Consider the following 56556-nt stretch of genomic DNA (forward strand, 5'->3'; position numbering starts at 1 on the left):
GGTGATCGCCACGGGCGTGTCGATCGATGGGTCGCGGGAGGTGTTGGGGACCGCGGTGGGTGATAGTGAGTCGTTCGAGTTCTGGCGGGAGTTTCTGGTGTCGTTGAAGGCGCGTGGCCTGTCGGGGGTGCATTTGGTGATTTCTGATGCGCATGCCGGGTTGAAATCTGCTGTGGCGCAGCAGTTTCAGTTCGCGTCGTGGCAGCGGTGCCGGGTGCATTTCATGCGGAATCTGCACACGGCGGTGACGCGGAAGCAGTCGCCGGTGGTGACGGCGGCGATCCGCACGATCTTTGTCCACGATGATCCCGAAGAGCTTGAGGCGCAGTGGGATCAGGTGGTTGCGTCGTTGGAGTCGTCGTGTCCGAAGGCGGCGGTGATGATGGTGGAGGCGAAGTCGGATGTGTTGGCGTTCACCTCGTTCCCGCAGGCGCATTGGCAGAAGATCTGGTCGAACAATCCGTTGGAGCGGTTGAACAAGGAAGTCAAGCGGCGTGCTGATGTGGTGGAGATCTTCCCGAATCCGCCCGCATTTTTGCGGTTGGCGACCGCGGTGGTGATTGAGGCTCATGACGAGTGGCAGGTGACGCGGCGCTATATGTCGGAGGTGTCGATGGTTGAGCTGCAGAAAGTGATTGTGAAGAAGGAGGCTGCGGCTGCGGTTGCCAAACAACACCAAATCGGTTAATTTGTAACAGGATTCGTTGATCGCAACGCGTGAAGTACTCCGCCGATCCGAAGTCCATCACTCAAAGGGACGCTGTCTTTCTAATGTCGTCGTCTGCTTGCCGATGCGGTGCCGAATTGTGCGGGCCGTCGACTTCGACAATCATGGCTCGGCCATTGCTTAGAATGACGAAATCAGACACACAAGCATTCCCGGGGCAGATTCGGGCGCCAGCTGGTGGAGAAATTGAAATTGTGCGATCGTCTGATGTGGGCATGTTCGTGTTGTGGGCGCCGTCGTCAGCACCGTCGAAGAACTGCTGGACGATCCCTGAACTGTTCGAGCATCGGTCGTCAGATGAGTTGCCGTACCTAGCTCTTGTGGCGTTCCTCACCGCTGGGCATCGCGCCTGCGAAACCACTGATCGATCGTTGATCCGATTGGGTATCAACGGGTTCCGTCGATGTTCGTCGCGCTATTGCCTTGCTCGTGCGACGGAGCTTCCGAGTCGTTGGCGCATTTCGCATTCACGACCTGCTAGGTTATCCGGCAAGGGGAATCGACGAAGGACAGTGAATGGCAAAGCGCACCGTTGTGAAGTACGTCGACGATCTTGATGGCAAGGCCATCGCAGATCCGGTGACGGTCAAATTCGGCATTGACGGCAAGAGTTACGAGTTCGACACTTCGCCCGCGCACGCCAAACAGTTCCAGAAGGTTGTGGATCGATACATCAAGGTGGCCCGACGCGGCGGACCCGCAGGGGTTCGGCATTTGACATCGGGCGGCGCCCGCTCGAAAGAGCAGACGCAGGCGATCCGAGATTGGGCGCGCAAGAACGGTCATGCCGTCTCCGATCGGGGGCGCATCCCCGCATCGGTGGTCGAGGCCTTCGACTCTGCGCACTGAAACTACCCGGTAGTCGGCGTGGCCCAATAGTATTGCAGGACAACTGAATTCCCCGCAGTGTCGACTGGGGGCCGGTTTGCGGACAACGTGCTTGGTCACGAATAGATCATGAACTGGCCGCGATTCGACTCAGGAGTTGGCGATTCGTCCCATGACAGTGAATCCTTCACTGGTACTTGTGTGACGAAAGGTGTTTTTGATGCGTGTGGGACGAATGAAGACTCTGGTGGTCGCACTGGCTGCGCTCGCCACGATGGCAGGGCTGTCGACGCCTATCGCGGCCGCGCAGCCGACCAGGACGACGCCACTCGCAGCGATCGAAGCACTCCCCAAGCCGAATGCGACGCCGGTCGGCGCCCTGGAGACACTGCAGGCGGCGAACGACACGCTCACCAAGCTCGGCATCTCACCGTTCCTGTGGCCGACCGCGGCGCCGTTCTGCTCCGACACCGGTGCGCCACTTGGGATCGTCCCAGCGGTCGCCGGGGCGGTCCCCGGTCCGTATACGCCCATCCTGAAGTCTGTCCCACCGGTGTTGGGACATGACTTCAACACCGTCAAGAGCGGCGAAGTCTTGTATGGATTCGTTCCGGTTGGCATCGTCAACGACTCCGGCGACAAATCCGGCATGAATGTCGCGTGGTTCAACGTCAACAAGTTCACCGGTGGAATCGTGCCGATGGGCAGCCTGACCGACACCGTTCTCAAACCGATCACCGATGAGGCCACGGCACTCGGACTGATGAACAACCCGATCACCAAGGGCCTCTTCGTCAGCGCCATCACGCCCCTGACGGCGGCACTCAATTCTCTGCCGCAGGCGGGTGTCCGCGCAGCGACCGTCAAGACCGACAAGGGCCTGGTGCTCTCAGCGATCCTCGGCACGGCCAAGTCGGGCACCGGTACCTGCTTCTTCCTGCCCACGGTCGGAATCCAACAGGTCAACTAAGTCGCATCTCGTCGTCGGCCCCATACCCGGTGGCCGACGACGGCGCATTCGCCGACCATGAGGCAGGCAACTGCTGTCCAGGTGAATCGTCTCGACCGCCGATCCTGCTCGAGGTACTCGGTGACGTTACGCGTCGGTGCACTGAAAATGATTGCTGCACTGGGGTTTTCGCACGCCACACGGTAGTCGGCAGTCGCCGGCACAGACACCGTTGCGACCTCCGCGTAGTGCGAACCCAGCGAGCGCCGCGACGGTCTGGCGTAGTCATGATCGCTGCCGTCGCGTGCCACCCGGCAGTCGACGTCGCCGGTTGCCACGATCGACAACGCCGGCCCCAAGACATCGATGCGAATCACCTCTCCGGAGCGGATCTCGGTTCGGCCCGCCAGATGGTCCGGTGGCCCGGGCGCCGCTCGGAAGGCGAGCACAGCCAGGATCAACGCAGCAACGAGGCATGCGACGCCCAGCACAGCGCGAGTGATCCGCATCGTCTCACGGTACTCAAGGGTCGGCTACGCTGGTCGGCGATGACCGACTCACCGAGCCCCCACACGCCGGGCCAAGCCAACGCGGCGCCCGGCCAGTTCGACGTCGACGGCTACGACGCCGAGATCGAGCGTCGACGACGCCGGGGCCTGCGGATCGCACTGATCGTCGGTGTCGTGGTCGCGATCCTCTCTTTTCTGATCGCGCTGGCGTCGGCGATCATCTGACGCCAGGGCAGCCACGCGTGTGACGATCGACAGATCGTCGGCGTCACCGAGTTCGCGACTCAGTTCGACTGCCCGCCACCGCCTGTGACGATCGACGCTCGGCCGACGATGTCAGACCCTCGTGCCACCATGACTGCGGGCCGACTGGCGGCCCGGCGAAGTCGACTGAAGGTGAATGTGATGCGGGCGCGTGTGGTGGTTCAGATGCTGTGTGTGGCACTGGTGTCGGTGGCGACAGGATGTGGGGTCATCGACTCGTCACCGCCCGCGACGACACCGACCACCCGCACGACCAACCTGTTGACTTCGACTGCAGGACAACAAAATTCATGGTCAACCAGCGCACCCGCGAATGCGGTTGCCGCTCGCGCCCAGCTGGCGACACTAGCCATCAAGGGGCGCGCACCCATGACGGGCTACGGGCGTAGCCAGTTCGGTCGTGCCTGGTCCGACGCCGTCACCGTCGACGGTGGCCACAACGGCTGCGACACGCGCGACGACATCCTCAAGCGCGATCTGACCAACATCACCTTTGTCGGGGGTGTGTGCAAAGTCGCGTCCGGTACGCTCAACGATCCGTATACCGGCAAGACCATCAAATTCGTTCGCGGAGACCGTACCTCGATGAAGGTGCAGATCGACCACGTCGTTCCGCTCGCCGACGCCTGGCAGAAGGGCGCCCAGCAGTGGACCGCGGACAAGCGCCTGAACCTCGCCAACGACCCGCGTAACCTCCTCGCCGTTGACGGCTCGACGAACCAGGCAAAGGGCGCGGGCGACGCCGCGACCTGGCTGCCGCCCAACAAGTCGTTCCGCTGCACCTACGTGTCGAAGCAGATCGCGATCAAGGCCGCCTACCGATTGTGGGTCACTCAAGCTGAGCACGACGCGATGGAGCGGATGCTCGCCACCTGCAAGTGAGCATCGTCACTCGACAACATTTACTAGGGTATGCAAGTATTTGTCGGGTGGGCTGCGGATGCCCAAGTGCTCAAGGAGGCAGCAGTCAATGGTGGATTCATCAACGGTCGAGACCGCGTCGGTGCTCGCGTCCGTCACGGGGCCGGCGGCGACGCTGATCCTCAATCGCCCGGCGTCGATCAATGCGCTCGACCATGAGATGGCCACCGTCATGGAACAACATCTGCGGGCCTGGGAGACCGACGATTCCGTTTCGACGGTGATCATCGCCGGTGCGGGGGAGCGCGGTCTGTGCGCCGGCGGCGACATCGTCGCCATCCACGCCGACGCCAAAGCGCTGTCGGAGCGTGGCGACGCGGCACCCGCGACCGATCGCGAGGCCGCGGCCTGCGGCTCGGCGATCTTCTGGGCCGACGAGTACCGCCTCAACGACTACATCGCGAGCTATCCCAAGCCGTACGTCGCGCTCATGGACGGCATCGTGATGGGCGGCGGCGTCGGCATCTCTGCACACGGAAACACGCGCATCGTCACCGACCGCACCCGATTGGCGATGCCCGAGGTGGGGATCGGCTTCGTCCCCGACGTCGGCGGTACGTTCCTGCTCGCGCGCGTGCCCGACGAGCTGGGCACCTACCTCGCGCTCACCACGTCGGCACTGTCCGGCGCCGACGCCGTCGCACTCGGCCTCGCCGACCACTACATCCCCTCCGACGCCCTCGACGACTTCCGTGCGGCACTCGCGGTGAGCAGCGTCGACGACGCCGTGGCCGCGCATGCGCAGACGCCCCCGGCGTCGACACTGCTCGCGCAGGCCGAGTGGATTCGCGAAGCATTCGCGCATGACACCGTTGGCGAGATCGTCGCAGCCTGCCGCGCCGTCGGCTCCGCTGAGGCGGCCAAGACCGCCGACAAGATCGAGTCGAAGAGCCCCACCGCTCTCGCGGTCGCTCTGCGTTCGCTGCGCGCCGCGAAAGACGATGCGACACTTGCTGATTCGTTGCGAACCGAATATCGGGTGGCGCTGCGTGCGCTCCTGCACCCCGACCTCGCCGAGGGAATCCGCGCCCAGGTCATCGACAAGGACCGCACGCCGTCGTGGACGCCGGCCACGATCGACGCCGTCGAGGCGGCGACGGTGGACGCGTTCTTCGCGCCGCTGCCGGCCGACCTCGAGCTGAGGATCTGACTATGCCAACGTGTTCATCAACCGACTCGAATGGAGCACTATGACCGACTACGCCACCATCCTCGTGACCCGCGACGACCGCGTCGGGCTCATCACCCTGCACCGGCCCAAGGCGCTCAACGCGCTCAACACCGAGCTGATGAATGAAGTCGTGAGTGCCGCAACCGAACTCGACGCCGACGCCGGCATCGGCGCCATCGTCCTCACTGGCTCGGAGCGCGCTTTCGCCGCCGGTGCCGACATCAAGGAGATGTCGTCGCAGGGCTACGCCGACGTCGTCAACCAGCAGTTCTTCGCGGCGTGGGACAACTTGACCCGGCTGCGCACCCCGATCATCGCCGCCGTGACCGGCTATGCCCTCGGCGGCGGCTGCGAGCTGGCGATGCTCTGCGACTTCATCATCGCCGGCGAGAACGCCGTCTTCGGGCAGCCGGAGATCAACCTCGGCGTGATCCCCGGCATCGGCGGCTCGCAGCGCCTGACCCGCGCGGTCGGCAAGTCGAAGGCGATGGACATGGTCCTCACCGGCCGGCAGATGAAGGTCGACGAAGCCGAGCGCTCCGGACTGGTCTCGCGCGTCGTGCCCACCGATCAGGCGCTGTCGACCGCGCTCGACGCCGCGAAGACGATCGCGGGTAAGTCGGCGCTGGCCTCGGCCGCGGCCAAGGATGCGGTCAATCGGGCCTTCGAATCGAGCCTCGCAGAAGGGGTGCGAGCCGAACGCGCGCTGTTCTACGCCACCTTCGCCACCGACGATCAGACCGAGGGCATGGCTGCCTTCGTCGAGAAGCGGGAGCCGAACTTCACGCACCGCTGACGCCGCGGCTCGTTCCAGTCGTAGATTCCGCACAGCTCCGAGGGCCGCATGCCCTTGGAGCTGTCGTGTGTGCGGGGTGTCCGCGACGCGCTGCGAGTCGTGATACATAGAACGAATTGTGTCAGCTGTTGACCTAATGGCGATAGGTAAACTATTGTCCTTTGTGACACGGTTCACAGGCCTTCGCCGACCCTCGTCGGGTGCCGCTACGACGCAACCGTGTGCTGTCAACGACTTCCGAGGAGCTCCCATGACCACCGTGGCCCCCCAATCGGCTGCCCCCCAGTCAGCCGCTGTCACCTTCGCCGACCGTCCCCAGGTCTTCATCGGCGGCAAGTGGGTCGACTCGACTGGCGGCGACTGGATCGACGTCATCGACTCCTGGTCGGAGGGCGTCGTGGCGCGGGTCCGTGCCGCCACCGCCGCCGACGTCGCGAAAGCGGTCGACGCCGCGCGCGCATCATTCGACGCAGGAGTTTGGGCGTCGACACCGATCGCCGAACGCGCCGACGTCATCGACGAGATCGCCACCCGCCTCGAAGCTCGCCTGCCGGAACTGATTCCGGTCGGCATCGCCGAGGTCGGCATCACCCTGCCGGTCAGCGCGATGACGCAGGAGATGACGCTCGGCCTCTTCCACGCGGTGGCGAACGAAGCGCGGAATGTCACGCTGGTCGACGAGCGCACGCGCGCCGACGGCGGCGTCTCCCGGGTCCTCAAGGAGCCCAATGGTGTTGTCGCCGTGATCATTCCGTGGAACGGCCCGATCGGCACGATCGCGTTCAAGGTGATCCCGGCCCTCGCGGCGGGCTGCTCGGTGATTCTCAAGACCTCGCCCGAGGCTCCGTTGTCGCCGTCGATCTTCGCCGACGTCGTCGGCGAGCTGGTTGCGCAAGGGCGCATCCCGGAGGGCGTGTTGAGTGTCGTCGTGGCTGATCGTGAGGTGTCGGAGTCGCTGGTCACCAATCCGCAGGTCGACCACGTGACTTTCACCGGCTCGACCGCCGTCGGGCGCCGCATCATGGCGCTGGCCGGCGAGCGCATCGCCAAGGTCTCACTCGAGCTGGGCGGCAAGTCGGCGGCCATCATCCTCGACGACGCCGACCTGAACACCGTGATGCAGGCACTGCCGATGGGCGGCTGCATGCAGTCCGGGCAGGCGTGTATCGCACTGACTCGCGTGCTCGTCTCGGCGAAACGCCACGACGAAGTGGTCGCCGCGTACAAGGCGGCGCTGGGGATGCTTCCGCTCGGAAACCCGTGGGAGGAGACCAACTTCCTCGGCCCGCTGACGTCGGCTCGGCAGCGTGATCGCGTCGCCGGTTACATAGAGACGGCGAAGGCGCAGGGAGCCACCGTCGTGCACGGCGGCGGCAACGGTGGCTTCGACCACGGATTCTTCATCGAGCCGACTATCGTCGACGACGTCACCAACGACATGCGCATCGCACAGGAGGAAGTCTTCGGCCCGGTGATCTCGATCATCACCTACCAGGATGAAGACGACGCCGTACGGATCGCCAACGACTCACAGTACGGTCTGTCCGGCGCGGTATTCTCCGCCGACGCCGATCGGGCCTACGCGATCGCCAAGCGCATCCGCACCGGAACGGTGAACGTCAACGGCGGCGTGATCGACTTCACCATTCCGTTCGGCGGTTACAAGCAGTCCGGCGTCGGACGTGAGGGCGGGCCCGAGGGCCTCGACGAGTTCTTCGAGACCAAGACGGTGCACCTGTCCTAGCGACCGCATCCACGGCAACGAGCAGTCCCGGCCGCGTATCGCGGCCGGGATCTGTTGTCGCGCAACGCTTCCCTACATGTAGTCGCGGATGATTCCGTGCAGGAAGCTGCGCACCGTCTCTTCGAACAGCTGCTTCTGGGTCAACTCGTTGCTGGCCAGGGCTTGCGCCAGCAACGGCTGCGACTGCGGGTCGACGTTGGGGAAGATCGTCGACTTGGTGCTCGGCTTGCGCATGGCCTCGGTGAGTACCGCGCCGATGGCGAGGACCTCCATGCCGTCGAGGATGCGGACGTGAAGTTCGGTGGGGACCCCGGAATCGAGGAGGAACTTCGCGCGGTCCTCGTAGGTCGAGACGAACAGATCGCGCGGAAGATATTGCAGCAGAATGGGAGCCGCGTTGCGGTGCCGCAAGATCGATTGCCGGAAGTTCAGCGCCAGCGCGACGAAGTACTCGGGCCAGTCGGGGCCCGGCTTGCGGCGCGGAGTCGCCACCGACCGCCCGGCGATATGCCGCGCGACCTCGGTCAGAATCTCGTTCTTGTCCGCGAAGTGGTGATACAGCGACGGCGCGCGCACGCCGAGATGCTTGGCCAATTTGGGCAGGCTGAACGCATCCAGTCCTTCCGAGTCGATGATCTCGATCGACGCAGCCACCGCAGCCTCACGGCTGATCAACGGCTTGGATGGGCGTGGCATGGCGCACCCCTTTCATTGTCGGACCCGTGCGGACCAGCAGCCAGCAACTAGCAAGGATAGGTTTCGGTGTCCACCGAGGTCTAGCGACGCGCGGTGAGCGTGTCGCAGCGGGCCCACGGATTGCGTCCGAAGCAGGAGCGACGGGTCTCGTCGTCCGCCGAAAATCGTTGGATATCAAGGCAATTCGACTCAACCAAGCTGCTGACAAATATCGCTTGACGTCTCATGTAAAACAAACTACCGTAGGTTTACCAAGTGGTCCACATCACAGAGCCGCTGATCGTCGGCGCGGGCCGGCACCTACCTCTCACCCCACCGAAGTCACAGGGAGAAACGCATGAAACTCGAAGGCAAAGTCGCGCTCATCACCGGAGCCGGATCGGGGCTGGGCCGCCAGTCCGCGCAGCTGTTCTCCGCGGAGGGCGCGCGCATCGCGGTCGTCGACATCGACGCCGAGCGTGCCGAACACACGGCCAAGCTGGTCGAACAGCAGGGCGGGGAGGCCGTCGCCATCACCGCGGATGTGTCGCAACGCGATCAGATCACCGCCGCCGTCGAGCAGACTGTGGAGACCTTCGGCAAACTCGACATCGCATGGGCCAACGCCGGAATCGTCTCCCGCGGCGGCGTGCCCACCGTCGCCGGCGGCGAGCAGGTGCTGTTCGAGGACCTCACCGTGGACGACTGGAACGCGGTCCTCGGCGTCAATCTGTCCGGTGTCATCTACACCGCCCAGGCTGCGGTTCCGGCTCTGAAGGCCAACGGCGGCGGTGCCATCCTGGCCACGTCGTCGGCGGCCGGTCAGGTCGCCTACCACGACATCGCCCTCTATAGCGCCACGAAGGCGGGCGTGAACGGCCTCGTCCGCGGGCTGAGCCTGGACCTGGGCCCCTATGGCATCCGCGTCAATGCCCTCGCTCCCACCCACGGTATGTCGCCCAACTTCCTGATGCCGGCCGGATCGCCCGTCGTCGGGCAGTCGTATGAAGAGGTCATGGGCCCGTGGGAGCCCTTCGTCTCGCCGATTCCGCTCAAGCTGAATCGCCCGCCGTCACTGCTCGACAACGCCAAGGTCGCTCTGTTCCTGGCCTCCGACGACTCCGCCTACATCTCCGGCGCGGTTCTGGGTTCGACCGACGGCGGAACCCTCAGCCGCGTCGGCATGTGGTTCCCCGAGGACCTCAACCAGCCCAACCCGAATGCCTGACGCCATGTCGCAGGCTCAACTGCTCGTCGTCGACCGGGCGGCGTGTGCCGGGCACGGCCTGTGCTACGGCACCGCGCCGGACCTCATCGACTGCAACGACCAGGGCGATCCGATCGTCCCGGATCGACCGTTGGGCGCCGACGAGGTCGAGCTTGCACGCGAAGCGATACTCGTCTGCCCCGAACGCGCGCTGACGCTCGCCACCGCACCCGCCGCCGCGGCGTCGTAGGCGCTCTCGCCGTCCCTCAACTTCAGCCCCAGCCCGTACGCAAAGGATCTCCCATGACCACAGCCGAAAAGGCGCGTGAAGACGTCACCGTCGACTTCGATGTCTACGACGTGGCGCTCGCCGCCCCCACCGATCGCTTTCAGGAACGCGTCGCCGAACTCGCCGCGAAGGGACCGGTCGTCTGGTCGCCGCACTACGGCGGGCACTGGATCGTCACCAGCTATCACGAGATCCACGAAGTGCTACGCGACGCGCAGACCTACTCCAGCTATCCCAACAACCTCGTGACCAATGAGGCTTTCGGCAAGTTCATCCCGATCGAACTGGACCCGCCGGAGCACACCGGCTACCGAAAAGCGTTGCAGCCCTTGTTCGGACCGGTCCGCATGAAGAAGCTGACCGAAGACATCCGGGCGATCGTCACCGAATTGCTCGACGGATTCACCGCTCGGGGCAGCGCGGAGTACATCTCGGAGTTCGCCCACGAGCTCCCCGCCCGGATCTTCCTGGCGCTGATGGACTGGCCGCGCAGCGACGCGCCGATCTTCTCCGAAGCCACCGACATCGTGCTCTTCGGCAAACCCGGTGGGACAGAGGAAGAATCGATGCAGGCACGCGCCATGGCGGGCTTCTCGATGTTCGGCTACTTCCAGAAGGTCATCGAAGACCGGCGCGCGAATCCCCGCGAGGACATCACGTCGAGCCTCATCCACACCGAGGTGGAACTGACCGACGGCGTGCGGTTGCTCAACGACGAAGAGCTCAACCGGATGTTCTTCCTCTTGCTCATCGCGGGGCTGCACACCGTGCAGGGTTCACTCGCCTGGATGATCAAGCATCTGGTCGCCAATCCCGAGCAGCGCCAACAGATCATCGACGATCCGTCGGTCATTCCGAGTGCGGTGGAAGAGATCTTGCGCATCGAGGCGGCGATCATCCCCGGGCGACGTGCGACGTGCGACGTCGTGCTGGGCGGGCAGCAGATCCGCGCGGGAGATCAGCTGATCCTGACGCTGTGCTCGGCGAACCGCGACGGCGTCGAGTTCGACGACCCCGACGTGCTCGACCTCATGCGCCATCCCAACCGGCACTTGTCCTTCGGCGGTGGAGCGCACCGATGCCTCGGGTCGCATCTCGCGCGCGTCGAGCTGACGATCGCCATGGAGGAGATCCACCAGCGCATTCCCGACTACCGCCTGGTGGAATCCGACCCACCGGTTTATCACTCGTCGCAGGTGCGCGGCTGTGCGCGCATGCCGATCGAGTTCACCCCGCAGAGCTGAGTCACGCCGATCCGGGCCGGGCACGAAGGTGTCCGGCCCGTCGTCGTCGAAACCGGCGTTCGCCTGCGCATACCCTTGCTCGCTAAACCTTATTACTGTAGGTTTAAGGGAACAGCCCACACCGGTAGGACAGGAAGAACCGATGACCACATCACTGCCACGCGAGGACCGTATCCGCCGCGCCCTGGAGCTGCTTCGCAACGAGACCACCGACAAGTTCGACGACGTGGTGGAGTTCGAGCCCGGCGAGTTCACCGATCCGGTGCTCGCGCAGGAGGAGCGCGACCACATCTTCGGAGTGGTTCCCTCGATCGTCGCGCACTCCTCGGAGCTGGCCAAACCAAACGATTTCATGACCGTCACCATGCCGCGCAACAATCTGATCGTCGTGCGGCAGAAGGACGGCGGCGTCAAGGCCTTCGTCAATCTGTGTCGACACCGCGGAGCGTTGCTCGAAGAGAAGGAGAAGGGTCGCTGCCGCATCTTCTCCTGCGCCTACCACCGGTGGTCCTATGACCCGAATGGCAAGTTGCGCACCATCACTCGCGACACCACGTTCGGCGACGTCGACCGTTCCGAGCACGGTTTGATCGAGGTCCCGTGCGAGGAGCGGCATGGATTCATCTGGGTGGTCGACAACGCCAAGGCGACCATCGACGTCGCATCGTGGCTCGGAGGAGAGATGGACGCCATTCTCGCCGAGTATCACCTCGACGACTACGTCTGCGCGAAGGCCGGTGGATTCGACGAGCCGACCAACTGGAAGATCATGCAGGACGCCTTCCTCGACGGCTACCACATTCAATACGCGCACCCGAACACCGCGGGCAAGATCATCCACACCAACGTGATGGCCTTCGAAGACTTCGGCAGGCACTGCCGGTTCATCGCGCCGCGCAAATCGATCGATCGCTTCCTCGAAGAGGATCCGGGCGAGCAGCGGCTCGACAAGCATGTCACCGAAACGCATTTCCTCCTGCCCAATTCGACGTTGCTGCGTCAGCCAGATCACTTCCAGCTGTTGACCTTCCGCCCGCATCCGTCGGATCCGACGCGTTCACGCATGGAGCAGCGACTGATCGTGCCCAAGGTCGAGGACAGCGGGTTGGAACCGGCCCGCTGGGAGCGGCTGTGGGACAAGAACTGGGACATCCTGCTCGCAGTGCTGCACAGTGAAGACTTTCCGTTGCTGCGGGAATCGCAGCGCGGCATGGCCAGCGCCGACGCCGGCGGAATGATGTTGGGCCGCAACGAAGTCGCGAACCAGGTGTTCCGCCGCGAGACGCGCAAGCTGCTTGCGGCGGGCCGCGACGCGGCGCAGTAGCCCGCGATGATCCGATACGAGTGGTGCACCTCGCTGTCCGCCGACGACACCGCGGCGCTGCGTAGTCTGCTGAACCGCGCTGCCTCTTACGACGCCGAGCCCGAATACAACACGATCGACGCCGATGCGCTCGCGGCCGATCTGGCCGACCCGGCGTCGGGCGTACGACACCTGGTCGTCTGGCTCACGCCTCGACCGGTCGCCCTCGATGCGCCGCTGGAACCCGAACGCGTCGCGGGCGTCATCCGACTCGTGCCGTCCGGCGGCGGTTGGGCCGATGGGACGATCGTCATCGACCCGGATCTGCGGTCCCTCGGGATCGTCACCCTGCTGCTCGAACAGGAGGGCGTCGACGTCGGTGCCGACGGCTGGCTCGGCAGCGGCTTCGTCGGCATCCGGTCGTGGGCGCGCGGCAACCATCCGGCGTCGGGTCGCATCGCCGACCGAAACCTGTTGCCGCGCACCAAAAGGGTGTGGAAGCTGGTCCGCCCGACCGACGAATACGAGGACGGCGACGCCGAGCGAGTCGTCGTGCTCGCGTCCGATGACCAGCCGGCGCTGAGCGGATTCCTGGCGACGCTGGGCGCATCCGCGGCGGAGACGGCCCGCGTCGCCCGCGGGTCCGGTCAGTCGGCGCAGCGTCGTACGCTCGCCGTGCGCTCGTCCGCGAGTGGGCTGTCGGCCGTCGCCGACCTCGACCTCACGCCCGTGCACGTCGACGAGTTCGGCAGGTGCGCGACCATCGACTACCTGGGCGTCGACCCCGCCCTGGACGGGGAAGCGAAGCGAAAGGTGTTGTCGCAGGTGCTCATCGGTGCCGGCGCCTACGCGCGGGAAGCGGGTCTGGACGGGGTCGTCGGCTACGTCGAGTCGACCGACGACGCACTGGTCGCCGCTGCGCGTCGTACCGGTTTCCAACACGACCGCACCGACGTCCTGTATGAAATTCGTTGAAGGAGAAGACATCATGACCGCAACCATTGGCAGCGCCCTGGACTGGTGGGGCCGCACCAAACCCGACGCCACCGCACTCGTCTTCGACGGTACCGAGCTCACCTACGGCGCGCTGCGTGACTGGAGCAGCCGGTTCGCCCGGCACCTCGTCGAGACTGTGAACGTCGCACCGGGCGACCGGGTCGGGCTCCTCGGCCCCAACTCGCTGCACTGGCCGGTCGCAGCACTGGCCGTCCTCAAATCCGGCGGCATCCTGGTGCCGCTCAACAGCCGTTACAAGCCGGCCGAGTTGCGCAAGATCGCCGACGACGCCGGACTGTCCGTCGTGGTCGTCGCGCCGGGCCTGGAGGAATTGGCAACGCAGACGGCGGCTCTGGGTGCGCCGTTCACCGCTGTCGGGTTCGCCGACCTGGCGGCACTCGAGCAGGGTGCGTCCGACGACTTCCGTGTCGACGTCGCACCCGACGAGCCGACGTCGGTGTTGTTCACCAGCGGTTCGACGGGCCTGTCGAAGGGTGTGATCCTCACCAACCGAACGCTGCTGTCGATCGTCCTGGAGAACACTCTCACCGAAGAGGGCTTCCGGCCCGGCAGCACAACCCTTCTGGTGCTGCCGCTGGCGTTCACTCCCGGGCTGGTGTACGGGCTGCTCATCACCACGGTGCTCGGCGGCACGCTGGTCATCGAACCCGAACTGGTGCCGTCGCGCGCCGTCACCCTGCTCGAAAAGCATTCCGTCCAGGCGATTTTCGGGGTCCCGCTGATCTTCGAGGCACTGTCGCGGGCGCCGGAGTTCGCCGACGCCGACCTGTCGTCGTTGAAGACCGCGATCGTCGGCGGCGCCGCGGTGCCCACCGCACTGCTCAAACGGTGGTCGGACAAAGGGGTGCTGCTGCGTCAGATCTACGGCATGACCGAAGCGGGCGGCGTAGCCACCGCGACCATCGCATCCGAGGCACTGGACTATCCGGATCGCTGCGGAACCGGGTCGATCTTCACCGACGTCACCGTCTTCGACGCCGACGGCAATCCGGCCGAACCCGGCGTCGAGGGTGAACTCGTCGTCCGCGGACCGGGCGTCACTCCGGGGTATTGGAACGATCCGGCGAGTACCGCCGCGGCGCTGCGCGACGGATGGCTGCACAGCGGCGATCTCGGCGAGCGCGACGAGGCCGGGCGGGTCAAGTTCGTCGACCGGCTCAAAGACCTGATCATCTCCGGCGGCATCAACATCTCACCCGTCGAGTTGGAGGCCGCGATCGCCGCGATCGACGGCGTCGTCGAAGTCGCGGTGATCGCGGCCGACGACGAGCGGTTCGGCGAGACTCCGGCGGCCATCGTCACGGTCACCGGCGACGTCGACGAAGCGGCGATCATCGAGCACTGCTCTGCGGTCCTCGCCGACTTCAAGGTGCCCCGCTATGTGGTCATCAGTGCCGATCCGTTGCCGCGCTTGCCTTCTGGCAAGATTGCGAAGACGGTCATCCGTGAGCAGTACAAAGACGTGCACGTGCGATTCGAGAAGGTGAGATGAGCGTCGAAGCAACCGCGTCATCCGATGTAGTCCTGGAGCGTCCCACCCTGTGGGTGCAGCGGCGCGGTGCCACCGCGGTGATCTGGCTCAACCGCCCCGACCGTCTCAACGCGTTCACCTACGCCATGCGCGACGACATCATCGCCGCGTTCGACGCCACTGACGCCGACGACGCGGTGCGGGCCGTTGTCATCACCGGCACTGGACGAGCGTTCTGCGCGGGTGCCGACCTCGAGGCCGGCGGTGACACGTTCATGCCGGAGGAGGGCTTCGACGACGCCGACGCCGGGAGCCTGCGAGAAGGTGGTGCGCGCAGCGTTCCGCCGGATTCCGGCGGAACCACCGCGCTGCGGATCTACGCGTCGCGCAAACCCGTCGTCGTGGCTGTCAACGGGCCGTCGGCCGGTGTCGGAGTGACCATGACGCTGCCCGGTGATGTTCGCATCGCCTCCGACGATGCGAAGTTCGCCTTCGTGTTCACCCGCCGCGGCCTGGTGCCCGAGGCATGTTCCACGTGGTTCCTGCCGCGCATCGTCGGGATCGCGACGGCGCTGCGCTGGACGCTGGCCGGGGCCACCGTCAAGGCGTCGGAAGCGCTCGACGCCGGGCTGATCTCCGAGGTGGTGCCCAAGGCCGAGGTGCTTGATCGAGCCTTGGCGATCGCCGCCGAATTCGCCGACGGAACCGCTCCGGTGTCGGTGGCGCTGACCCGGCAGTTGATGTGGCGCATGCTCGCCGCCGACGGCCCGCTGGAGGCGCACCGCGCGGAATCGCGGGCGTTGTTCGAGCGCGGCCAGTCCGCCGACGTCCGCGAAGGCGTCGCATCGTTCCTGGAGAAACGGCCTGCGTCCTTCGCCGATGCGGTGTCCGCTCACGCTGACGACTTCGATTGGGACTCCTGATCGGACTACACATGTTACAAGATCCGTCTCTTGTAACATAGGGTGGGAACCGTGAGCGATGGGAGCATGTGATGGCGCGCAGGAAGACGGGCAATGTGTTGTCCGAGGACGTCAACGAGGCGCGCAACCAGATCATGTCCGCAGCCGAACGAGTCTTCGCGAAATACGGCGTCGCCAAGACGACGATGGATGACATCGGCCGTGAGGCCGGTGTCTCCCGGCCGACGGTGTATCGGTATTTCGGCGATCGGGACACGTTGATTTCCGCGCTCATCGAGAAGCGATCACGATTGTTGTTCACCAAGGCGCGCAAATTTCTGCTGAATCAGCCCACTTTCGCCGACCAATTCGTCGAGGGACTGATCTACCTGGTGGACCGGGGACGTCGGGATCCGTTGGTACGGCTGCTCGTCTCGCCGGAGCACATGCAGTTGGCGACCCCGATCCTCGGAAGTTCCGGTCTGGCCGCCCGGTTGACCGCCGAGATGTGGGAACCGGTGCTGGACAAGGCGATTGAGCGCGGTGAGATTCGCGACGACCTCGACCGGGCCAAGATGGCCGAGTGGATCGCGCTGGTCCAGTTCATCCTCGTCGGCCGCCTCGACTTCGACCGGCCCGACGACCCGGCGCATCGAGAGATGTTGCGTACCTTCGCATTACCGGCGTTCCTACCTGTCGCGGCACCGGTGGCCGGTGCGGGCGCATGACGTCGGGTAGGACTGTGGCGGGCGGTGACGCCGCCGCTACTATCCTCGCCGCGGCGGAAGCCTGCTTCGAGCGGTTCGGCATCGCCAAGACGACGATGGAAGACGTCGCCCGCGCCGCCGATCTGTCTCGCGCGACCGTCTACCGACATTTCAGCGATCGGGACAGCCTGATCATGGCGTCGGTCGTGCGACGCTCACGCATGAATCACGATGCGGCACGGTCCTATATCCGCAACTGGCCGGTATTCGCCGACCGCGTCGTGGAAGGAATCTGCTACGACGTCAAACGCGGCCGCCGCGACCCCATGATGCACATGCTGGTCTCGCCGGAGCAGATGACCTTGTCGACGCAATTGCTCTGGCAATCGGGCGCCGCGGTGGACCTGACCCACGAATTGTGGGGTCCGATTCTCATCGAGGCGCAGCAACTGGGTGAGCTGCGCAAAGACGTCGATGTGCGGCTGTTGAGCGAATGGATCGCCGAACTGGAGATCATGTTCATCAGCCAGACCGACGGCAGCGACGAGGCGATGGATCGGTTCCGGACGAAACTACGAGCATTCCTGGTCCCGGCATTGTTGCCGGCGGACGGGTGAGACTCGGACGAGCTTGCGGTCGCGACCCTCCCGCTCCCCGAGTGCCGAACGAGCTTGCGAGTTCGGTGTATCGAGGGGCCGCGAGACAATCCACGTGGCGCAACCCATCGCCGTGACGGCTCACATCCCCAGAGTCGTACTGCACTGACACGTTCCCACTGCGCTGCCCGACCACCCTGCTCCGCCGCATCCTGCTGGTTGAGCGAGGCGAAGCCGAGTCGAAACCACTGTGACGCTGCAGGTTTCGTCATAGCCCGGCCGGAGGGGGTTTCGACTCGCTCCGCTCGCTCAACCGGCAGAGGAACGCAACGTCATACAACTCTTTAGTCCGACACACCACTAGCGACTGCGGCAGCTCCACACACTGCGCTGACCAGTGCAATAGGAAGGGGCTACCGCCGCGGGAAGTGTGCCCGCCGCTCCTACAAGTCGATTACCAACCGCTCTGACGCGCAGCGAGAGACGCAGATCATCATCACGTCGCCGTCGGCCTGCTCATCCTCGTCGAGCACCGAATCGCGATGCTCGGGGCGCCCGGCGAGAACCGCGACTTCGCATGTGCCGCAGGTACCTTCGCGGCAGGAGAACTCGGCGTCGACGCCGGCGTCGAGCACGGCGTCGAGGATGGACTCCTCCGCTCCGACCTTGACGGTCATTCCCGATCGAGCGAGCTCGACTTCGAATGTCGTGTCGATCAGGTCCGTGGGCAATTCCTTCGGTGCGAATCGTTCCACGTGTAACGGCACACCGCGGCCATGGCAGACGCCTTCGAGAGCGACGAGCAGTGGCTCTGGTCCGCATGAGTAGACCACGCCGTCGTCGACGCCGCGCACGGCCGACTCCAGATCGAGCAGACCCACTTCATCGGCGGGCGCCAGCGTGACCTGTTCGGGGAACTCGCCGCAAATCTGTTGTGCGAAGGCCATACTCGCGCGGGTGCGGCCGCCGTACAACAGCCGCCACGGGCGGTCGGCCGCGGTAGCGGCACGCATCATCGGCAGTAGGGGAGTGATGCCGATTCCGCCCGCGATGAAGAGATACGACGCCGCGTCGACGAATGCGAAATGGTTGCGGGGACCATTCGACTCGACGACGGCTCCGACACGGAGGCGATCGTGAACGAATGCCGAACCACCGCGGCCCGCCCGCTCCCTGAGCACCGCGATGCGCCAGTGGTCGTCAGCCGGATCGCCGCACAGGGAATACTGCCGGGTCAGCCCGTCGCCGAGCTCGAGGTCGAGGTGCGCGCCGGGCAGCCAGTCGGGCAGAGCGGCGTCGTCGGCGTCGGCCAGGCATAGCGAGACGACGTCGTCGGCGATGGTCTCGTGTGCGATCACGCGGAGTCGGCGAAAAGTAGCGGTCATGGGATCTCCGAAACGGTTGAGTGCCTCATAATCTTATGATATTAGTTTTAAGTGAGCAACTGAACGACGCCACTCACCGCGTCGGATCTCTTGGGCTACAACAATTCTCGCGGGACGACTCGGCCCGTCCAAGGTGGTGCCTGCAATGCCCCTCAACGAAACAATGACCAGCTTCCACGGCGACGGCGTGATCCTCGCGGCCAGCACATGGGTGTCGTCGAGTATGCCCGCGGGCATCGTGCTGCTTCTGCACGGTGGCGGTCAGACGCGGCACTCGTGGCAGCAGACCGGTCGGCGACTCGCCGCTCACGGATGGGTGGTGCATGCCCTCGACCTGCGCGGTCACGGCGCCAGCGACTGGGCGCCCGACGGTGACTACACCATCGATGCACATGCGCGCGACATCGCGTGCGTCGCTCGCAGCCTGCCCGAGCCGCCGATTCTGGTAGGTGCGTCGCTGGGTGGGATGGCGTCGCTGATCGCCGCCGCCGCGGACACCGGTCTCGCGCGAGCGCTCGTGCTCGTCGACATCACGCCGAAGGCGCAACCCAAGGGACTGGCGAAGATCCACGACTTCATGGAGAGCGGGGTCCAGGGCTTCGACACCCTCGACGACGTCCTGGCCGCCGTCGTCGCCTACAACCCGCAGCGGCGCCGCGCCCCGCGGATCGAGGGGTTGCGCAAGAACCTCCGCAATCGTGACGGACGCTGGTACTGGCACTGGGACCCCCGCATACTCGCGCAGCGAGAGAACTCGGTGGCTGCGGCCGACGAACGCGAACGGACGGCACGCCGCGCCGCACAACAGATCTCGGTGCCGACGCTGCTGGTGCGCGGTGCGCAATCCGACGTTGTCGGAGACGACGGGGTCGCCGATCTCCTGGCGCTGATTCCGGGTGCACGCCACGTCGACGTCGACGGCGCCGGGCACATGGTGTCCGGCGACGACAACGACGTACTCAGCCACGGCATCGTCGACTTCTGCGCCAGCCTGCGCGCATGACGCCCGGATCCGACGGCGGCGACACCGGCAACTCGAAACACCCAGAACCCCAAGATGATTCACCACAGGTAAGGAAGAAGAACATGGCACGACTCGACGGCAAGGTAGCCTTCATCACCGGCGTCGCCCGCGGACAGGGACGTTCGCACGCGATCCGGCTGGCGCAGGAAGGGGCGTCGATCATCGGCATGGACATCTGTGCGCAGATTCCGTCGGTGTTCTACCCGATGGCCACCCGCGAAGATCTCGCCGAGACCGAACGGCTCGTGAAAGAGGTCGGCGGACAGATCGTCACGAGCATCGGCGACGTCCGCAATCGCGAGGACATCCAGGCGGCGCTCACCGCCGGCATCGAGCAGTTCGGTCACGTCGACACGGTCATCCCGAATGCCGGGATCATGCCGGTCATCGGGCCCGGCGAGCAGCCTCAAGCGTGGTTCGACGCCGTCGACGTCATGCTCACCGGTGTGTGGCAGGTGCTCGACGTCGTGGTGCCGATCCTCATCGAGCAGGGCCGCGGCGGAACCATCACCATCACCAGTTCGGCCGCGGGACTGCGCAGCATCGGGCTGAACACCCTCCCGGGGCAAGCCGGCTACTCGGCCGCCAAACACGGCGTGGTCGGGCTGATGCGGCTGTACTCGAAGCAGTTGGCCAAGCACATGATTCGCGTCAACACCGTTCATCCGACCGGCGTGAACACGCCGATGGTCGCCAACGCCGAGTACGGCGAGTTCGTGATGTCGCACCCGGAGGTCGCCGCCGACGACGCGTACAAGAACCCCATGCCGGTGGAGCTCATCGAAGCCGTCGACATCAGCAACGCCATCCTGTTCCTCGCATCCGACGAGGCGCGCTACGTCACGGGCATCACGATGCCCGTCGATGCCGGCTACAACAACCGCTGACCCGCTGGGTGTTTGGTGCGTTGGCGGCGTCGGATTGCGTGGTTTCGACACGGGCCTTCGCTAGCGCTTCGGCCCGGCTCAACCGGCGGTGTGGGTGGCGCGGCGCAACCTGGATCCACCGATGGTGGGCCCTCCGCTGGTTGAGCCATGAGGAGCGTTAGCGACGAGCGTGTCGAAACCGTGGTGAGACGAGTTATCAACTGTCGCTGGGTGTTTGGTGCGTTGGCGGCGTCGGGTTGCGTGGTTTCGACACGGGCCTTCGCTAACGCTCCGGCCCGGCTCAACCAGCGGGTGCCCGGCTCAACCAGCGGTATGGATGGCCACACCCTAGAAGTAGATCGACTTGGTCTGCAGATACGGGGCCATGCCCTCGGGCCCGAGTTCACGTCCGAGCCCGGACGCCTTGACGCCGCCGAACGGTGCGGCGAGGTCGAGACCGTAGTGGTTGACGCCGACCGTGCCGGTGTGGATCCGGTCGGCTATCGCCAGGCCCCGCGCCTCGTCGGACGTCCAGACGGTGCCGCCGAGTCCGTACGGGGAGTCGTTCGCGATGGCGATCGCCTCAGCGTCGTCGGTGTAGGGCGTGATGGTCAGCACCGGACCGAAGACCTCCTCCTGCGCGAGTCGCGCCGAGTTGTCGACGTCGGCGAAGACCGTTGGGGCGACGTACCATCCGGTGTCGATGCCGTGGGGCACGGCGCCGCCGGTGGTGAGGCGGTGTCCTGCCGCCCGTCCGACGTCGATGTAGTCGAGCACCCGACTCCGCTGTGCCTGTGTGACCAGCGGGCCGAGTTGAGTCGCTTTGTCGAGTGGGTCGCCGATGGTCAGGGCGGCGACCGTGTCGGTGACGGCCTCGACGACGTCGGCGTAGCGCGATCGCGGTGCCAGAATTCGCGTGCAAGCGTGGCAGGTCTGGCCGTTGTTGACCAGAGAGACTCCGGCGAGTCCCGCGGCGAACAGCGAGAGGTCGGCGTCGTCGGTGACGATCGATGCCGATTTGCCGCCGAGTTCGAGAGTGACCGGACGCAGCAGCCGTCCGCACACTTCACCGATCGCCCGGCCCGCGGGCGTCGAGCCGGTGAATGCGACCTTGTCGACGCCAGGATGTTCGACGAGGTAGGCGCCCGTCTCCCGACCGCCTGGGAGCACGTTGAGGACACCGGCCGGCAGTCCGGCTGCGACGGCAGCATCGGCGAAAACATATGCGTCGAGCGCGGTTTCGGGTGAGGGCTTGAGGACCACGGTGCATCCGGCAGCCAATGCGGGTGCGATCTTCATGGCCGCGAGCGACTGCGGATAGTTCCACGGCGTGATGGCCGCGACCACCCCGACCGGCTCGTGCCTGACTACAGTTCGCTCGCCGAGCGCGCTGGGACGGATATCGTCGGCGGCGTTCTCGCGCAGCAGCTGTGCGTAGTAACTGACCATCATCGACGGTGCGTACCCGTTGGCGCCGATCGACAGCGAGATCGGCATGCCGTTCTCGCGGCTCGCGAGCACGGCGGTGGTCTTGGCGCGCGCTCTCAATTCGGACGCGAAGCGATCCAACGCGACGGCGCGGTCGACCGCCGAGCGCCCACGCCAACCGGGTAGAGCCCGGCGCGCGGCCGCTACCGCTGCGTCGACGTCGGTGCTCGACGCCGACGCCGCTGTGCCCAAGACGGTTTCGGTGGCCGCCTCGATGACGTCGACGGTGGCTCCGCCGGCGGGAGCGACCCACTCGCCCGCGATGAAGAGATCGGGGCGGTCCACTGTGATGGGGCTGTCGAAAGTGGTTGTCATGCAGGCGATTCCTTCATGTGGGTTAGAGAGTGTCCTGGTGACCGAAGAGCGTCGAGGAGACCAGCGGGGCCATCGGTCCGCCGATGAACAGTGAGGTTCGCGCGCCCTCGACCTGGTTCGTCGACGTGCCGCGGATCTGTCGGACGGCCTCCACGGCGAGCCCCATGCCGTTGACGAAGCTGTCGGCGATGTTGCCGCCGCTGGTGTTGACCGGCAGTTTGCCGATTCCGGCGGTGAGATTGTCGACGGTGAGAACCTCACCCGCAGCGGGTCCGGTCGGCGCGAGTCCGTGATCGATCAGGGCGGCGACGGCGGGTCCGGAGAAGTTCTCGTAGACCTGCGTGACGTCGACGTCGTCGGGGCCGAGGCCCGCTCCCGCCCACAGACGTTCGGCGACGCCGGGCCGGCCGGCACGTCCGGCGAAACCGGCACTGGTGTACATGTCGTCGTTGTCGATCAGCGACGAGTAGCCGCCGGGGGCGCCCTGCGCCCCCGAAAGGATATATGCCGCATCGGATTTCATGGCCTTCGCTCGCTCGGCGGAGACGACGATCAGTGCTACGGCTCCGTCGTTCTCCCGCGAGCAGTCGAACAGGTGAAAGGGCTCGGTGATGAGCCGTGAGGCCTCGTACGCGTCCTCATCGAGGGGCTTACCGTATGCGGCCGCGGTCGGGTTGTTCTGAGCGTGCCGATATGCGGCCAGGACCAACGCGCGCAATGCCTCCCGCGGTACGCCGTCGTGCTCGATGAGCCGTTGGGTGCGCAGGGCGCACACCTGCGCCGGCGATCCGACGCCGTGCGCGAGGTAATGCGGTCCGTAGAAATAGCTCGCGTACCCGAGCCGGCCGGTGTCGGCCTGGGCCATCGATCGATATACGACGACGGTGTTCGCCTGGCCAGACGCGATCGCGACGGCGGCGTTGTTGATGGCCGCGGCGACTCCGCCGCCCCCACCACCCCACATCATGGTCGACCACAGCACGTCGTCGACGCCGAGCGCGCCGCCGAGCATTGCGCCGTCGTATCCGCCGCCGGCGTAGGAGACGAAGCCGTCGAGTTCGCGTGGACTGATGCCGGCGTCGGCGCAGGCTGCGACTATCGCCTCGAGTGTCATCGGCATCTCGCCGTGCGGCGCCTCACCGCGTTTGTAGTGGTGCTCGGCGACGCCGACGACGGCGGTGGTGCCGCGAAGGGCAGTGTTCATCGGTGCGGCCTTTCCGACTCGGTAGCTGATTGTGTTCGGCGCCAACGCAATAACGGCCACTCAGCTCCCTCGTCGAGCTGGAACTCGCCGGTCACTTCGTCGCCGATGTGGATGCCGCCGTCGCCGTCGAGCAGCATGCCGAGCACACGCCGTCCGCCGGCGTGGGGGAGCTCGACGAGAACCGTCACGTAGGGCGCGCGGTCGGCGTATTCGCGGATGAAGGGATAGTGGCTCCGGGACCAGGCGTAGACGACGCCGGTCGGCTCGACGGATTCCCAGCCGGGCGAAAAGGTGTGGCAGTGTGCGCAGATCCACTGTGGACCCCAGATCCACGTCGCACATTCGCCGCATCGCTGGATCCGCAGTTCGCCGTCGCGTAGTCCGTCCCAATGCGGTTGGTCGAGGCCGTCGGCGGCCGGACCCCAGGGATACTCGATGGCAGTGGTCACGAGGGGGCTCCGGTGCCCGGCGACGTCGACGCCGAGCCTGGATCCGGTGAGAAGTTCTCCAAACCGGTTGCCAGCCAACGTCCCTCGCGTAGCTCCCACGTCGATCGCAGGCCGAGCGGCCCACTTGCGAGGTGGTAGACCGCCTCACCGACGCGTCGGTCGCCGTCGGCGTAGACATTGACGATCTCCGCACGCTCGACCGGTGAGCGCGGTACATCGACGCCGTCGAACACCGTCGGTAATCGGTCCGGGGCCATATCGGCCAGCGCCGAGCGCATATCCCCGGTCCGGACGAATCCGACGTGGCGCTCGTAGAGTTGTGTGAACTCGTCGAGGTCGGTGGCTGACATGTGTTCTCCTTGATCGAGTCGGGGGCGGTTCGGTCCTACCCTAAAGCTAATGGCTTTAGATAAATTAGGCAAGATTCGCGCGCGGTCTAGTCTACGGTGGCCGCGGTGATCTAATCTATTGACGTTAGATATTCGCAGAGGTGCCGCCCAATGTGAGTTTGTGACCGCTCGGGTGCGGCACTCAACCGAATCACAACGCGTTGGTGACATCGCTCCAGAACCGAACTGAGGAACACTCATGCCCTACGTCGTAACGCAGAACTGCTGTAACGACGCCGCCTGCGTACCGGTCTGCCCGGTCGGCTGCATCCACCCGGCTCCCGGCGAGCCCGGCTACGCAACCGCCGAGATGCTCTACATCGACCCCGACACCTGCATCGACTGCGGAGCCTGCGCCGACGTCTGCCCGGTCGAGGCGATCAGCCCCGACGACAGCCTGGAAGGTGCCGACCTGCGCTACATCGACATCAACGCCGACTTCTACGCGTGCGGCGCCCACCGGCCGACGACGTTGCCGCTCGCTGTGCTTCCTCCGAAGGTGACCGTCGGGACGGACGCATCGGTCCTGCGCGTGGCGATCATCGGGTCCGGGCCGTCGGCCTGCTACGCCGCCGAGGAACTGCTGTCCCGGCGTGGTGTCCGGGTCGAAGTCACCATGATCGAACGTCTCCCTTTCGCCGGCGGGCTGGTGAGATACGGTGTCGCACCGGATCATTCGAAGACCAAGGGGGTCGACAAGACCTTTGCGCGAACCATTCGCCGCAGTGGGATGACTTTCTTCCTCGACGTCGAGGTGGGCCGCGATCTGAGCCTCGACGAGGTCGCCGCTCACCATCACGCGGTGATCGTCGCGACGGGTGCCACCGAAGACCGTCGCCTGAACGTCGAGGGCGAAGCGCTCGCGGGCGTCCACGGCGCGCGCGAATTCGTGGCCTGGTACAACGGCCACCCCGACTACTCCGACGTCGCGTTCGACCTGTCCGACGAGCGTGCGGTGGTCGTCGGCAACGGCAACGTCGCGCTCGACGTCGCGCGGGTGCTGGTCGCCGACCTCGACCACCTGCGACGCACCGACATCGCCGACCACGCGCTGGACGTGTTGTCGGGCAGCGCCGTTCGCGAGGTGGTGGTGCTCGGCCGCCGCGGCGTCGAGGCGGCCGCGGGCACGGTGCCCGAACTGCTGGGACTCGCCTCGTTGTCGGGAGTCGATGTGTTGGTCGACGGCGACGTCGCGGCATCGGCGGACGCGACGTACAAGACGCGGGTGCTGGCCGAGTACGCGGCGGCACGTCCGACCGCCGGGAATCGACGAATCATCCTGCGTTTCAACAGTGTTCCAGAGCGGATACTCGGCGAGTCGCGGGTCGCCGGGATCCGTCTGAGTGGGCCGGAGGCGGTAACCGATCTCGACTGCGGTCTGATCCTGCGATCGATCGGCTACCGCGGCAGCCCGTTCCCCGGTCTGCCGTTCGACGAGGTCCGGGGGACCGTCGCCAACGTCGACGGGCGGGTGGTCGAACCGGAGAGCGGCTCGGCCGTGGTGGGCCGCTACGTCACCGGGTGGATCAAGCGGGGACCGTCCGGGGTGATAGGCACCAACCGGGTGTGTGCGCGGCAGACCGTCGCGGCGCTGTTCGACGACTTCGCCGCGGGCTCGCTATCCGATCCGGCGTCGGGCGCCGAACGGTTCGCGCAGCTCGTCACCGAGCGGCGCCCCAGTGCGATGACCGCCGACGACTGGTTCACCGTCGATCGGCATGAGCGGACCGTCGGACGGGCGCAGGGCCGACCTCGGGTGAAGCTGCTCAATCCGCGGCCCGCGTTGGCGTGATTGGGGGTATCACACGGTCGAAAGTGTTGTGGTGCAGTTGGGTTCTTCGTCTCGCCAGACCCCTCTACTTCGTTACAACCGCTCGTTCCTCGCGGTCACTCAGCACGGCGGTTACACCGAAGCTCGTTCCTCGCTTCGGCACTCGGGGAGCAGAGGGTGCCTCGGCGACCCACCTCGATCCCCGAGTGCCGAACGAGCTTGCGAGTTCGGTGTAACGAGGGGTCTGGCGAGACAAGAAACTCAAGTCGACCCGGAACTCCCTGCGGGCGTGCCGCTTTCGCCATCAGCCCTCGCTTGCCCCGGTCCCCACTAGGAATGCGCGCATCATCTCGACGAAGAGTCGATCGTCGTTCCAGTCGCCGGACGTCAGGGTTGCGAGGACCGCGGCGTCGAACTGGTCGGGATCGGCGGGTGCGGCCATCGCGGGTCGTCCGGTGGCCAGACACATCGCCGAGCCGATCGTCATGCGATGTACCGATTCGACGATGAACATCTGCCGCTCGACCGGCACACCGTTCTCGTCGAGGACTCGGCAATGCTGCGCGTAGAGCCGTTCGAGCAGACGCCGCGGGAAGTTCTCGACGACCAGGGGAACAGCGCGCGCGTGCGTGAGCAGGGTGTTCCGGAACGCTACCGCGCCGTCGATGAGCCAGCTGACCCAGTCGCCGTCGACGACGTCACCGTGGCCGGGGGTCTCCAACACGATGGCGCGCGCCGCCTCGGCCAGGATCTCGGTCTTGTCACTGAAATGGTTGTACAGCGACGGAGCCTTGACGCCGAGCTTGGTGGCGATCCGCTCCAAACTCAGTGCGGCGGGGCCGTCGGCGTCGACGATCTCAATGGCGGCCCGTGCCACCGTCTCCCGCTGGATCATCGGCCTGCGTCCCACGGGATACGACCCTACACACCATGATTGCCGTGACCGACCAGCCTGCTGCCGATCCGTGTGCCGCGCGCCGGCAGATCCGCATACTCGTCGCGCAGCGATCCCTTGCGGATCTTCATTCCCGCGGTTCTCGGCAACGGAGTCGTCAGGAACTCGACGTAGCGGGGGATCTTGTACGACGACAGGCGGTCCCGGCAGTGACCCGCGATGTGGTCGGCGGTGACGTCGGCGTCGTCGGCGACGCGGACCAATGCGGCAGGGGTTTCACCGAACTCGGCGTCGGCGACGCCGATCACGGCTACCTCGAGCACCCCCGGGAGTTCGGCGATGGTCCGTTCGAGTTCGGCGGCGTAGATGTTGATACCGCCGGAGATGATGATGTCCTTGGTGCGCCCGACGATCCGGATATGTCCGTCGGCGTCGCGGACGCCGATGTCGCCGGTGCGCAACCGGCCACCACCGAAGGTCTCCTCGGTCAGCTTCCGATTGCGCCAATAGCCGGCCGCCAAGCCGGGGCCGGAGATGACGATTTCGCCGGGTTCGTCAGGGGCGCAAGAGTTTCCGTCGGCGTCGACGATATCGAACTCATTGAGGACACCGCCGGTGCCGACGCTGTCCGGCTCAGCCATCGCCAGTTCGACCGACGGCAGGCACACGTGCGACTGCGACTCGGTGAGGCCGTATACCTGGCGCAGGCCGATGCCCTTGTCTCCCCACAGCCGGATCAACTCGGCGGTGACCGGGTTACCGCCGGTGAAGGCGATGGTGAGCGACGAGAGGTCGGCGGTGTCGAAGTCTGGATGTGCGGCCATCTGCTCGTAGAACAGCGTGGTCGCGCCGAGGTGATTCACCTCGTCGTCGCGTATCAGGGCCAGGGCGACCGACGGATCCCAGTCCGGCAGGTAGATGACGCTGCCGCCGAGCACCAGCGGTCCGAGAAACCCGTTGAGCAGACCGGCACCGAATGCCATCGAGCTCACGCTCAACGCGCGGGCGTGTAGGAACGAAGGTTCGGCGAGGCACCATTCGAAGAAGCTGCTGAGGAGCGAATCATGGGTGAACACAACACCTTTCGGTGCGCCGGTGGAGCCTGAGGTGGCCAGTATCGCCACCGGGTCGCCACCGTTGACCGGTACCGCCGCAAGTGCCGCCGCCGACCCGTCGCCGCGCCCGATGAAAGTCAGATCCAGCGTGGGCACGTCGGACTCGGCCGCGCCGCTACGCAGAGCGTCGGCGACGACGATCACCGACGGCTCGGTCTGTTCGACGGCCCGAGCGAGGTCGCCGGGGCCGCTGCGTTCGTTGAGCGGGCAGATGATCGCGCCCAACTTGAGGGCGCCGAGCGCGGTGACGACCCACTCGGTCGTCGGGCGGCCGAGGATCGCGACGCGGTCACCGGGCCCGACGGACGTGGCGGCGAGGATGTCGAGCGCCGCGCGCGTCGACGCGGCGTCGAGCTCTCGCCACGTCAGCCGGCGCTCGCCGCACGCGATGGCCAGGGCATCGGGCTGCCGGGCGGCCCAGGCGGAAAGCGGTCGCAGAATGCTGCTGTTCATGGTCGGAGTCCTTGGGCTGAGCGGGAGATGGGGAAGGCGACGAGTACGTCGGTGCGATCGTGGGCGAACGCCGCCGCCCGCAGGAGGCTGATCGCGGAGGTGCCGTCGGCGTCGACGGCGGTGACGATCGATCGTGCGCCGCACGCGAAGAGTGCGTCGAGCGCGGCGCGCACCATCGTCGGGGTGCGCGTGAGGTCCGGAGGCAGAGCACCGACCCCGGCCACGATGTCGAGCTGTGGAAAGTCCACTGAAATCTGCTGGGGGACAGAATGATAGAGGTGCGACGCGCGATAGTCCGGCTGCGAGTGCAAGGCCAGATGATCGGTCGAGGCGATCGGACGGGCGCCGAATCGGTGGGCGAGCCGCAGCGCCGCGGGGTGCGATCCGTAGCAGATCGCGTGGATCGACTGATCGGCGAAGACCGGGTGCGCGGTCGCGACGATGCGTTCGATCGCGGCCGTCGCCACGCCGGTGGAGCGGAAGGGCGGATCGACGACGAGGTCGAAAACCATTGCGGCTGAACCCTTGAGGAGGGTGATGACACCGGCGAGACGGGCTCTGCCGGCCGACGGCGCCGACCAGCGATGCAGCGTGGTGCTGATCTCGATCGTTGTCGCGATCGGGGCGGGCGCCGGCGTCGCGGGAAGGAAGCTCATCTCGGCGTCGACCGCTCGGGCTCGATCGATCAGGTCACGCGCTTCTGGTCGGGGCGGACCATGGTAGGTGTGCAGCGAAACGAGTGCGTCGTCGCCCACGAGTGCCGTGCCGCCGGTGATCACCGCGCCGCGCCGATCAGGTCGTCGACCAGACGACGGAACAGGTGCGATGCGATCTCGTTGCGGCCCAACAGCATCGGCCCGGCGTCGAGGTTGTTCATCGACCGTTGCGAACCGTCGAGGATGGGAAAGTCCTCGTCGTGCAGGATCGCGATGAGCAGTCCCCAGTTCTTGGCCCAGCGCTTGCGCCAGTGCTCGGGCTCCAGGCCGCTGGCTTCCACCGACGGTGCCATGATCCGCATCTGCATGATCGACTCACCGGGGTTCGCGCCGATCGGGCGGAAAGTCAGCAGTTCGAAGTGGGTCGCGTGTTTGAGCAGCATGGTGTTGGGGCCCAGGAAAATGCTCTCGATGGTGTGGGCCTCCATCGACGCGGTCCACTCGACGTCGTGGCCGATGAACTGATCGAGCGTCTTGCGCGCGGTGAGGAACCAGAACGACCGGCCGAAGTCCTGCAGGGCGACGGCGTTGGTGTGCAACATCTTTCCCGCCGTGTTCGGGTGAGCGTATTTCACGTGGTAGTTGTCCAGGAAGCCGTCCTGCATGATCTTCCAGTTCACCGGCCGACGGTAGGTGTGCGGGTCGATGCTGACCAGGTCGCCGATCGCATAGGACGCCATGATCGCGTCGACCTCGGGGCCGAGCCACGCCGCGACGTCGATCTGGCGATGCGGATTGTCGATGACCCAGATGAAACCGTGGCGTTCCTCGACGGGAACCTCGACGAGGCCGTATGCGCTGCGGTCGAAGTCGCCGAAGGTGCTGTCGAGGGTGACCGTGCGCAGCGCGCCGGACGGATCGTAGGACCAGCGGTGGTAGGGGCAGGAGAACAGTCGGCATTTGCCGGACTCCTCGCTGACCAGCTCGGCTCCCCGATGCCGGCAGGAGTTGATCAGGGCCTTCACGCCGCCATCGCGTTGCCGGATCAGGATGACCTTGTTGCGGGGCAGTTCGACGGTGACGAAGTCGTTGCGCTGAGCCACTTCTGAGCCGTGGGCGACGATGAACGGGACCTCGCCGAAGATGCGGTCGCGCTCGAGTTCGGCACGCACGGGATCGGCGAAGTCCGTCGTCGACGACCCGGCGACGACGGGCCACTGATCGGTGGCCGAGCCGTCGAGATGGCTGAGCAGGTCGCGCAATGCCCGGGTCCGCAGCGCGGCGATGTCGGTGGCAGTTGTCATGGTGACCTCCTGGCGTTTGGGTGACGAGAACGCCCTGAGGAATAGACTAATAGTGATAGTTTATTGGTGTCAATGGCCTGCGGGAAAGATCCGCCCTCAGAGTCCCCGGACCGGTACAGCCTCCGCGGGCACGGTCGGAAAGCGTTTGCGCAGTGTGGGTTTGGCCAGCTTTCCGGAGAAGGTGCGTGGCAGCGGCTCGTCGAGGGCGATGGCGTGGGTGGGGCGCTTGAACTTCGCGAGGTTGGTCGAGGAGATCGAGGCGATGTCGGATACGACGTCGTCGGCGGCGCGCTCGCTGTAGAAGACCACCATCGGTACCTCGCCCCAGCGGTCGTCGGGTACGCCGATGACCGCACAGTCGACCAGCCCGTCGATCTGATGCAGCGTCTTCTCGATCTCGGCGGGATAGACATTGATGCCGCCGGAGATCAGCATGTCTTTGCTGCGGTCGACGATCTTGACGAAACCCTGCTCGTCCTGCAAGCCGAGGTCGCCGGTCCGCAGCCAGCCGTCGATGAGGGTGTGTTCGGTCGCTTCGGGCCTGTTCCAGTACCCCCGCATGATGTGCTCGCCCCGGACCAGGATCTCACCGACGTCGCCCGCGGGCGTGACCGTTGCGGGATCGCCGATCGTCACCTCGGTGCCGACGAGTGCCAGTCCCGCGAACGACGGTCGGGTCACCGCGTCGGCGTAGTCGAGCGCGGTCACCATCCCCGACGCCTCGGTGAGTCCGTACACCTGGGTCAGCGGAACGTTGCGTTGCTGATAGAAGTCCAGCAGGTCGAGGCTCACGGGTGCGCCGCCGGTGCCGGCGAAGCGCCAGGCGGCCAGCTTGCGTCGGTCGAAGTCGGGCAGGGCGGCCATCCGCTCCCAGATGACCGGAACCGTGGTGGTGGCCGTAACCTGTTGGCGCTCAAAGGTGTCGAGGGCGATCTCTGGGTCGAATTCGCGGAGCAGGATCATCGTCGCGCCGGGCACCAGCACCAGTTGGGTGAAGACCGACAACACCGATCCGGTGAAAACCAGTGGTGCCGAGCACATCACGCGGTCGGTCCGGTTGAATCCGTGGGCCAGGGTCTGGGCGATGCCGGGGGCGAGGGCGTTGCGGTGACTGATCACCGCGCCCTTCTGGATGCCGGTGGTTCCCGATGTGTAGCAGATGAAGGCGGGGTCGCCGCCGTCGATGTCGACGGGCGCGGCCGTACCGGGATCCAGCAGAGTCTCGTAGCGCCGGTGATCGGACCCGTCGAGAGTGAAGACCTCGAAGTCGATCTCGGTGGCGGCCTTCTCGAGCAATGGGCTGAAGTCGTTCTCCACCACGACGACTCGCGGAGCGGCGTCGACGATCATCGGGGCGAGCTCGGTGGCGGTGAGCCGGAAGTTCAGGGGCACGCAGAGGGCACCGAGTTTGACGGTCCCGAGGATGACGTCGACGAGTTCGGGCCGATTGAGACCGAGGATGCTGACCCGATCTCCCCGCCCGACGCCGCGCGCGGCGAGGCCCCGGGCGACGGCATCGCTGGAGGCGTCGAGCTGCGACCAGGTGATCGAGCGGTCGCCGTAGACGATTGCTTCTTGGTTGGGACGGGTCTTACCCCAGTGACGGACTAGCGTGGCGAGGTTCATGGAAGGCTCCTGGGCTGTGGAGTGGCGGAGTTAGCGGGACGCGGATAGGTGACTGAGAACGTCGGCGGTGTGTTCACCGATCTCGGGAGGCAGTGCGGGAGAGAATTTCTCGCCGCGGACGCGAACCGGGCTCGCGATGAATTCCAGCTCGCCCGCCGTCGGGTGCTCGACCAGATAGGTGTTCGTACGTGCGCGGAAGTGCGGGTCGTCGAGCATGTCGGCGACGGAATTGACTGGGCCGCCTGCGATTCCGTGTTCGACGAACAGGTCGATCCACTGGGCACGGGTACGCGTGGCGAAGATCTCGCGCAACGCACGCCAGACGTGGTCGGCGCGAGCGGGCGCGTCGGCGTCGACCGTGGTCAGTTCGACGTCGATGAGGTCGGGGCGCCCGACGGCGATCAGGAAGTTGCGCCAGAACTTGTCGACGTGGGAGCCGAACAGGATCGCTTCGCCGTCGGCGGTGCGGTAGGCCTCGAGTCGCGGCCAGTCGGGGAGCCGCCCGTCGGGCAGCCACGTCGGCCGCGGCAGTGACCGATCGCGGTTGAGTTCGGCGTCGGCGAGGTCGGGCATCCAGGCGGCGGCGACGTCGATTCCGGCGACCTCGACGTGTGTTCCGGTGCCGGTCGACGACGCCGAGTGAACGGCCGCCAGCAGAGCCATCGCACCGTAGGCGCCGAGGGCGTACATCGCGATCGGGGGCGTGGTGGAGCCGGCCATGCCGGCGGTCGGCGGATCGGTGGGTGTGCGGACATCGCGTAGCCCCGCGTAGGCGTCGAACACCGGCCCGCCGGTGCCCATCGTGCGGTAGGGGCCGTCGGAGCCCATCCCCGACACCGTGCACAGCACGATCTTCGGATTCGCCTGTCGCAGTCGGTCATAGCCGACGCCGAGCCAGTCCAGGTAGCCGCCGCGCATGCCTTCGACGACGGCATCGCATGTCGCGGCGAGGGCGAGGAAGGTCCGCTTGTCGGCATCGTCGCGCAGATCCAGTGCGACAGAACGCTTTCCGCGATTCCACCGCAGGTGCATGAACGACGCCCCGGTGGGATCGCCGACGGCGCGTGCTCCACCGACGCGGACGGGGTCGCCGACGCCGGGCACTTCCACCTTGATGACATCGGCGCCCAGATCGGCGAGATGCCCGCCGACCGACGACGGGGCGAGTTGGGCGACTTCCAGAACGCAAAGTCCGCTCAGCAGCGAGTACCCGCTCACGCGTGGCCTCCTTCGTCGATGAGATCTGTTGGTGCGCAGAGGTATTCCGGGCGCGTCGCGATCCACAGCCCGTGCGCCTGCGCGATGAGGACGTCTGCATGGGTGATGGCACCCCGCAGATACCGTTTCCGGCCGTCGTGTCCGACGACGTCGGCGGTCACCGTCAGTTCGACGTGCAGCGGTGCGGGCGAGCGGTAGTCGACGGTGAGGCTTGCGGTGCGCCCCCAGGCGCGGCCGCCGGAATTGCCCAGGCGAGAAAGGATTTCGTCGAAGATCAGCGGGGTCACTCCACCGTTGAGCGCATATCGGCCGGAATGGAAGCGCCCGACGGTGACTCGTCCGACGGCGTGCTCGTCGGTGACCTCGTCGATGGTCAACGCCGGTGCCATCGTCTGACCGCGGCCGGGGCGCGACCACAGCCGCCCCGCAAGTTGGTCGTCTTCGGAGACTTCTTGTGCGCGAAGCTGTTTCGTGACTCGCCGCAACTGTGCGGCGGCGTCGAGAGCGCTGTGCCGGTCTGGTCGGCAGCGAGTGAAGGCTTCCTGAAGCTCGCTCACCGCTCGCGTCAGGTCGGCGAAGGGGTCGTCGGCCGCGGTGGTCGGGCCGAAGGCGTCGTTCCAAGTCAGGGTTTCGGTGTCGGTCGATTCCGGTGCCACGGCAGTCATGCGGTCACCGCGCCGCGCCGAGTGAAGCTGGAAAACGTTGTGGCCATGGACTTTCCATCCATCAGGCGACGCGTGGTCGCAGCCTCGGCGTCGAAGCGGGCGCGGAGCCGATCGTCGTGCAGCAACGATTTGATCGCTCGGAGCGCGCTCGGCGATTGGGCGGCGAGTTCGATCGCGGTCTGTACCGAGGCGACGTCGGGGCAGTCGGCGAATCTGGTGACGAGTCCGATGGCCTGCGCTTCGCGTACGTCGACCGCCCGCCCCGACATCAGCAGGTCACGGGTGTAGGCGCCGCCGATCAGTGAGTCGAGCAGCCAGGTGAGGTTGGCCGCGCCATAGGTGACGGCGGTGACCGCGATCGACGTCGTCGGGCCACCGACGCGGATGTCCGAACACGCGGCGTACAGCGTGCCGGCGCCCCGGGCGAGTCCGCCGACCGCGGCGACGGTGGGTTTGCCGAAAGTGAGGTACTGCCACAGCATTTCGTCCCGCTCGCTCAGGACGGCGGGTAGCTCAGCTGGATCGATGCAGGTGAGTTCGTCGATGTCGTATCCCGCGCTGAACGCGGCGTCACCGGTGCCGGTGAGGACGACGACCCGCACGGAGTCGTCGTCGGCGGCCGCGGTCAGGGCACCAGCGAGGGTGCGCTGCATGTCGAGGGTGATCGCATTGTGCACGTCGCGGCGGTTGAGCGTCAGACGCAGCACCCCGTCGGCGGGGCGGTCGGAGAGGATGTCGGGCATGGCGTCAGCTCTGCGCCAGCGCCGGTTGGGCGTGCGCCGCGGCTGGCGCCGCAGCGCTCAGTGCAGCGACGTCGGCGGCGACCATCTTGTGAAAGACCTGACCGGGCAGTTCATTTCGGCCGTAGATGAGTTGATCGACCTGTCCGTTGGCGGCGTTGTCCTGGATGGTCTTGGTGACGAACCAATCCTCGTCGTGCAGTGTTTCCATCAGCAGGTCCCAGTTCTTCTGCAGGATCCGCTCTTCACGTGGGGTCGCGGGCTTGTGCGGCGACAGCAGACGGATGGTGCAGTAGGAGACATTCGGGTCGTCGACGTCGGGGACGATCGTCCAGATCTCGAAGTGCTGGGGTTCGGTGACCAGCATGGTTCCGGGGTAGACCGTGTAGTTGGCCAGCGAGTAGTCGCGCACGTCGTAGCTGTCGGGGTCGGCGTCGCGTACTTCAGTGATCGATTTGCGGGCGACGACGAGGCGCCAGGAGCGGTCGACGAGGTCGAACGCGGTGATATTGCCCTGCAGGTAGTTGCACACGGTCTTGGTGTGCAGCTGGCACAGGTGGTAGGAATCCTGCACGCCGTCGACCGCGATCTTCCAGTTCATGCCCAGCCGCCACGTCTCTTTGCGGACTTGGTAGGAGCCGGCCATCCCGGTGTCGGTGACCTCGGCGTCGTGCTTGGGTCCGAGGACGGCCGCGATGTCGAGGTCGGCACCCGCGGTGGGGATCACCCACACCAGACCGTGTCTTGTCTCGCAAGGGAATTCGACGAGGCCGTACTGCGAGCGATCCATGCCCTCGAAACCTTCGGCGTTGGGCATGCCGCGCAGTGCGCCGTCCTTGCCGTAGGCCCAGTTGTGGTACGGGCAGGCGAAGACGCGTTTGCAGCCCGACTCCGCGAACTCGACGCGTGACCCGCGGTGGCGGCAGACGTTGGCGAAGGCGCGGACGCCGCCGTCGCTCTGCTTGACCAGCAGCAGCGGCGTACCGAGCAATTCGACGGTGATGAAGCTGCCGGTCTTGGTGAACTCGTCGACGTGGGCAACGATGTGCGGGAATCGTCGCACGACGTCGACCTCGTGTTTGGCGAGGTCGGGGTCGTCGAAGACCGAGAACGGGACGCGAAGCAGATCGTCGGCGTAGTCGGTGGTGTCGTTGTCGACGTGCGCGATCAGGCGCTTGGTGAGTTGGATCTTCTCGTCTCGCTCCATGTCATCGAGAGTGGCACATGAAACAAGTAGTGTCTAGTGTCTCGCTACTCGGCCAGTGCCGAATTCGGACCCGTCTGCCACCATCGTTGCAGGTAATCGCGTATTTCTCAGAAATCTAAAATGTTAGGTCTATAGGCCTCCCGGCAGAGCAAAGGTGATCTGAATCACCGCTGAAACGACGCAGGGTCGACCGGAACCCGGTCGACCCTGCGTCGGTGACTGCTCGTCGTGCTACTCCGCCCGCCAGACGGGGGCGCGTTTCTCGGCGAATGCGCGGGGCCCTTCCTGAGCGTCTTTACTGGAGAACACCGCCACGATCTCCTTGGTGTTGGCGGCCCACTGGGCCGTCTCGGCCGGTACCTCACCGTCGAAGATGCCGGCCGCCAGCCGCTTGGATGCCTGCACGGCGAGGGGGGCGTTGGCTGCGATCTCCTCGGCGAGCGCGACGGCGGCGTCGACGACCTCGTCGTCGGGGACGACGCGGTTGACCAAGCCGAGGTCGGCGGCCTGCGCCGCGGTGATCGCGCGGCCGGTCAAGAGGATTTCCATGCCGAGTTTCTTGGGCAGTGCCGCGACGATACGGAATGCGCCACCGGCACCCGCGATGAGGCCGCGCTTGACCTCGGGCAGTCCGAACGTGGCCCGCTCGGCGGCGACGGCCAGGTCGCTGGCGAGTACGATCTCCGTTCCGCCGCCCAGGGCGGTGCCGTTGACAGCCGCGATCACCGGCGTGCTGATCGGGTGGTTGACCATGCCCGCGAAGCCCCACTTGCGGTGCTCCTTGTCGGCGGAGTGGATGCCTTCGCCGCTGGCGATCGCCTTGAGGTCGGCGCCCGCGCAAAACGACTTGTCGCCGGAGCCGGTGACGACGATGGCCCGGATCTCCGGATCCTGATCGGCCTCGTGCAAGGCGATGCCGAGTCCGTCGGTGACCGCCGAGTTGACGGCATTGCGTGCCTCTGGGCGGTTGATGGTGATCACGGCGACGTTGCCGCGATTCTCGACGAGGACTGCTGATGTTGATTCACTTGTCATACGGTCTTCTCTATCACCAGAGCGGGAGAGGTGCCAACGTCGCCGCGGAATCGGTGGTGGCGGAATCGAATTAGCGGTTGCCGCGGCGTCGTAAACCTTATAGATGTAGTTTTATGGTCATTGTCGCCCAGTTGCGGAGGTACCGATGACATCCAACTGCTCACGACGGATTGTGCGCGCCGTACTTGCCGCCGGATGTGCGACGACGATGATGCTGGGATCCCATCAGGCGCTCGCGTACGGCGCGCCGCGTTACGGTCCGGCGCAATCGAACTGGCGGTCGGGGGTCATCGCGTCGATCGAGGACCCGGATCTGTTGCCGCCCGGGATGAATGACGCCGCGTGTCGAGTCCTCCCCGGGACACGTCCGGTGGTGCTGCTCAACGGTGCCTTTCTGAACAAGTACGCGACATGGTCGAAGTTCTCCGAGCAGTTGTCGTCGAGCGGCACCTGCGTATTCGGCTTGGACTACGGCGGGCCCACCGACGGGCCGTTCCATCAGATGGGTGATCTGCGGTCGTCGGCGGCGCAGATCGGGCGGTTCGTCGATCACGTGCGTGCGGTGACGGGATCGTCGAAGGTCGATCTGGTCGGCTATTCGGAAGGAGGTCTGGTTCCGTTCTACTTCCTGAACGTCCTCGGCGGGGCGTCGAAGGTCGCGACTCTGGTCAGCCTCGCCTCGCCGGTGCGGGGAATGAGCGGATACGGCATTCTCGACGCCCTCGCTACGATTCCGCAGGCGAGCGCGGCACTCGGGAAAGTGCTGCCGGCTGCCGTGGACGGAACGGCGGACTCGTCGTTCGTGCGAGCCATCACCGCGGGCGGTTTGACGCGGCCGGGGGTGCGCTATGTGAGTGTGAGTTCCCTGGCCGATTCGGTGGTGATGCCGGCCGAGGCGCGACTGCCCGCAGCGTCGAATGTGACCGACGTGGTCGTTCAGCATTACTGTCCGCAGGACCAGGTATTTCACGGTTCGATCATCTACGACGACGTCGCCTTGCGGCTGGTGCGCAATGCGTTGACTCCGGACCGAGCGGTGGCGGTCACGTGTGCTGTGGTGTTGCCGTTCTCGTGACAGTCCGGCGCGCGCGGCGTCACCGCCCCGCGTAGATCTCCTCGATGATCTCGGCGTACTTCGACGCCACGCCTCGCCGTTTCAGCTTCATCGTCGGGGTGAGTTCGGCGGAGTCGGGCAGCCATTCGGCGTCGAGCAGTCGATACGCCTTGATCTGTTCGACGCGCGAGAGTTGAGAGTTGGCCTTCGCGACGGCGTCGGCGATTTCGGCGACCAGGTCGGAGTCGTGGAGTATCGCCGACGCCGAGGTGTCGGCATAGCCGCGCGCGGCAGCGAAGGTGCGTGCGGCGTCGGGGTCGAGAACCAGCAGCGCGACATTGTAGGGACGTCGATCACCGATCACGCACGCCTGCCCGATGAGCGGATTGGCGCTCTTGAGCTTGCTCTCGATGTTCACCGGCGACATGTTCTTGCCAGCCGCGTTGATAATGAGTTCCTTCTTGCGGTCGACGATGGTGACCCACCCGTCGTCGTCGATGGTGGCGATGTCGCCGGTGTGCAGCCAGCCGTCGGCGTCGATCGCCTCGGCGGTCTTCGCCGGATCCTTTCGGTACCCGCGCATGACATGCGGACCACGCAACAGCAGCTCACCGTCGACGTCGAGTTTCGCCTCGGTTCCGGGCTGCGCCAGCCCGACCTTGCCGACCCGGATATCGGTGGGCACGTTGGTGAAGCCCAGCGCGCCGGTCTCCGACATTCCGAAGCCCTCCTGCAGCGGCAGGTCGAGCGCCAGAAAGAATTCGTGCACCGCCGCAGCGATCGGCGCCGCGCCGGTCATCAGCAGGGCCACCCGGTCGAAGCCCAGCTGCGAGCGCAGGCCACCGAAGATCGCCTCCTCGGCTGCGGCGACGCCGGCGTCGAGCTCGGCGGGCACTTCCTCGCGGCGCTGCTGAAGCTGTACCCGCGTGATCGCCGCGTCGATGGCGCGTAGCGTCGGCTCGCGTTGCTCCTCAGGCAGTCCGTTGAAGCGCGCGAACAGCGCCGCCCGCAACTTCTCCCAGATGCGCGGCACGCCGAGGAACCATGAAGGGTGTGCGGCCGACACGGCCGCGAAGACCTGCGACGCGTCCCGGACCGTGGTGATCGGCCAGCCGGTCACGGTCGCGAGGTAATGCGAGAAGACCCGGTCGGCGGCGTGTGCGGTCGGCAGGTACGAGATCGCGGCACCGTCGACGGCGAACGGGAAGCGCAGGTTGCAGGTGTGCATGACGAACATCAGATTCGCGTGGGTCAGCTCGACGCCCTTGGGTGCACCGGTGGTGCCGGAGGTGTAGATGAGGGTCGCGACGTCGCTCGGCTCGACCGCCGACCAGGTTGCGGCGTAATCGAATTCGGCGGGCCGCCGGGTCCTCAGGTCGTCGAGGGCGACGACCTCGGCTCCGCCGACGGTCGCCGGAAGATCGTCGTCGGGATCGGTCACGACGACGTATCTGAGCGCGGGCGCCTCGATCGCGGCGATGACGTCGAGAAAACGTCGCTCGGCGACGAGCACCGAATTCTCCGCGTTGCCGAACAGATAGGTGATCTGTGCGGGCGCCGACGTCAGGTAGATCGAGAACGGCGACGCGGCCAGATGCAGGGCGGCCATGTCGACGATGTGAAACTCGGGGCTGTTCGCGAGCATGACGGCGACGGTGTCACCACGCCCGACGCCGAGGGCGGCGAGGCCGCAGGCGACTTCTTCGACGGCGTCGGCGTATTGCCGCCACGTCAGCGAACGGTCTTCGCCGAACGCGATCAGCGCGGTGTCGTCGGCACGATTATGCGCCGTCGCCTGGAAGGCGGCACACAGGGTGGGATGGTCGACGCCGGGTGCGGCGACAGCCGAGGTGGTCTGGGCACTGGACATGGATGGCCTCATCTGAAGTGGTGGTCGACGGCTCGCGGTGGCGCGTGCGCGGAGCGTCGGGGGACGAAAGATCAACCGACGTCGTGGATTACGACGTCGCTGCGGCGGACTCTCGGATGGTCACGATGAAGTCGCTCTCGACGGGCTCGTGGACCCGAGACCAGTAGTCGACGTAACGCCACGGACTGTTGGTCACGATGCGCCCGCGGTCGTTGCGGTAGTAGGTGGTGGTTCCGCCGTAATCCCAGACGGTGCGCGCCATCGCGGCGTCGAGTTCGGCGTTGTACGCGTCGTGCACGTCGGCGCGGACCTCGACGCTGGCGAGATGCCGATCGATCATCGTCGAGATCAACGAGGTGACGTGCTGGATCTGCATCTCGGTGCCCGCGATCACGGTCCCGCCGTGTCCGGTGTTGGTGTTGGGTCCGTAGAGGCAGAAGAAGTTGGGAAACCCGGGGACGGTGATCCCGAGGTAGGCGCGACCGTCGCCGGCGCCCCACGTCTCGTGCAGGTCGCGACCGTCGCGGCCCTTCACCTCGATCGACGCCAGGACGTCGACGGCCTTGAAACCCGTTGCGAGAACAAGGATATCGACCTCATGTTCGGTACCGTCGACGGTCCGGACGCCCCGCGGGGTGATGGTCTCGATGTTCTCGGTGACCAGATCGACGTTGTCGCGGGTCAGCGTGGCGAACCACCCGGCGTCGATCAACAGACGCTTCCCGTACGGCGGATAGTCGGGCAGGCTCTTGGCCAGCAGGTCGGGCCGCCCGGCTAGCTCATGCTGGATGTAGGCGGTCAGGTGGGCGCGCAGCCGATCGTTGCCCTTGTTGACCGCGCGGCCGAGGTGCTCGTAGTCCGGGTCGACCTGAAGCAGCTTCCAGACCTTGTCACCCATCCGCCAGAACAACCGCGACCGGTACCACGCCAGGTAGAACGGCACATGCGCGTTGAGGAAGTGACTCGCGGCGTCGACGGCCTTGCCTTTGAGCGGATGAGGCATCGCCCACTGCGGGGTTCGCTGGAAAACCGTGACCTGACTGGCGACTTCGGCGCTGGCGGGCACGAACTGCATGGCGCTGGCGCCCGTGCCGATCACTCCGACGCGTTTGCCGGACAGATCGACCGAGTCGTCCCAGCGCGCCGTGTGCAGCGCCGGTCCGGTGAAGGAGTCGAGGCCGGCGAGCGTGGGCACGCTCGGTTGGTTGAGCAGGCCCACGGCACTGATCACGACGTCGGCGCTCAGCGTCTCGGTGGGTTCGTCGCCGTCGGTCGGGCCGATACTGACGCTCCACTGCGACGACCCTTCGTCGTACGACGCGACGTGTACGCGGGTACGCAACCGTGCATGTTGCTCGACGCCGTGACGCACGGCCAGCTCATTCCAATAGCGGTCCAACTCCTCCTGTGGCGCAAAGTAATTCGACCAGTCCGGTTTGGGATCGAAGGACAGTGCATATAGATAGCTGGGCGTGTCGACGCCGCAGCCCGGATAGGTGTTCTCATGCCAGGTGCCGCCGACGGCGTCGTTCTTGTCGATGATCGTGTAGTCGATGCCGGCCTGTCCCAACCGAATCGCCATCGCGAGCCCGGAGATGCCCGCGCCGATGATGACGACGTGGAACGGCGTCGACGACGCCGCGGCCGGTTCGGAATGTCGTGGTGCGAGGCCCATTTCCTCGGCGACGAGCGGTCCATACTCCGCGCCGATGGGTTCGGCGAGCATCACCGAGAGGATCCGGGCGACGCGTTCGGGTGCCGGCGGAGCCTCGGGGGCGGCGATGGTTCCGGCCCGCCAGGCGAGTAGCACCTCGCGCGCTTGCGCGCGGATCTGCCCGGCGACGGTGTCGTCGAAGCCGCCGGAGTCGTGGTCGCCGAGATCGGCCGGTGCACTCGGCAGATACGGCGCGCTGATCCACCGGTCGTCGGCGGTGAGCAGTGCCAGCGATCCGAGCAGGATCGGCAGATTGGCGTGTGCGAGGGCCGCGTCGAGCTCGGCGTCGGTGAAGTCGCGCGACGGTGTGAACGCGCCGGCGGGCTGAGCGCCCCACGTGGGATTCGGGAAAGGACTGGACTGTGGCATACACGAGACCATACAATGTGTTCAGACGTGGTGTCAATCACACTTTCCTCGGTAGATGGAGTCAACATGTTCCTGGCGCTCAGGTCGGCCGTCGCGGCGTCCGCGCGAATCGTCGAGTCACGAATCACGGTGGGGGACTGCCGGACTCGTATCTTGGAGGTTCCCGGGTCCGGCCCGCTGGTGCTACTGCTGCACGGCTTCGCCGACAGTGCCGACACCTGGCGTGAGCTGCTTGCCGAGCTCGCCCGGCGCGGACATCGTGCGGTCGCGATCGACCTGCCCGGCTTCGGTCGGGCGAGCGCCGTCGGGCGCGTGGACCTCCTCGCCGAATACGACGAATTCGTGACCGCGGCGCTCGTGTCGCTGCGTCGCGCCGACGATGCGCCCGCGGTGCTCGTCGGCAACTCGATGGGGGCGACGGTGGCGCTGCGGGCCGCCGGCGACCGGCCCGACGTCGCAGCGGTGGTGGCGCTCGCGCCGGCCGGGCTCGGCTTCCATCCGGTTCTGCACAAGGCGAGCAACGCGCTCGACACGCTGGTGCCGGTGCTGCGCGTCGCCTACCACGTGCCCTATCCGGCGATCGGCGTGCGAGTCGCGGTCGCGGGGTACTACCGGGCACGGCTGGCTCCCGGCCTACGCAACGCGTGGCGATTCGGCTCGCATTTTCACGGCATGGCCGACTTCCGTCGCGTCGGTGCCCTCGGGCGGCGCCTCATGGCCGAGGTCCAGGCGGGGTGTCTTGACTTCGGGGCTATGTCGGCGCCGGTCACCCTGATCTGGGGGTCGGCCGATCCCGTCTGCGACGTCGCGGGTGCTTCGACGCTGCTCGACGCCGTGCCCGGTTCCCGCCTGGTCATGCTGCACGGCAGCGGGCATCTCCCGCAGATCGACGCCACCGTCGCTGTCGCCGACGTGCTCGACGGCGTCGTCGAACAACTGGCCGACTGATTCATTCATCCACTCCCGCTTGACTTCTCACCACTCAAGGAGCCTTCGTATGTCCACTGACGATCACCCCGGCGACTCCGGTCCGCTCGCCAAGCTCGGTCACGCCGCGCGTACGGCGGCCAACGTCGTCGAATACGTGCGCTTCGGCGGGCTGGAGACGGGCGAGGAACCGTCGCCCTTCGACATCGTGATGCGCACGCCCTTGTTGAGTCTGCGGCGCTACTTCGGCGGCGCCGACGCGGCGTCGCGAACGCCGGTGTTGCTGGTCCCACCGCTCATGCTCAGCGCAGACGTGTGGGACGTGTCGCCGTCGACGAGCGCGGTGGCACTGCTGCATCGGGTCGGGTTGGATCCCTGGGTCGTGGACTTCGGCGATCCCGCCGCCGAACCGGGCGGTCGGCAACGCAATGTCACCGACCACGTGCTCGCGGTGTCCGACGCGATCACCAAGGTCCGTGAAGTCACCGGCGAGGACGTGCACATCGGCGGGTACTCGCAAGGCGGGTTGTTCTGCTACCAGGCCGCGGCGCTGCGTCGAACCGACGGTGTGGCAAGTATTTTCGCGCTCGGCAGCCCGATGGAGCCGTTGTCGCTGCCCGGCGTCGACCTGCCGGAGGAGGTGTTCGCCGCGATCTCCCGGTTCGGCATCGACGTGCTGTCGAAGACGGGCTTGCCCGGTTGGGCCGCCGCGAACCTGTTCAGCTGGACCTCGCCCGTCGCGACCGCCAAACAGCGGGTGCAGTACCTGACGGCCCTCGGCGACCGCGAGGCACTCATGCCGCGCGAGCGTCAGCGTCGATTCCTCGCCGGGGAGGGATGGATCACCTTCCCGGGCCCGGCCATCGCCGAGGTCATGGAGTCGATGACCAACGAACGGTTCGTGCGCGGTGGGCTGGTGTTCGACGGCCGCGCGGTGACCCTCGCCGACATCACCTGCCCGGTCCTCATCTTCACCGGTCAGTACGACGCCTTCGCTCCGCCGCGTGCGGTACGCGACGTGGTCAAAGGGCTGCCGTTCGCGCAGGTGTGGGAATGTTCCATTCCCACCGGACATTTCGGCCTCGGCGTCGGGTCGCGTGCCAACCGGGAGACGTGGCCGACGGTGACCCGCTGGATCGGGTGGGTCGGCGGCGAGGGGGAGCGTCCGGCGAACATCGTCGACGCGCGCAGCGTCGGCGTCGAGCATTCCGCCGCACCCAGCGTCGGCGCGTGGCGGCAGGTGGTGAACCTCTCGACGGCGGGCGCTCTGGCCGCGCCCGGGTTCGCCAAGGGAATCCTCGATCGGGTCGGCGGCACCGTCAGCGATCTGGCGAGTGAAGCAATCGATCAGGTCCCGCGGTTGATGCGCCTGGAACGCGTCGGCCCCGCGACGACGGTCTCCTACGGTGGGTTGCTCGCCGAATCGCATCGACGCGACCCCGACGCCGTGTGCCTGCTCTATCGCGGGCACGCCTACACCCGAGAGGACATCCGACGCGAGATCGACGACCTGGTGCTACGTCTGCTCCACGTGGGTGTCCGGCGCGGCGAACACGTCGGTGTCCTGGTGTCGTCGGGAGCGGTGCTGCTGTCGAGTGCCGCCGCGTTGAGTCGGATCGGCGCCGTGGCGGTGCTGCTGCGGCCGGACAGCGACACCGCCACCGAGATCCGCCTCGGCCGAACGCGCCGGGTCGTCGTCGACGCCGAGAATCTGTACGCGGTCGACGGTACGGGTGTCGCGGTGCACCTGCTCGGCGAAACGAGCGAAGATGCTTGCGGCGCAACGGAACTTTCCGCCGTCGACGTCGATCGGGTGCGGGTGCCGGGCTGGTACCGTCCGAATCCCGGTCGTGGCCGCGACCTGGGCTTCGTCGTATTCGGCGACAGCGCCGACGGAATCCGGGCTCTACCGGTGACCAACAGCAAGTGGGCGCTCTCGGCATACGGCGCGGCCTCGGCGGCCGCACTCACCGAGGCGGACACGGTCTATGCGGCCAACCCGCTCTATCACGCGTCGGGCTTGTTGCTCGCCACGGCGGCGCCGGTCGCCGCGGGCGCCCGGCTCGCGCTGACGGATCGGTTCGACCCACAGCGGTTCTGGACCGATGTACGTCAGTACGGCGCAACGGTTGTGCCCTACACCTGGAGCATGCTCTCGCTGCTCGTCGCGCAACCTCGTCGTGCCGAGGAGGAGCATCATCCGGTCCGACTGTTCGTCGGCTCGGGCATGCCGGTGTCGTTGTGGCACAGCGTCGTCGACCGGTATGCACCGGCGAAGGTGTTGGAGTTCTTCGCACCGGTCCGCACCGATGCGATCATCGCCGACGTATCCGGCCGCAAGATTGGATCGGTGGGCCGTCCGCTGTCCGGCACCGCCCGCACCGAATTGGCCGCGATCGATCCGATCACCGGCCAGGTGCGCCACGACGCGGACGGATACGTCGTGCGCGCCACCCAGAGTGCGCCCGGGCGCCTGCTGGTCGCGGCAGATCGCGGCAGGCCCGAGTGGGAGGACGCACCGATGAGAGGTGTGTTCGGCCCGCACGACGCTTGGATCGACACCGGTGAAGTCTTCCGCGCCGACGCCGACGGGGATCTCTGGCCGATGGGGCGGGTTCGCGACGTCGTCGCTCGCGGGCGGATACGGCCGATCCAGATCGAAGACGCGTTGTCGTCGCTTCCGTCGGTGGTCATGGTCGTGGTGGTCGACGTCGCCGCGTCCGGGCCGATGGTCGCCGCGGTCTGGATGGCCGACGGGGCGACGCTCGACGTCGCGCGAGCGCGAACGGTTCTCCGGGAGCTGTCCGCAGCCGCGGGCGAGGTGACCGTCGTGGCGGTGGACGATATTCCGTTGACCCGGTGGTATCGGCCGGATATCGCCGCTCTACGACGCGAAATTGTCTCTCGACTAGAGGGAGACAATCAATCTATACATAGTGTATGGTAATGAGATGACAACAACTCAGATCACCCGGCAGTGGCGCTCGGTATTCGACGCCGAGCACGAGGAATTCCGGGACAGTTTCCGCAGATTCCTGGATACGCGAGTCGTACCCGACTATCCGAAATGGGAATCAGCGGGAGTGGTGCCGCGGGAATTGTTCGCGCAAGCGGGATCGCACGGATTCCTCGGTATGGCTATCGGCGAAGAATACGGTGGCGGGGGTGTCGACGATTTCCGATTCAACGCGGTCATCGCCGAAGAAGTCGCCCATGCCGGCGTGATGTCGTTCGGTCTCAATCTGCACAACGACATCTGCGTCCCGTACTTCCTGCGCTATGGCGACGCCGAGCAGCGTCGACGCTGGCTGCCGGGGCTGGCGTCGGGCGAATTGATCGCCGCGATCGCAATGACCGAGCCCGGCACCGGCTCCGACCTCGCCGGCATCACCACGACCGCCGTGCGCGACGGCGACCACTTCGTCATCAACGGTGCGAAGACCTTCATCTCCAACGGCGTCAACGCAGACGTCGTCATCGTGGCCGCACGCACCGAGTCGAGGGGCGCGCGACACGGCGGACTGTCGTTGATCGTCGTCGAACGCGACACGCCGGGCTTCTCGCGTGGCCGCAATCTCGACAAGATCGGGATGCACGCGCAGGACACCGCCGAACTGTTCTTCGACGATGTTCGGGTTCCGGCGGACAATCTGCTCGGCGAGCCGGGTGGCGGGTTCACCGCGCTGGTGTCGAATCTGCCGCAGGAACGGATGACCATCGCGGTGGCGAGTGCCGCCGCCGCGGTGCGTGCCGTCGAACTCGCGTCGGCGTATGTGACCGAGCGGACGGCGTTCGGGCGGCCGCTGGCGGCGAACCAGAACACTCGGTTCACACTCGCCGACTGTCATGTGCAGGCCGAAGTGGTGCGGGCGTTCGTCGACGATTGCCTGCGCGCGCATATCGCCGGTGAACTCACCGCCGACCGCGCGGCGATGGCCAAACTCGCGGCGACCGAGGTGCAAGGGGTCGTCGTCGACAAATGTCTGCAGATGTTCGGCGGATACGGTTATATGGCGGAATTTCCCATTTCGCGGGCATATGTCGACGCGCGAGTGCAGCGCATTTATGGCGGCACCAGCGAAATCATGAAGGAGATCATCGGAAAGTCAATGGGGATCTGACAGATGAAACGCACCATATTCGACGTCGAGCACGAGCAGTTCCGCGAGACCGTTCGCGCATTCCTACTGAAAGAAGCGGTTCCGAACACCGCCGACTGGGAGTCGGCGGGACTGGTTGATCGACGATTCTGGTCGGCCGCGGCAGCACACGGAATGGTCGGCTTCGCCGCTCCCGAGGAATTCGGCGGGGCGGGCCTGCGCGATTTCCGGTTCAATGCGGTGATCAACGAGGAAGTCGTTTCCACCGGCGCCGTCGGGGACGGGTTCTCCCTCACTAACGACATCGTGCTGCCGTACTACCTGGACATCGCGTCGTCCGATCAGCAGGCCAGGTGGTTGCCCGGAATCACCGCGGGCGACACGGTGATCGCGATCGCGATGTCGGAGCCGGGGACCGGCTCCGACATGCGCGCCATCAAGACGACCGCGTCGAAGGTGCCGGGCGGATGGCGTCTCAACGGGGCGAAGACGTTCATTACCAGCGGCATCCAGGCCGATCTGGTGATCGTCGCCGCCCGTATCCCCGACGCCGACGGCGGGGGATTCGGACTGTTCGTCGTCGCGGCCGGGACCGACGGCTTCGAGAAGGGACGCAAACTGGAGAAGATCGGGCGCCGGGCGCAAGACACCGCCGAATTGTTCTTCGCCGATGTCTTCGTGCCCGACGCCGACGTGCTCGGGGAGCCTGGCAAGGGGCTGCACTACATGATGGGAAACCTTGCGCAAGAGCGGCTTTCGATGGCCGTGGTCGCGGTCGCCAGCGTCGAACACGCGGTGCGGACCGCCGTCGCCTATGCATCGGAGCGCACCGCCTTCGGCAGACCGATCGGGAGCTTCCAGGCGAATCGATTCACCCTGGCGGAACTGTCGACCAAGGCGACGATCGCTCGAGTGTTCGTGGATCGGTGCATCGAGGCGAGCAACTCCGGTGAGCTGACCGCCGCGGAGGCCGCCGGCGCGAAGTTCTGGACCACGGAGCTGGAGTTCGAGGCGCTCGACGCGTGCCTGCAGATCCACGGCGGGTACGGCTACATGGAAGAATTCGAGGTCGCCCGACGCTGGCGCGACGCCCGGGTGCAGCGAATCTACGGCGGCACCAACGAAATCATGCGCGAGATAGTCGGTCGATCATTGGGGTTGTGAGCTGCTTGCGTCGGCCCGTCATAGCCTCGCGCGCGCTGTACTCTGAGTCTGGAGATGCCGTACGAGAGGAATGGACGCGGATGTCGCCGCTCGACGATGTACTCCTGTCGGCCGCACGCTTACAGGAGCTTGTGCCCGACGCCGTACTCGTCGGCGGCAACGCCGCAGCCCTCCACGCACACCACCGTGACTCGTTCGACCACGACCACGTCGTCCGTGACCTGGAACATCGCTTCGGCGCTATCCTCGACGCACTCGAATCAGACCCCGATTGGGTCGTCAACCGTGCTACCCCCGGCAAGATCATCCTCGGCGAACTCGGCGGTATCGAAGCCGGAGTGCGCCAAATGATCCGAACCGTGCCCCTCGAAGTCGAGGAAGTCCAACTCACCAACGGTGCTACCGTGCGAGTCCCGGGCCCGGACAGTGTCGCCTCTCAAGTCATGCGCCAATTGAGCGCACCTAGACCGCGAGACTCCCGTACCACCGCCCAGTTGACCAGCTACAAAGGCCTCCGAGCGCCGTGGACCGACTGGAGCCACGTCGCTGATCAATGTCGCGCCATCGCTGACAAGATGTAGACGTAAGGACCACTACGATGCCCGAGCTTCGCTTCCGAAACCTCGATGTCACTCCGGATGATCCGGTCGATCAATGGGGCTTCGAGGGAATCCTCGCAGCAATCGACCGAGGGTCATTGCGCCACTGGCGACGGATACTCGACGCGCTCGAAGCCGATCCGTATGGGCCGGTATCCCGCGACCTCGAACAAGCCATCGACGCAGCCGAAGACGTCGGTGTGCGAGAGCGCATGCGCAGGGCACTCGCCGCCGCGAGGATCGGCTGACTTGCCGGGACCAAACCGGGCCTCTGCGGTGTTGAGTCATATGCCGCCGAAGTCGGCGGCGTAATAGGCATCGGCCATCCCGCATGGGAGGGCCCGCAAGGGAGGCGCATCATGACCCACGGAATCAACGACATCGGAGCGATCACCCGGACACCCGGCACCGAGACCGCCGTCCTCGCCGGCGGCTGCTTCTGGGGTCTGGAGGATCTCATCAGGCGCCAACCCGGCGTGGTGGACACCCGGGTGGGCTACACCGGCGGTGACAACGACCATGCCACCTATCGCAATCATCCCGGGCACGCGGAGGCGGTTGAGATCGTGTTCGATCCGAACGAGACGACCTATCGCGACATTCTGGCATTCTTCTTCCAGGTCCACGACCCCACGACGGAGAACCGCCAGGGCAACGACGTCGGAACCAGCTACCGCTCGGCGATCTTTCCGGTCACCACCGAGCAGGAGGAAATCGCCCGTGACACCATCGCCGACGTCGACGCTTCGGGGCTGTGGCCGGGCAACGCGGCGACGACGATCGAGGAGATCGGACCGTTCTGGGAGGCCGAGCCCGAGCATCAGGACTACCTGATCACCTATCCCAACGGGTACACGTGCCATTTCGTACGCCCGGACTGGGTGCTGCCGAAGCGCAACGGCTGAATAGATCAGGCGTCGAGGATGGCGACGGCGCGGGTCCAGCCTGCCGATGCCGCGTGGACTTTGACCGGAAAACACGAGATGTGGAATCCGGTCGAGGGCAGTGCCTCGAGGTTGTGGAGCTTTTCGAGGTGGCAGTAGCCGACGTCGCGGCCGGCCTTGTGGCCCTCCCAGATCAGTCCGCCGTCGTGATTCTGCGCGAAGCGTTGCGCGGTGTGGGAGAAGGGGGCGTCCCAGCTCCAGGCGTCGGTTCCGGTGAGCCGGACACCGTGATCGAGCAGGCGAAGGGTCGCCTCGCGTCCGATCCCGCAGCCTTTGGATACATAGTCGGCGCACCCGTAACGCGTTCCCGCGGATGTGTTCACGACGACGATCTCCAGCGGGCTCAGGGTGTGGCCGATCCGGTCGAGTTCGGCATCGATGTCGGCTGCCGTGACGACGTAGCCGTCATCGAAGTGGCGGAAGTCGAGCTTGACGCCCGGTTGCAGGCACCAGTCGAGCGGTACTTCGTCGATGGTGATGGCTCGCTGTCCGCGGTCCATGGTCGATGCGTAGTGGTACGGCGCGTCGAGGTGGGTGCCGCTGTGGGTGGTCATCGACACCTTCTCGATGGCCCAGCCCTCCCGGTCGGGGAGATCATCGGGGCTCGATCCGGGAAAGTAGGACAGAACGTCGTCGACGGTGTCGGCGTGGTCGAAGTACTCGATGGTGGGCAGCAGTGCCGGGGGATCCGAGGCGATCCCCTGTTGCAGCGGGACGGAGATGTCGATGAGCGTGCGCATGGGCTGAGACCTTCGTGTGTCGGCGCGGGTCAGAACGGCTGATTGAGAATGCGGTCGACCGCTTCGGTTTGGCCGGGCAGCGTTTCGCGCATGTGGACGATTGCGTCGGGGAGTCCGGCCGCGTCGACCGCCATTTCGCCGACGAGAATGGCGTGTGAGGCGTCGTGGACGAGTTTGACGCGGTCGTGGCGTCGAATCATCAAGTCGGACAATGCTGTTGCGATGTCGGGCTGTTCGGCGAGTTCGTCGGCGAGGACGATGGCGTCCTCCAGCGCCATGCCCGCCCCTTGCGTGAGGTGCGGCGCGCAGAGGTGCGCGGCATCGCCGAGTACGACGACCCGACCGCGATTCCACGGCGCCGGAAGCAGCAGCTCGCTCAGCGGGCTGTAGACGATTCCGTCGGAGTCGGTGATGCTCTCGCGCAGTTCGCCGATCAAGCCGGTGTAGCCGGCGAGCCGTTCGCTCAGCAGCGCCCCGAAGTCTTCGGGACGGTGGTGCGGATTGCCGGGTTCGGGTGTGACGACGAACAGGTACATCGAGTCGTCGGAGAGCGGGATGACGCCGGCTTTGGTGCGGTCGCCCTGGAACAGTTGGGTATTGGCGACGCTCGCGGCGCGTGGCATCGTCTTGCGCCATACGCCGTATCCGCTGAAGGCCGGAGACACCGGCGTGCCGACCACGTAGTCGCGGATACCCGAGCGGGCTCCGTCGAATCCGACGACGAGGTCGTAGAACTCCTGGGCACCATCCGACGTGCGGACCAGCACCTGATCGCCGTTGTCGGCGATGTGTTCGACTTCGACTCCGTAGCGGATCTTGCTGTGCGCCTCTTCCGCAGCCGTCAGGAGCAGATCTTTGAGCTGTGCGCGGGAGATCGCGCAGTTGGCGGGAACGTCGGGGCCGCCGAGATGTGACGGGCAATCGACGATCAGGTCGCCATGCCAGTCGTAGAAGGTGTTGCCGGTGTGCGCATAACCGATCCGCAGGCAGTCGTCGAGGACGCCGATCGCGCGCAGTGCCCGCAGGGAGTTGGCCGGCTGATTGATTCCGACGCCGAGAACCGTTGCATCTGAACGCTTTTCGACGACGGTGACTGCGACGCCACGCTGTCCCAGGAGCGCCGCGAGGCCGAGTCCGCCGATACCTGCGCCGACGATGAGAACTTTCTGAACGAGCATAGTGGTCACTCCCTGCGTGTGATCGAGAAGCCGGCAGCGAATCCGCTCAGCCGCACTGCCGTCAAACGGTATGACGCGCAACACACCATGCCAAGCGATTCTTATCGATCACATGTATCAATAGGAGTGATACTCGGCGGTGGAGGTGTGCGATGTCGGATCTGCAGCGGATCGATTTGAACCTGTTGGTCGCGTTCGACGCGCTGATGGCCGAGCGGAGCGTGACTCGGGCCGCGGAGCGGATGTCGGTCGGGCAGCCGGCGATGAGCGCTTCCCTCGCACGGTTGCGCAAGTTGTTCGACGATCCGCTGCTGGTGCGCGACGGTCGCGGCTTTGTACTCACGCCGATGGCTGAGTCGTTGACCGGACCGATTCGTCAGGCACTCACGCTGATGGAGGGGGCGGTGGGGAGAGCACGCGCCTTCGATCCGGCGACCGAGCATCACACGTTCACCATCCTGGCGAGCGACTACGTGTTGGTGGTCCTTCTGCGTGAACTGCTCAACCGGATGGCCGACGAGGCGCCGAACATTCGCGTGAATGTGCGGCCGATCACCGGCGACTACGCGGATTTGCTGCGCCGCGGGCAGATCGACCTGTTCATCGTTCCTCGTGAGGTCGAAGAATCGCGGGTGTCGTGGCACTCCGAGGATCTGTTCACGGATCGCTTCGTCTGCGCGGTCGATCGGGATCATCCGCAGATCCGCGACTCGATAACGCTCGAAGAATTTCAATCGCTGCCCTACCTCGCCTACGACGGCGGGCCGTTGAAGTCCGCGTCTGCGATGCAGTTGCAGGCGCGCAGCGTGACGCGCACCGTCGACGTGACGACGCAGAGCTTCGTCGTCGCCCCATTGATGTTGCGCGGCACCAACTTTCTCACCCTGCTGCACGAACGTTTCGGACGTGCCGTCGCCGAGCAGACCGGTATCAAACTTCTCGATCCGCCGGTGGAACTGGCACCGATCACCGAGGCGATGTTCTGGGGACCCCGCCACCAGGAGGACCCGGCACACGTATGGCTGCGACAACAACTTCGTCGAGCAGCCGGTGCTCTGTCCGAGTATCGATCGCGATGATAGCTGTGATCGACAAGAATCGATAACACATGTGTGATGTGCGGAACTAGCGTGGCGGATGTCGATCACGCGACCTTGTCCCGCTGAAATGAGGAATCACCATGAGCGCTCCCGCGCGGACTCCCATCACCCACGTCCGGCACGTCGGAATGGCCGTACCCAACTTCGACGATTCGGTCGAATTCTACCGCAGCACTTGGGGATTGGAGGTTGTCGCGGAGGACTCGGGTATCGCGTTCTTCGGCACTCCGGCACACCCCGAGCAGTACATCATGCGAGTGCGCAAGGACGCCGACAAGCGGTTGGACCTGATCTCGTTCGCCGTCGACACCGACGACGACGTTGACCGGATGGCCCAGCGGCTCGGCAGCGCCGGCATCTCGATCGTGCGGGAGCCCGACCGCCTCGACACCCCGGGCGGAGGCTATGGATTCCGCTTCTTCGATCCCGACGGCCGACTCATCGAGATCTCCAGCGGCGTCGCCGAGCGCCCGTTCCGAGCACTCGAACCCCGCGAGTCGATCCCGCAGAAGCTCAGCCACGTCGTCATCAACTCGACCGACATCGGCGCGACTAAGCGCTTTTACGAGAACCATCTCGGGTTTCGGTTGTCGGACTGGCTCGAAGACCACATGTGCTTCATGCGGGTGCGCACCGATCATCACATCCTGGCGATCTCCCAGGGTCCGCACACATCTCTCAACCACGTCTCGTTCGAGATGCGGGGGATCGATGAATACATGCGCGGCACCGGGCGGCTGACCCGCTCCGGCCAACCCCCGATCTGGGGCCCCGGACGCCACGGTGCCGGTGACAACACCTTCTCCTACTTCCTCGATCCGACCGGCAACGTCGTCGAATACACGACCGAGCTGGAGAAGATCGAAGACGAAAACACTTGGGAGCCTCGGCGTTTCGAAGCTCGGCCGGAGGCCGCAGATCAGTGGGGGACCGGCGGACTGATCACCGAGCAGATGATTCCGGCGATGTTCAACGACCCCGACAAGGGGTTGTGGGTGCCCGCGCCGGTGTAGGACGCGTCCGATCCGTCCGCTGGGGAAACATTCCCCGGTATCTCCCCTCGTTCACGAAAGCAGTATCGCCATGCCCGTAACACTCACCGTCGCGCCCACCGGGCCGATCGCGACCAAAGCCGACAATCCATTCTTGCCGACCACACCGGAGGAGATCGCCGCCGCGGTCGAGGCCGGATACCGCGCGGGCGCGTCGGTCGCCCACATCCACCTCCGCGACGATTCGCAGCGACCCACCGCCGACCTCGCCATCGGTCGGAGGGTGATGGAGTCGATTCGTGAGCGGTGTCCCATCCTCATTCAGATGTCGACCGGCGTGGGCCTGAGCGTGCCCTTCTCCGAGCGCGAGAAGCTCGTCGACCTGGCGCCGCAGATGGCGACCCTGAACCCGTGCTCGATGAGCTTCGGGCAGGGCGAGTTCCGCAACCCGCCCGACGGCGTCGTGCGCTTGGCGGCCAAGATGCTCGACCTCGGAGTCAAACCCGAACTCGAAATCTACGACACCGGTCACCTCGACGCGTGCCTGCGGCTGCGAGACCGCGGTCTGCTCCCCGAACCGCTGCAATTCTCGATCGTGCTCGGCGTGCAAGGCGGCATGGCGGCCACCGCGGACAACCTCCTGACGATGGTGCGTCGCCTGCCCGACGACGCCGTGTGGCAGGTCATCGCCATCGGGCGTGCCAACCTCGAACTCACGGCCATCGGACTCGCCCTCGGCGGCAACGCCCGCGCCGGTCTCGAAGACACCCTCTACCTGAGCAAGGGTGAACTCGCCGAGGGGAGCACCCCGCTGGTTGCGCGGGCCGCCCGGCTCGCCCGCGAACTGGGCCACGACATCGCCACCGTCGACCAGACGCACGCCGCTCTCGGGCTGCGACGCTGATCTCAAATCATGAACTGAAAGAAGGAAATTCACGTGTTCGAGCCCATCCCCGGAAAGTATGTGTGGAACCTGTCCGCCGGCCTCGCACTGGCCACCGGCGGCCTGATCGGTGAAGTCGATCGTACGTGCCGGCCACTGCTCGATGCCCCGGCCGACCAAACCGAAGACGAAGCGACCCAGGCGTTCTTCACCTCGTGGTGTTCGGTCGCCGACACCCTGGTCGAACTCGCCGACGAAGACGAGAAGCTCGGACGACGGCGAAGTGCCGGTGAGAAGCATCGTCGCGCCGCCGTGTACTACCAGACCGCGGAACGTATGCAGGCGCACTCCTACGCTCCGCGCAAAGAGGCCTACCGCAAGACGCTGGCCAGTTTCGCGAAATTCCTCGAACTCACCGATCAGCCGGCGCAACGGGTGGAGATCCCGTACGGGGACACCAGCTTCCCCGGGATCTTCATGCGCGCGGACGCGGGCGACACTCCCGCGCCGTGTGTCATCTTCTTCAACGGACTCGACAGCACCAAGGAACAGTTCTACGGCTCGGGCACCCCAGACGAGCTGCGCAGGCGTGGAATCTCGACGCTGATGGTCGACGCACCCGGCGCCGGGGAGGCCCTTCGCCTGCGGGGCCTGACCGCCGTCGTGGAGAGTGAAAGATGGGCGGCCGCGTGCATCGACCTGCTCGAACAACGCGCCGACGTCGACAGCAGTTTGATCGGCATGCTCGCGTGGTCACTCGGGGGCTACTACGGACCACGGGCGACTGCCTTCGAGCCGCGCATCAAGTTCAGCGTGGCCTGGGGTGCCAACTACGACTGGGGTCAGGTCCAGCTCCGCAGATTGGCGAACCAAGGCGACCGGCCGGTGCCGCACTATTGGGAGCACGTGCGATGGGTCTGGGGTGCCGAGGACATGGACGAGTTTCTGCAGATCGCACCGAAAGTCACTCTGCGCGGCATCATGGACCGTGTACGAGTTCCCTTCCTCGTGGTCCACGGCGAGCATGACCGGCAGATCCCACTCGAGTACGCGCACAACCTCTTCGACGATCTCGTGAACAGCCCGAAACGCGAACTCAAGGTATTCACCGATCGCGAAGGCGGGGTGGAACACTGCAGCATCGACAACATGCCGATGGTCCGCGACTACATCTGCGACTGGATCGACGAAACCGTCGCCGAGCTCAAGGCGGCGAGGGTGCCCTGAACGCGGTGGGTGCCGCCGCGGGGTGTTCGGTTGAGTTGGGTTCGTTGTCTTGCGGGCCCCTCGTTACACCGAAGCTCGTTCCTCGCTTCGGCACTCGGGGAGCGGGGTGGTCGCTCGACTCGGCGGTCACCGTTGCGCCACCACCGGCATTCCGCCCTTGTTGGCGGCGATGTCGGCGCCCACCTCCTCGGGGTTGGCGACTTCGTGGGCCTTGTCTCCGCCGGGCACCGCGATCGCGTTGTTGAAATTGTGCAGGAGGGTGAAGGCGGCCTTCTCGTCGTCGTGGGGGAGTGCGCGCTGAATGCGGTCGGCGATTCGGATGAGCGGCCGGGCAGCGGGCAGGACGAAACGCCACGCGGTCTTCTCGGCGCCCAGCGCATCCATGACGTCGGCCGGAATCCATTCGCGCAGAAGGCCGTAGGCAAGTTTGAGTCGGCGTTCGTCGGTCATCACCTTAGCCAGCGGGCCGGGCAGCACCTCGACATCGCCCGGCGGGTTCTCGATGCTGAACTTGATGATCGACTCGACGACGTCGCGGCACAGCTGGTCCGGCGGCAGCTCGAGCAGGGT

At 66.0% G+C, this 56556-nt stretch carries 54 protein-coding genes (1 of these 54 only partly in view); 32 read left to right on the top strand and 22 right to left on the bottom strand.

What is annotated here, in order from left to right:
* The 3 genes from HH308_RS20915 to HH308_RS20925 all read left to right on the top strand — a co-directional run.
* Positions 1–688, top strand: a 688-nt coding sequence (locus HH308_RS20915; RefSeq protein WP_170196190.1) for an IS256 family transposase, incomplete at its 5' end; no start/stop codon positions are given.
* 555 nt (positions 689–1243) lie between these two features.
* On the top strand, positions 1244–1576 hold the full coding sequence (locus tag HH308_RS20920) for a histone-like nucleoid-structuring protein Lsr2 (protein WP_170196191.1): 333 nt from the start codon (positions 1244–1246) through the stop codon (positions 1574–1576).
* A gap of 199 nt (positions 1577–1775) precedes the next feature.
* On the top strand, positions 1776–2525 hold the full coding sequence (locus tag HH308_RS20925; protein WP_170196192.1) for a hypothetical protein: 750 nt from the start codon (positions 1776–1778) through the stop codon (positions 2523–2525).
* Here HH308_RS20925 and HH308_RS20930 read toward each other — a convergent pair.
* The gene (locus HH308_RS20930; protein ID WP_170196193.1) at positions 2522–3013 is read right to left on the bottom strand and encodes a hypothetical protein; all 492 of its coding nucleotides are present in this window, start codon (positions 3011–3013) and stop codon (positions 2522–2524) included. The genes HH308_RS20925 and HH308_RS20930 overlap by 4 nt on opposite strands.
* Positions 3014–3052: 39 nt before the next feature.
* On the opposite strand from HH308_RS20930, the gene HH308_RS20935 reads away from it, so the two are divergent.
* The 5 genes from HH308_RS20935 to HH308_RS20955 all read left to right on the top strand — a co-directional run bounded on the left by HH308_RS20935 (position 3053) and on the right by HH308_RS20955 (position 7909).
* Entirely contained in the window at positions 3053–3238 is a 186-nt protein-coding gene (locus HH308_RS20935; RefSeq protein WP_170196194.1) for a hypothetical protein, read from the top strand.
* Between the two features lie 408 nt (positions 3239–3646).
* Entirely contained in the window at positions 3647–4159 is a 513-nt protein-coding gene (locus tag HH308_RS20940) for an HNH endonuclease family protein (RefSeq protein ID WP_376767243.1), read from the top strand.
* Positions 4160–4247: 88 nt separating this feature from the next.
* Positions 4248–5348, top strand: coding sequence for an enoyl-CoA hydratase/isomerase family protein (locus tag HH308_RS20945; RefSeq protein ID WP_170196196.1), 1101 nt, complete (start codon positions 4248–4250; stop codon positions 5346–5348).
* 40 nt (positions 5349–5388) lie between these two features.
* Positions 5389–6165, top strand: a complete 777-nt coding sequence (locus HH308_RS20950) for an enoyl-CoA hydratase (RefSeq protein WP_170196197.1) — start codon at positions 5389–5391, stop codon at positions 6163–6165.
* A gap of 250 nt (positions 6166–6415) precedes the next feature.
* Positions 6416–7909 carry an aldehyde dehydrogenase gene (locus HH308_RS20955; protein ID WP_170196198.1) on the top strand — a complete coding sequence of 498 codons (1494 nt, stop codon included), beginning with the start codon at positions 6416–6418 and terminating at the stop codon, positions 7907–7909.
* 72 nt (positions 7910–7981) lie between these two features.
* Here HH308_RS20955 and HH308_RS20960 read toward each other — a convergent pair whose 3' ends face one another.
* Positions 7982–8605, bottom strand: coding sequence for a TetR family transcriptional regulator (locus HH308_RS20960; RefSeq protein ID WP_170196199.1), 624 nt, complete (start codon positions 8603–8605; stop codon positions 7982–7984).
* A gap of 337 nt (positions 8606–8942) precedes the next feature.
* On the opposite strand from HH308_RS20960, the gene HH308_RS20965 reads away from it, so the two are divergent.
* From HH308_RS20965 to HH308_RS21005, 9 genes are all read left to right on the top strand, one after another.
* A complete protein-coding gene (locus HH308_RS20965) occupies positions 8943–9812 on the top strand; it encodes an SDR family NAD(P)-dependent oxidoreductase (RefSeq protein ID WP_170196200.1) in 870 nt (289 codons plus the stop codon).
* The gene (locus HH308_RS20970; protein ID WP_246284755.1) at positions 9805–10041 is read left to right on the top strand and encodes a ferredoxin; all 237 of its coding nucleotides are present in this window, start codon (positions 9805–9807) and stop codon (positions 10039–10041) included. Before HH308_RS20965 ends, HH308_RS20970 begins: the two co-directional genes overlap by 8 nt.
* 53 nt (positions 10042–10094) lie before the next feature.
* Positions 10095–11324, top strand: coding sequence for a cytochrome P450 (locus HH308_RS20975; RefSeq protein ID WP_170196201.1), 1230 nt, complete (start codon positions 10095–10097; stop codon positions 11322–11324).
* Between the two features lie 142 nt (positions 11325–11466).
* Positions 11467–12648 (top strand): aromatic ring-hydroxylating oxygenase subunit alpha, encoded by a 1182-nt coding sequence (locus HH308_RS20980; RefSeq protein ID WP_170196202.1) that lies wholly within the window; start codon positions 11467–11469, stop codon positions 12646–12648.
* A gap of 6 nt (positions 12649–12654) precedes the next feature.
* Positions 12655–13602, top strand: a complete 948-nt coding sequence (locus tag HH308_RS20985) for an N-acetyltransferase (protein WP_170196203.1) — start codon at positions 12655–12657, stop codon at positions 13600–13602.
* 13 nt (positions 13603–13615) lie between these two features.
* Entirely contained in the window at positions 13616–15136 is a 1521-nt protein-coding gene (locus tag HH308_RS20990; RefSeq protein WP_170196204.1) for a class I adenylate-forming enzyme family protein, read from the top strand.
* Positions 15133–16038 (top strand): enoyl-CoA hydratase-related protein, encoded by a 906-nt coding sequence (locus HH308_RS20995; RefSeq protein ID WP_170196205.1) that lies wholly within the window; start codon positions 15133–15135, stop codon positions 16036–16038. Before HH308_RS20990 ends, HH308_RS20995 begins: the two co-directional genes overlap by 4 nt.
* 71 nt (positions 16039–16109) lie before the next feature.
* The gene (locus tag HH308_RS21000) at positions 16110–16745 is read left to right on the top strand and encodes a TetR/AcrR family transcriptional regulator (RefSeq protein WP_170196206.1); all 636 of its coding nucleotides are present in this window, start codon (positions 16110–16112) and stop codon (positions 16743–16745) included.
* Positions 16742–17341: a TetR/AcrR family transcriptional regulator gene (locus tag HH308_RS21005; protein ID WP_170196207.1), complete on the top strand. Its 600-nt coding sequence runs from the start codon at positions 16742–16744 to the stop codon at positions 17339–17341. Before HH308_RS21000 ends, HH308_RS21005 begins: the two co-directional genes overlap by 4 nt.
* A gap of 422 nt (positions 17342–17763) precedes the next feature.
* Here HH308_RS21005 and HH308_RS21010 read toward each other — a convergent pair whose 3' ends face one another.
* Positions 17764–18705 (bottom strand): PDR/VanB family oxidoreductase, encoded by a 942-nt coding sequence (locus HH308_RS21010; RefSeq protein ID WP_170196208.1) that lies wholly within the window; start codon positions 18703–18705, stop codon positions 17764–17766.
* A gap of 145 nt (positions 18706–18850) precedes the next feature.
* Between HH308_RS21010 and HH308_RS21015 the strand changes: the two genes are divergently transcribed.
* Positions 18851–19708, top strand: a complete 858-nt coding sequence (locus HH308_RS21015) for an alpha/beta fold hydrolase (protein ID WP_170196209.1) — start codon at positions 18851–18853, stop codon at positions 19706–19708.
* 83 nt (positions 19709–19791) lie between these two features.
* Entirely contained in the window at positions 19792–20616 is an 825-nt protein-coding gene (locus tag HH308_RS21020) for a mycofactocin-coupled SDR family oxidoreductase (RefSeq protein ID WP_170196272.1), read from the top strand.
* 327 nt (positions 20617–20943) lie between these two features.
* On the opposite strand, the gene HH308_RS21025 is transcribed toward HH308_RS21020, so the two are convergent.
* Genes HH308_RS21025 through HH308_RS21040 form a run of 4 tightly spaced genes read right to left on the bottom strand, consistent with a single transcriptional unit; the run spans position 20944 to position 24401 of the window.
* Complete coding sequence (locus HH308_RS21025; protein WP_170196210.1) at positions 20944–22398, bottom strand: aldehyde dehydrogenase; 1455 nt, start codon at positions 22396–22398, stop codon at positions 20944–20946.
* A gap of 22 nt (positions 22399–22420) precedes the next feature.
* Positions 22421–23602: a thiolase C-terminal domain-containing protein gene (locus HH308_RS21030; RefSeq protein ID WP_170196211.1), complete on the bottom strand. Its 1182-nt coding sequence runs from the start codon at positions 23600–23602 to the stop codon at positions 22421–22423.
* A complete protein-coding gene (locus HH308_RS21035) occupies positions 23599–24051 on the bottom strand; it encodes a Zn-ribbon domain-containing OB-fold protein (RefSeq protein WP_170196212.1) in 453 nt (150 codons plus the stop codon). The genes HH308_RS21030 and HH308_RS21035 overlap by 4 nt, the downstream gene beginning before the upstream one ends.
* Positions 24048–24401: a hypothetical protein gene (locus tag HH308_RS21040; RefSeq protein WP_170196213.1), complete on the bottom strand. Its 354-nt coding sequence runs from the start codon at positions 24399–24401 to the stop codon at positions 24048–24050. The genes HH308_RS21035 and HH308_RS21040 overlap by 4 nt, the downstream gene beginning before the upstream one ends.
* Before the next feature lie 238 nt (positions 24402–24639).
* On the opposite strand from HH308_RS21040, the gene HH308_RS21045 reads away from it, so the two are divergent.
* Positions 24640–26232, top strand: a complete 1593-nt coding sequence (locus HH308_RS21045; RefSeq protein ID WP_170196214.1) for an FAD-dependent oxidoreductase — start codon at positions 24640–24642, stop codon at positions 26230–26232.
* Positions 26233–26515: 283 nt separating this feature from the next.
* On the opposite strand, the gene HH308_RS21050 is transcribed toward HH308_RS21045, so the two are convergent.
* From HH308_RS21050 to HH308_RS21095, 10 genes are all read right to left on the bottom strand, one after another.
* Positions 26516–27121 carry a TetR/AcrR family transcriptional regulator gene (locus HH308_RS21050; protein ID WP_170196215.1) on the bottom strand — a complete coding sequence of 202 codons (606 nt, stop codon included), beginning with the start codon at positions 27119–27121 and terminating at the stop codon, positions 26516–26518.
* An 11-nt stretch (positions 27122–27132) separates the two neighbouring features.
* On the bottom strand, positions 27133–28674 hold the full coding sequence (locus HH308_RS21055; RefSeq protein ID WP_170196216.1) for a class I adenylate-forming enzyme family protein: 1542 nt from the start codon (positions 28672–28674) through the stop codon (positions 27133–27135).
* A complete protein-coding gene (locus HH308_RS21060) occupies positions 28671–29453 on the bottom strand; it encodes a GNAT family N-acetyltransferase (protein ID WP_170196217.1) in 783 nt (260 codons plus the stop codon). The genes HH308_RS21055 and HH308_RS21060 overlap by 4 nt, the downstream gene beginning before the upstream one ends.
* Positions 29450–30634 (bottom strand): aromatic ring-hydroxylating oxygenase subunit alpha, encoded by a 1185-nt coding sequence (locus HH308_RS21065; RefSeq protein ID WP_170196218.1) that lies wholly within the window; start codon positions 30632–30634, stop codon positions 29450–29452. Before HH308_RS21065 ends, HH308_RS21060 begins: the two co-directional genes overlap by 4 nt.
* A 96-nt stretch (positions 30635–30730) precedes the next feature.
* Positions 30731–32260, bottom strand: a complete 1530-nt coding sequence (locus tag HH308_RS21070) for a class I adenylate-forming enzyme family protein (RefSeq protein ID WP_170196219.1) — start codon at positions 32258–32260, stop codon at positions 30731–30733.
* Positions 32261–32290: 30 nt separating this feature from the next.
* Entirely contained in the window at positions 32291–33478 is a 1188-nt protein-coding gene (locus tag HH308_RS21075; RefSeq protein WP_170196220.1) for a CaiB/BaiF CoA transferase family protein, read from the bottom strand.
* Positions 33475–34143: a PaaI family thioesterase gene (locus tag HH308_RS21080; RefSeq protein WP_170196221.1), complete on the bottom strand. Its 669-nt coding sequence runs from the start codon at positions 34141–34143 to the stop codon at positions 33475–33477. Before HH308_RS21080 ends, HH308_RS21075 begins: the two co-directional genes overlap by 4 nt.
* Positions 34140–34886 (bottom strand): enoyl-CoA hydratase/isomerase family protein, encoded by a 747-nt coding sequence (locus HH308_RS21085; protein ID WP_170196222.1) that lies wholly within the window; start codon positions 34884–34886, stop codon positions 34140–34142. The genes HH308_RS21080 and HH308_RS21085 overlap by 4 nt, the downstream gene beginning before the upstream one ends.
* A 4-nt stretch (positions 34887–34890) precedes the next feature.
* On the bottom strand, positions 34891–36090 hold the full coding sequence (locus HH308_RS21090) for an aromatic ring-hydroxylating oxygenase subunit alpha (RefSeq protein ID WP_170196223.1): 1200 nt from the start codon (positions 36088–36090) through the stop codon (positions 34891–34893).
* A 231-nt stretch (positions 36091–36321) separates the two neighbouring features.
* Positions 36322–37125, bottom strand: a complete 804-nt coding sequence (locus HH308_RS21095; RefSeq protein ID WP_170196224.1) for an enoyl-CoA hydratase-related protein — start codon at positions 37123–37125, stop codon at positions 36322–36324.
* Between the two features lie 145 nt (positions 37126–37270).
* On the opposite strand from HH308_RS21095, the gene HH308_RS21100 reads away from it, so the two are divergent.
* Positions 37271–38200, top strand: a complete 930-nt coding sequence (locus HH308_RS21100; RefSeq protein ID WP_170196225.1) for an esterase/lipase family protein — start codon at positions 37271–37273, stop codon at positions 38198–38200.
* A 19-nt stretch (positions 38201–38219) separates the two neighbouring features.
* On the opposite strand, the gene HH308_RS21105 is transcribed toward HH308_RS21100, so the two are convergent.
* Together HH308_RS21105 and HH308_RS21110 are read right to left on the bottom strand one after the other, a co-directional pair.
* Complete coding sequence (locus tag HH308_RS21105) at positions 38220–40049, bottom strand: AMP-dependent synthetase/ligase (RefSeq protein ID WP_170196226.1); 1830 nt, start codon at positions 40047–40049, stop codon at positions 38220–38222.
* A gap of 88 nt (positions 40050–40137) precedes the next feature.
* Positions 40138–42132 (bottom strand): flavin-containing monooxygenase, encoded by a 1995-nt coding sequence (locus HH308_RS21110; protein ID WP_170196227.1) that lies wholly within the window; start codon positions 42130–42132, stop codon positions 40138–40140.
* Positions 42133–42162: 30 nt separating this feature from the next.
* Between HH308_RS21110 and HH308_RS21115 the strand changes: the two genes are divergently transcribed.
* The 7 genes from HH308_RS21115 to msrA all read left to right on the top strand — a co-directional run bounded on the left by HH308_RS21115 (position 42163) and on the right by msrA (position 49827).
* Positions 42163–43080 carry an alpha/beta fold hydrolase gene (locus tag HH308_RS21115; protein WP_312870775.1) on the top strand — a complete coding sequence of 306 codons (918 nt, stop codon included), beginning with the start codon at positions 42163–42165 and terminating at the stop codon, positions 43078–43080.
* 49 nt (positions 43081–43129) lie between these two features.
* The gene (locus tag HH308_RS21120; RefSeq protein WP_170196228.1) at positions 43130–46006 is read left to right on the top strand and encodes an AMP-binding protein; all 2877 of its coding nucleotides are present in this window, start codon (positions 43130–43132) and stop codon (positions 46004–46006) included.
* A 4-nt stretch (positions 46007–46010) separates the two neighbouring features.
* Entirely contained in the window at positions 46011–47180 is a 1170-nt protein-coding gene (locus HH308_RS21125; RefSeq protein WP_211188694.1) for an acyl-CoA dehydrogenase family protein, read from the top strand.
* Positions 47181–47183: 3 nt separating this feature from the next.
* Positions 47184–48323: an acyl-CoA dehydrogenase family protein gene (locus HH308_RS21130; protein WP_170196230.1), complete on the top strand. Its 1140-nt coding sequence runs from the start codon at positions 47184–47186 to the stop codon at positions 48321–48323.
* A gap of 80 nt (positions 48324–48403) precedes the next feature.
* Entirely contained in the window at positions 48404–48904 is a 501-nt protein-coding gene (locus HH308_RS21135) for a hypothetical protein (RefSeq protein WP_170196231.1), read from the top strand.
* 17 nt (positions 48905–48921) lie between these two features.
* On the top strand, positions 48922–49170 hold the full coding sequence (locus tag HH308_RS29955) for a hypothetical protein (RefSeq protein ID WP_170196232.1): 249 nt from the start codon (positions 48922–48924) through the stop codon (positions 49168–49170).
* 111 nt (positions 49171–49281) lie between these two features.
* Positions 49282–49827: a peptide-methionine (S)-S-oxide reductase MsrA gene (msrA, locus tag HH308_RS21145; RefSeq protein WP_170196233.1), complete on the top strand. Its 546-nt coding sequence runs from the start codon at positions 49282–49284 to the stop codon at positions 49825–49827.
* A gap of 5 nt (positions 49828–49832) precedes the next feature.
* Here msrA and HH308_RS21150 read toward each other — a convergent pair whose 3' ends face one another.
* Positions 49833–50606, bottom strand: a complete 774-nt coding sequence (locus HH308_RS21150; RefSeq protein ID WP_170196234.1) for a cyclase family protein — start codon at positions 50604–50606, stop codon at positions 49833–49835.
* Between the two features lie 29 nt (positions 50607–50635).
* Entirely contained in the window at positions 50636–51784 is a 1149-nt protein-coding gene (locus tag HH308_RS21155; RefSeq protein ID WP_170196235.1) for an FAD-dependent monooxygenase, read from the bottom strand.
* Positions 51785–51936: 152 nt separating this feature from the next.
* Between HH308_RS21155 and HH308_RS21160 the strand changes: the two genes are divergently transcribed.
* The 4 genes from HH308_RS21160 (at position 51937) to HH308_RS21175 (ending at position 55986) form a co-directional block, all read left to right on the top strand.
* Positions 51937–52863: a LysR family transcriptional regulator gene (locus HH308_RS21160; protein ID WP_170196236.1), complete on the top strand. Its 927-nt coding sequence runs from the start codon at positions 51937–51939 to the stop codon at positions 52861–52863.
* 101 nt (positions 52864–52964) lie between these two features.
* A complete protein-coding gene (locus tag HH308_RS21165) occupies positions 52965–53897 on the top strand; it encodes a VOC family protein (protein WP_170196237.1) in 933 nt (310 codons plus the stop codon).
* A gap of 70 nt (positions 53898–53967) precedes the next feature.
* Positions 53968–54780, top strand: coding sequence for a beta-keto acid cleavage family enzyme (locus HH308_RS21170; RefSeq protein ID WP_170196238.1), 813 nt, complete (start codon positions 53968–53970; stop codon positions 54778–54780).
* Positions 54781–54813: 33 nt separating this feature from the next.
* Positions 54814–55986 (top strand): alpha/beta hydrolase family protein, encoded by a 1173-nt coding sequence (locus tag HH308_RS21175; RefSeq protein WP_170196239.1) that lies wholly within the window; start codon positions 54814–54816, stop codon positions 55984–55986.
* A 126-nt stretch (positions 55987–56112) separates the two neighbouring features.
* Here HH308_RS21175 and HH308_RS21180 read toward each other — a convergent pair whose 3' ends face one another.
* A protein-coding gene (locus HH308_RS21180) for an oxygenase MpaB family protein (RefSeq protein WP_170196240.1) crosses the window boundary here: on the bottom strand, positions 56113–56556 show its 3' end. The gene runs 873 nt beyond the window's last position; 444 of the gene's 1317 nt are visible here — the last part of the coding sequence; its start codon lies off the right edge, out of view — the gene reads right to left on this strand; its stop codon occupies positions 56113–56115.

Origin of the sequence: Gordonia asplenii (assembly GCF_012933505.1) — a bacterium.
GTDB classification, from domain to species: Bacteria; Actinomycetota; Actinomycetes; order Mycobacteriales; family Mycobacteriaceae; genus Gordonia; species Gordonia asplenii.

What these genes read in the sequence shown, in the direction of transcription:
- HH308_RS20920 (WP_170196191.1), top strand. Translation starts at nt 1,244, where the DNA reads ATGGCAAAGCGCACCGTTGTGAAGTACGTCGACGATCTTGATGGCAAG.
- HH308_RS20925 (WP_170196192.1), top strand. Translation starts at nt 1,776, where the DNA reads ATGCGTGTGGGACGAATGAAGACTCTGGTGGTCGCACTGGCTGCGCTC.
- HH308_RS20930 (WP_170196193.1), bottom strand. Translation starts at nt 3,013, where the DNA reads ATGCGGATCACTCGCGCTGTGCTGGGCGTCGCATGCCTCGTTGCTGCG.
- HH308_RS20935 (WP_170196194.1), top strand. Translation starts at nt 3,053, where the DNA reads ATGACCGACTCACCGAGCCCCCACACGCCGGGCCAAGCCAACGCGGCG.
- HH308_RS20940 (WP_376767243.1), top strand. Translation starts at nt 3,647, where the DNA reads ATGACGGGCTACGGGCGTAGCCAGTTCGGTCGTGCCTGGTCCGACGCC.
- HH308_RS20945 (WP_170196196.1), top strand. Translation starts at nt 4,248, where the DNA reads ATGGTGGATTCATCAACGGTCGAGACCGCGTCGGTGCTCGCGTCCGTC.
- HH308_RS20950 (WP_170196197.1), top strand. Translation starts at nt 5,389, where the DNA reads ATGACCGACTACGCCACCATCCTCGTGACCCGCGACGACCGCGTCGGG.
- HH308_RS20955 (WP_170196198.1), top strand. Translation starts at nt 6,416, where the DNA reads ATGACCACCGTGGCCCCCCAATCGGCTGCCCCCCAGTCAGCCGCTGTC.
- HH308_RS20960 (WP_170196199.1), bottom strand. Translation starts at nt 8,605, where the DNA reads ATGCCACGCCCATCCAAGCCGTTGATCAGCCGTGAGGCTGCGGTGGCT.
- HH308_RS20965 (WP_170196200.1), top strand. Translation starts at nt 8,943, where the DNA reads ATGAAACTCGAAGGCAAAGTCGCGCTCATCACCGGAGCCGGATCGGGG.
- HH308_RS20970 (WP_246284755.1), top strand. Translation starts at nt 9,805, where the DNA reads ATGCCTGACGCCATGTCGCAGGCTCAACTGCTCGTCGTCGACCGGGCG.
- HH308_RS20975 (WP_170196201.1), top strand. Translation starts at nt 10,095, where the DNA reads ATGACCACAGCCGAAAAGGCGCGTGAAGACGTCACCGTCGACTTCGAT.
- HH308_RS20980 (WP_170196202.1), top strand. Translation starts at nt 11,467, where the DNA reads ATGACCACATCACTGCCACGCGAGGACCGTATCCGCCGCGCCCTGGAG.
- HH308_RS20985 (WP_170196203.1), top strand. Translation starts at nt 12,655, where the DNA reads ATGATCCGATACGAGTGGTGCACCTCGCTGTCCGCCGACGACACCGCG.
- HH308_RS20990 (WP_170196204.1), top strand. Translation starts at nt 13,616, where the DNA reads ATGACCGCAACCATTGGCAGCGCCCTGGACTGGTGGGGCCGCACCAAA.
- HH308_RS20995 (WP_170196205.1), top strand. Translation starts at nt 15,133, where the DNA reads ATGAGCGTCGAAGCAACCGCGTCATCCGATGTAGTCCTGGAGCGTCCC.
- HH308_RS21000 (WP_170196206.1), top strand. Translation starts at nt 16,110, where the DNA reads ATGGCGCGCAGGAAGACGGGCAATGTGTTGTCCGAGGACGTCAACGAG.
- HH308_RS21005 (WP_170196207.1), top strand. Translation starts at nt 16,742, where the DNA reads ATGACGTCGGGTAGGACTGTGGCGGGCGGTGACGCCGCCGCTACTATC.
- HH308_RS21010 (WP_170196208.1), bottom strand. Translation starts at nt 18,705, where the DNA reads ATGACCGCTACTTTTCGCCGACTCCGCGTGATCGCACACGAGACCATC.
- HH308_RS21015 (WP_170196209.1), top strand. Translation starts at nt 18,851, where the DNA reads ATGCCCCTCAACGAAACAATGACCAGCTTCCACGGCGACGGCGTGATC.
- HH308_RS21020 (WP_170196272.1), top strand. Translation starts at nt 19,792, where the DNA reads ATGGCACGACTCGACGGCAAGGTAGCCTTCATCACCGGCGTCGCCCGC.
- HH308_RS21025 (WP_170196210.1), bottom strand. Translation starts at nt 22,398, where the DNA reads ATGACAACCACTTTCGACAGCCCCATCACAGTGGACCGCCCCGATCTC.
- HH308_RS21030 (WP_170196211.1), bottom strand. Translation starts at nt 23,602, where the DNA reads ATGAACACTGCCCTTCGCGGCACCACCGCCGTCGTCGGCGTCGCCGAG.
- HH308_RS21040 (WP_170196213.1), bottom strand. Translation starts at nt 24,401, where the DNA reads ATGTCAGCCACCGACCTCGACGAGTTCACACAACTCTACGAGCGCCAC.
- HH308_RS21045 (WP_170196214.1), top strand. Translation starts at nt 24,640, where the DNA reads ATGCCCTACGTCGTAACGCAGAACTGCTGTAACGACGCCGCCTGCGTA.
- HH308_RS21055 (WP_170196216.1), bottom strand. Translation starts at nt 28,674, where the DNA reads ATGAACAGCAGCATTCTGCGACCGCTTTCCGCCTGGGCCGCCCGGCAG.
- HH308_RS21065 (WP_170196218.1), bottom strand. Translation starts at nt 30,634, where the DNA reads ATGACAACTGCCACCGACATCGCCGCGCTGCGGACCCGGGCATTGCGC.
- HH308_RS21070 (WP_170196219.1), bottom strand. Translation starts at nt 32,260, where the DNA reads ATGAACCTCGCCACGCTAGTCCGTCACTGGGGTAAGACCCGTCCCAAC.
- HH308_RS21080 (WP_170196221.1), bottom strand. Translation starts at nt 34,143, where the DNA reads ATGACTGCCGTGGCACCGGAATCGACCGACACCGAAACCCTGACTTGG.
- HH308_RS21085 (WP_170196222.1), bottom strand. Translation starts at nt 34,886, where the DNA reads ATGCCCGACATCCTCTCCGACCGCCCCGCCGACGGGGTGCTGCGTCTG.
- HH308_RS21090 (WP_170196223.1), bottom strand. Translation starts at nt 36,090, where the DNA reads ATGGAGCGAGACGAGAAGATCCAACTCACCAAGCGCCTGATCGCGCAC.
- HH308_RS21095 (WP_170196224.1), bottom strand. Translation starts at nt 37,125, where the DNA reads ATGACAAGTGAATCAACATCAGCAGTCCTCGTCGAGAATCGCGGCAAC.
- HH308_RS21100 (WP_170196225.1), top strand. Translation starts at nt 37,271, where the DNA reads ATGACATCCAACTGCTCACGACGGATTGTGCGCGCCGTACTTGCCGCC.
- HH308_RS21105 (WP_170196226.1), bottom strand. Translation starts at nt 40,049, where the DNA reads ATGTCCAGTGCCCAGACCACCTCGGCTGTCGCCGCACCCGGCGTCGAC.
- HH308_RS21110 (WP_170196227.1), bottom strand. Translation starts at nt 42,132, where the DNA reads ATGCCACAGTCCAGTCCTTTCCCGAATCCCACGTGGGGCGCTCAGCCC.
- HH308_RS21120 (WP_170196228.1), top strand. Translation starts at nt 43,130, where the DNA reads ATGTCCACTGACGATCACCCCGGCGACTCCGGTCCGCTCGCCAAGCTC.
- HH308_RS21125 (WP_211188694.1), top strand. Translation starts at nt 46,011, where the DNA reads ATGACAACAACTCAGATCACCCGGCAGTGGCGCTCGGTATTCGACGCC.
- HH308_RS21130 (WP_170196230.1), top strand. Translation starts at nt 47,184, where the DNA reads ATGAAACGCACCATATTCGACGTCGAGCACGAGCAGTTCCGCGAGACC.
- HH308_RS21135 (WP_170196231.1), top strand. Translation starts at nt 48,404, where the DNA reads ATGTCGCCGCTCGACGATGTACTCCTGTCGGCCGCACGCTTACAGGAG.
- HH308_RS29955 (WP_170196232.1), top strand. Translation starts at nt 48,922, where the DNA reads ATGCCCGAGCTTCGCTTCCGAAACCTCGATGTCACTCCGGATGATCCG.
- msrA (WP_170196233.1), top strand. Translation starts at nt 49,282, where the DNA reads ATGACCCACGGAATCAACGACATCGGAGCGATCACCCGGACACCCGGC.
- HH308_RS21150 (WP_170196234.1), bottom strand. Translation starts at nt 50,606, where the DNA reads ATGCGCACGCTCATCGACATCTCCGTCCCGCTGCAACAGGGGATCGCC.
- HH308_RS21155 (WP_170196235.1), bottom strand. Translation starts at nt 51,784, where the DNA reads ATGCTCGTTCAGAAAGTTCTCATCGTCGGCGCAGGTATCGGCGGACTC.
- HH308_RS21160 (WP_170196236.1), top strand. Translation starts at nt 51,937, where the DNA reads ATGTCGGATCTGCAGCGGATCGATTTGAACCTGTTGGTCGCGTTCGAC.
- HH308_RS21165 (WP_170196237.1), top strand. Translation starts at nt 52,965, where the DNA reads ATGAGCGCTCCCGCGCGGACTCCCATCACCCACGTCCGGCACGTCGGA.
- HH308_RS21170 (WP_170196238.1), top strand. Translation starts at nt 53,968, where the DNA reads ATGCCCGTAACACTCACCGTCGCGCCCACCGGGCCGATCGCGACCAAA.